At 68.7% G+C, this 57671-nt stretch carries 47 protein-coding genes; 26 read left to right on the top strand and 21 right to left on the bottom strand.

Going from position 1 to position 57671, the window contains the following annotated elements:
- The first annotated feature begins 196 nt into the window (after positions 1-196).
- The gene (locus tag ACFWMR_RS17260) at positions 197-463 is read left to right on the top strand and encodes a hypothetical protein (protein WP_093932838.1); all 267 of its coding nucleotides are present in this window, start codon (positions 197-199) and stop codon (positions 461-463) included.
- On the opposite strand, the gene ACFWMR_RS17255 is transcribed toward ACFWMR_RS17260, so the two are convergent.
- Positions 460-1029 (bottom strand): DUF4291 domain-containing protein, encoded by a 570-nt coding sequence (locus ACFWMR_RS17255; RefSeq protein WP_378379040.1) that lies wholly within the window; start codon positions 1027-1029, stop codon positions 460-462. The genes ACFWMR_RS17260 and ACFWMR_RS17255 overlap by 4 nt on opposite strands.
- Before the next feature lie 74 nt (positions 1030-1103).
- On the opposite strand from ACFWMR_RS17255, the gene ACFWMR_RS17250 reads away from it, so the two are divergent.
- The gene (locus ACFWMR_RS17250) at positions 1104-1421 is read left to right on the top strand and encodes a hypothetical protein (protein ID WP_378278104.1); all 318 of its coding nucleotides are present in this window, start codon (positions 1104-1106) and stop codon (positions 1419-1421) included.
- Positions 1422-1539: 118 nt separating this feature from the next.
- Here ACFWMR_RS17250 and ACFWMR_RS17245 read toward each other — a convergent pair whose 3' ends face one another.
- From ACFWMR_RS17245 to ald, 4 genes are all read right to left on the bottom strand, one after another.
- Entirely contained in the window at positions 1540-5262 is a 3723-nt protein-coding gene (locus tag ACFWMR_RS17245) for an ABC transporter ATP-binding protein (protein ID WP_378379039.1), read from the bottom strand.
- A gap of 381 nt (positions 5263-5643) precedes the next feature.
- Complete coding sequence (locus ACFWMR_RS17240) at positions 5644-6528, bottom strand: ABC transporter permease subunit (RefSeq protein ID WP_093932841.1); 885 nt, start codon at positions 6526-6528, stop codon at positions 5644-5646.
- Entirely contained in the window at positions 6528-7724 is a 1197-nt protein-coding gene (locus tag ACFWMR_RS17235) for an ABC transporter ATP-binding protein (RefSeq protein ID WP_378379038.1), read from the bottom strand. The genes ACFWMR_RS17240 and ACFWMR_RS17235 overlap by 1 nt, the downstream gene beginning before the upstream one ends.
- Positions 7725-8410: 686 nt before the next feature.
- The gene (ald, locus tag ACFWMR_RS17230; RefSeq protein ID WP_093932843.1) at positions 8411-9526 is read right to left on the bottom strand and encodes an alanine dehydrogenase; all 1116 of its coding nucleotides are present in this window, start codon (positions 9524-9526) and stop codon (positions 8411-8413) included.
- 163 nt (positions 9527-9689) lie between these two features.
- Here ald and ACFWMR_RS17225 point away from each other — a divergent pair, with 163 nt between their 5' ends.
- From ACFWMR_RS17225 to ACFWMR_RS17215, 3 genes are all read left to right on the top strand, one after another.
- Positions 9690-10631 carry a zinc-binding dehydrogenase gene (locus ACFWMR_RS17225; protein WP_378379037.1) on the top strand — a complete coding sequence of 314 codons (942 nt, stop codon included), beginning with the start codon at positions 9690-9692 and terminating at the stop codon, positions 10629-10631.
- Positions 10631-11050 carry a pyridoxamine 5'-phosphate oxidase family protein gene (locus tag ACFWMR_RS17220; RefSeq protein ID WP_378379036.1) on the top strand — a complete coding sequence of 140 codons (420 nt, stop codon included), beginning with the start codon at positions 10631-10633 and terminating at the stop codon, positions 11048-11050. The genes ACFWMR_RS17225 and ACFWMR_RS17220 overlap by 1 nt, the downstream gene beginning before the upstream one ends.
- Positions 11051-11167: 117 nt before the next feature.
- Complete coding sequence (locus tag ACFWMR_RS17215) at positions 11168-11395, top strand: hypothetical protein (RefSeq protein WP_005150660.1); 228 nt, start codon at positions 11168-11170, stop codon at positions 11393-11395.
- Positions 11396-11523: 128 nt separating this feature from the next.
- Here ACFWMR_RS17215 and ACFWMR_RS17210 read toward each other — a convergent pair whose 3' ends face one another.
- Complete coding sequence (locus ACFWMR_RS17210) at positions 11524-13077, bottom strand: PucR family transcriptional regulator (protein ID WP_378379035.1); 1554 nt, start codon at positions 13075-13077, stop codon at positions 11524-11526.
- Positions 13078-13225: 148 nt separating this feature from the next.
- Between ACFWMR_RS17210 and ACFWMR_RS17205 the strand changes: the two genes are divergently transcribed.
- From ACFWMR_RS17205 to metX, 3 genes are all read left to right on the top strand, one after another.
- Entirely contained in the window at positions 13226-13624 is a 399-nt protein-coding gene (locus ACFWMR_RS17205) for a VOC family protein (protein WP_378379034.1), read from the top strand.
- A gap of 79 nt (positions 13625-13703) precedes the next feature.
- Positions 13704-15005 (top strand): bifunctional o-acetylhomoserine/o-acetylserine sulfhydrylase, encoded by a 1302-nt coding sequence (locus ACFWMR_RS17200; RefSeq protein ID WP_378379033.1) that lies wholly within the window; start codon positions 13704-13706, stop codon positions 15003-15005.
- A complete protein-coding gene (gene metX, locus ACFWMR_RS17195; RefSeq protein ID WP_378379032.1) occupies positions 15002-16123 on the top strand; it encodes a homoserine O-acetyltransferase MetX in 1122 nt (373 codons plus the stop codon). The genes ACFWMR_RS17200 and metX overlap by 4 nt, the downstream gene beginning before the upstream one ends.
- Before the next feature lie 398 nt (positions 16124-16521).
- Here metX and ACFWMR_RS17190 read toward each other — a convergent pair whose 3' ends face one another.
- Positions 16522-17019, bottom strand: a complete 498-nt coding sequence (locus tag ACFWMR_RS17190; protein ID WP_005150645.1) for a hypothetical protein — start codon at positions 17017-17019, stop codon at positions 16522-16524.
- Positions 17020-17076: 57 nt separating this feature from the next.
- Positions 17077-17667, bottom strand: coding sequence for an SACE_7040 family transcriptional regulator (locus tag ACFWMR_RS17185; protein ID WP_167406015.1), 591 nt, complete (start codon positions 17665-17667; stop codon positions 17077-17079).
- A gap of 151 nt (positions 17668-17818) precedes the next feature.
- Between ACFWMR_RS17185 and ACFWMR_RS17180 the strand changes: the two genes are divergently transcribed.
- The 7 genes from ACFWMR_RS17180 to ACFWMR_RS17150 all read left to right on the top strand — a co-directional run bounded on the left by ACFWMR_RS17180 (position 17819) and on the right by ACFWMR_RS17150 (position 26674).
- A complete protein-coding gene (locus ACFWMR_RS17180; protein ID WP_378379031.1) occupies positions 17819-18628 on the top strand; it encodes an SGNH/GDSL hydrolase family protein in 810 nt (269 codons plus the stop codon).
- Positions 18629-18781: 153 nt separating this feature from the next.
- Complete coding sequence (locus ACFWMR_RS17175) at positions 18782-20395, top strand: carboxyl transferase domain-containing protein (protein ID WP_093932849.1); 1614 nt, start codon at positions 18782-18784, stop codon at positions 20393-20395.
- Positions 20396-20397: 2 nt separating this feature from the next.
- Positions 20398-22383 (top strand): ATP-binding protein, encoded by a 1986-nt coding sequence (locus tag ACFWMR_RS17170; RefSeq protein ID WP_378379030.1) that lies wholly within the window; start codon positions 20398-20400, stop codon positions 22381-22383.
- Positions 22380-23534, top strand: coding sequence for an acyl-CoA dehydrogenase family protein (locus ACFWMR_RS17165; protein ID WP_093932851.1), 1155 nt, complete (start codon positions 22380-22382; stop codon positions 23532-23534). The genes ACFWMR_RS17170 and ACFWMR_RS17165 overlap by 4 nt, the downstream gene beginning before the upstream one ends.
- Positions 23535-23992: 458 nt before the next feature.
- On the top strand, positions 23993-24505 hold the full coding sequence (locus ACFWMR_RS17160) for a GNAT family N-acetyltransferase (protein ID WP_093932745.1): 513 nt from the start codon (positions 23993-23995) through the stop codon (positions 24503-24505).
- Positions 24506-24637: 132 nt separating this feature from the next.
- Entirely contained in the window at positions 24638-25501 is an 864-nt protein-coding gene (locus ACFWMR_RS17155; protein WP_378279942.1) for an SDR family oxidoreductase, read from the top strand.
- 117 nt (positions 25502-25618) lie between these two features.
- Positions 25619-26674, top strand: coding sequence for an alpha/beta fold hydrolase (locus ACFWMR_RS17150; RefSeq protein WP_093932747.1), 1056 nt, complete (start codon positions 25619-25621; stop codon positions 26672-26674).
- A 3-nt stretch (positions 26675-26677) separates the two neighbouring features.
- On the opposite strand, the gene ACFWMR_RS17145 is transcribed toward ACFWMR_RS17150, so the two are convergent.
- The 5 genes from ACFWMR_RS17145 to ACFWMR_RS17125 all read right to left on the bottom strand — a co-directional run bounded on the left by ACFWMR_RS17145 (position 26678) and on the right by ACFWMR_RS17125 (position 33103).
- Positions 26678-27685 (bottom strand): MASE1 domain-containing protein, encoded by a 1008-nt coding sequence (locus ACFWMR_RS17145; protein ID WP_378379029.1) that lies wholly within the window; start codon positions 27683-27685, stop codon positions 26678-26680.
- Between the two features lie 150 nt (positions 27686-27835).
- The gene (locus tag ACFWMR_RS17140; RefSeq protein ID WP_005150627.1) at positions 27836-29044 is read right to left on the bottom strand and encodes an acyl-CoA dehydrogenase family protein; all 1209 of its coding nucleotides are present in this window, start codon (positions 29042-29044) and stop codon (positions 27836-27838) included.
- Positions 29045-29062: 18 nt separating this feature from the next.
- On the bottom strand, positions 29063-30358 hold the full coding sequence (locus tag ACFWMR_RS17135; protein WP_378275510.1) for an acyl-CoA dehydrogenase family protein: 1296 nt from the start codon (positions 30356-30358) through the stop codon (positions 29063-29065).
- A 301-nt stretch (positions 30359-30659) separates the two neighbouring features.
- Positions 30660-31874: a low temperature requirement protein A gene (locus ACFWMR_RS17130; RefSeq protein ID WP_378379028.1), complete on the bottom strand. Its 1215-nt coding sequence runs from the start codon at positions 31872-31874 to the stop codon at positions 30660-30662.
- A gap of 35 nt (positions 31875-31909) precedes the next feature.
- Positions 31910-33103, bottom strand: a complete 1194-nt coding sequence (locus tag ACFWMR_RS17125) for a TetR/AcrR family transcriptional regulator (RefSeq protein ID WP_378379027.1) — start codon at positions 33101-33103, stop codon at positions 31910-31912.
- A gap of 146 nt (positions 33104-33249) precedes the next feature.
- Between ACFWMR_RS17125 and ACFWMR_RS17120 the strand changes: the two genes are divergently transcribed.
- Together ACFWMR_RS17120 and ACFWMR_RS17115 are read left to right on the top strand one after the other, a co-directional pair.
- Entirely contained in the window at positions 33250-34461 is a 1212-nt protein-coding gene (locus ACFWMR_RS17120; protein WP_005150611.1) for an acetyl-CoA C-acetyltransferase, read from the top strand.
- Positions 34462-34471: 10 nt separating this feature from the next.
- Positions 34472-36643, top strand: a complete 2172-nt coding sequence (locus ACFWMR_RS17115; protein ID WP_378379026.1) for a 3-hydroxyacyl-CoA dehydrogenase NAD-binding domain-containing protein — start codon at positions 34472-34474, stop codon at positions 36641-36643.
- Positions 36644-36710: 67 nt separating this feature from the next.
- Here ACFWMR_RS17115 and ACFWMR_RS17110 read toward each other — a convergent pair whose 3' ends face one another.
- From ACFWMR_RS17110 to ACFWMR_RS17100, 3 genes are all read right to left on the bottom strand, one after another.
- Positions 36711-38810, bottom strand: coding sequence for an MMPL family transporter (locus tag ACFWMR_RS17110; RefSeq protein ID WP_378379025.1), 2100 nt, complete (start codon positions 38808-38810; stop codon positions 36711-36713).
- A 109-nt stretch (positions 38811-38919) separates the two neighbouring features.
- Entirely contained in the window at positions 38920-39588 is a 669-nt protein-coding gene (locus tag ACFWMR_RS17105; protein ID WP_378275497.1) for a response regulator, read from the bottom strand.
- Positions 39585-40661, bottom strand: a complete 1077-nt coding sequence (locus ACFWMR_RS17100) for a sensor histidine kinase (protein ID WP_378379024.1) — start codon at positions 40659-40661, stop codon at positions 39585-39587. The genes ACFWMR_RS17105 and ACFWMR_RS17100 overlap by 4 nt, the downstream gene beginning before the upstream one ends.
- Positions 40662-40759: 98 nt before the next feature.
- On the opposite strand from ACFWMR_RS17100, the gene ACFWMR_RS17095 reads away from it, so the two are divergent.
- From ACFWMR_RS17095 to ACFWMR_RS17075, 5 genes are all read left to right on the top strand, one after another.
- A complete protein-coding gene (locus tag ACFWMR_RS17095) occupies positions 40760-41317 on the top strand; it encodes a helix-turn-helix domain-containing protein (RefSeq protein ID WP_093932755.1) in 558 nt (185 codons plus the stop codon).
- On the top strand, positions 41310-42197 hold the full coding sequence (locus ACFWMR_RS17090; RefSeq protein WP_378379023.1) for an SRPBCC domain-containing protein: 888 nt from the start codon (positions 41310-41312) through the stop codon (positions 42195-42197). Before ACFWMR_RS17095 ends, ACFWMR_RS17090 begins: the two co-directional genes overlap by 8 nt.
- A 9-nt stretch (positions 42198-42206) precedes the next feature.
- Positions 42207-42959 carry an SDR family NAD(P)-dependent oxidoreductase gene (locus ACFWMR_RS17085; protein ID WP_378379022.1) on the top strand — a complete coding sequence of 251 codons (753 nt, stop codon included), beginning with the start codon at positions 42207-42209 and terminating at the stop codon, positions 42957-42959.
- Between the two features lie 73 nt (positions 42960-43032).
- The gene (locus ACFWMR_RS17080; protein ID WP_378379021.1) at positions 43033-43527 is read left to right on the top strand and encodes a DUF3761 domain-containing protein; all 495 of its coding nucleotides are present in this window, start codon (positions 43033-43035) and stop codon (positions 43525-43527) included.
- Positions 43528-43584: 57 nt separating this feature from the next.
- Complete coding sequence (locus ACFWMR_RS17075) at positions 43585-45012, top strand: MFS transporter (RefSeq protein ID WP_378379020.1); 1428 nt, start codon at positions 43585-43587, stop codon at positions 45010-45012.
- Between the two features lie 49 nt (positions 45013-45061).
- Here the strand turns inward: ACFWMR_RS17075 and ACFWMR_RS17070 are convergent, their stop codons facing one another.
- Positions 45062-46615 carry an acetolactate synthase large subunit gene (locus ACFWMR_RS17070; RefSeq protein WP_167406013.1) on the bottom strand — a complete coding sequence of 518 codons (1554 nt, stop codon included), beginning with the start codon at positions 46613-46615 and terminating at the stop codon, positions 45062-45064.
- A 12-nt stretch (positions 46616-46627) separates the two neighbouring features.
- Positions 46628-48010, bottom strand: coding sequence for an FAD-binding oxidoreductase (locus ACFWMR_RS17065; RefSeq protein WP_093932761.1), 1383 nt, complete (start codon positions 48008-48010; stop codon positions 46628-46630).
- A 190-nt stretch (positions 48011-48200) separates the two neighbouring features.
- Here ACFWMR_RS17065 and ACFWMR_RS17060 point away from each other — a divergent pair, with 190 nt between their 5' ends.
- Positions 48201-48989: a Calx-beta domain-containing protein gene (locus ACFWMR_RS17060; protein ID WP_378379019.1), complete on the top strand. Its 789-nt coding sequence runs from the start codon at positions 48201-48203 to the stop codon at positions 48987-48989.
- Here the strand turns inward: ACFWMR_RS17060 and ACFWMR_RS17055 are convergent.
- A complete protein-coding gene (locus ACFWMR_RS17055) occupies positions 48973-51960 on the bottom strand; it encodes a BTAD domain-containing putative transcriptional regulator (RefSeq protein WP_449224331.1) in 2988 nt (995 codons plus the stop codon). The two genes, ACFWMR_RS17060 and ACFWMR_RS17055, sit on opposite strands and share 17 nt — an antisense overlap.
- 149 nt (positions 51961-52109) lie before the next feature.
- On the opposite strand from ACFWMR_RS17055, the gene ACFWMR_RS17050 reads away from it, so the two are divergent.
- The gene (locus ACFWMR_RS17050) at positions 52110-53096 is read left to right on the top strand and encodes a hypothetical protein (RefSeq protein ID WP_378275509.1); all 987 of its coding nucleotides are present in this window, start codon (positions 52110-52112) and stop codon (positions 53094-53096) included.
- Positions 53097-53162: 66 nt separating this feature from the next.
- Here the strand turns inward: ACFWMR_RS17050 and ACFWMR_RS17045 are convergent, their stop codons facing one another.
- Together ACFWMR_RS17045 and ACFWMR_RS17040 are read right to left on the bottom strand one after the other, a co-directional pair.
- A complete protein-coding gene (locus ACFWMR_RS17045) occupies positions 53163-53660 on the bottom strand; it encodes a DUF3830 family protein (RefSeq protein WP_378379018.1) in 498 nt (165 codons plus the stop codon).
- A complete protein-coding gene (locus ACFWMR_RS17040) occupies positions 53660-54910 on the bottom strand; it encodes an aspartate aminotransferase family protein (protein ID WP_378379017.1) in 1251 nt (416 codons plus the stop codon). Before ACFWMR_RS17040 ends, ACFWMR_RS17045 begins: the two co-directional genes overlap by 1 nt.
- Positions 54911-54998: 88 nt before the next feature.
- Here ACFWMR_RS17040 and ACFWMR_RS17035 point away from each other — a divergent pair, with 88 nt between their 5' ends.
- Positions 54999-56462 (top strand): NAD-dependent succinate-semialdehyde dehydrogenase, encoded by a 1464-nt coding sequence (locus tag ACFWMR_RS17035; RefSeq protein WP_378379016.1) that lies wholly within the window; start codon positions 54999-55001, stop codon positions 56460-56462.
- A 56-nt stretch (positions 56463-56518) separates the two neighbouring features.
- On the top strand, positions 56519-57610 hold the full coding sequence (locus ACFWMR_RS17030) for a tartrate dehydrogenase (protein WP_378379015.1): 1092 nt from the start codon (positions 56519-56521) through the stop codon (positions 57608-57610).
- The last annotated feature ends 61 nt before the right edge of the window (positions 57611-57671 follow it).

Below are 57671 nucleotides of genomic sequence, written 5' to 3'. Positions count from 1 at the left end.
CGCGACCGTTCGGGGGAGCAGGGGACCTTTGCTGTCGTTTCACCGTCTGCGCAGGTCAGGTCACGGATTGGTCGGTAAAGGTTGGCTGGGTGGTCGTGCCCGGACAGCCTGGAGTTCACGTCGGCGGGTTTTGCTGGGTGGAGGATGCGGCCGGTGTCGTGCCGGCCGCCGATCGCCCGCGAGGTGGTGGCAGCCGATGTGGCTGGACGAGTGCCCGTCGTTCTGGGACGAGGGGCGCGTGCGCCCGCTGGTCACCGAATCCGGCAAGGTCGTCCTGATGTGCGACTCGTGCTCGGCGGTCTGGCCGACGCTCGCCGACTTCAAGGAGATGGAGCACGTCGAGCCCGACGAGCCGGACTGGGCGGTGACGGCCGGGGTGCACGTCCGGCCCGGGACCTTCCGGTGGGCTTCGGAGCGGGATGTCGAGGTCGCCGGGATGAGCGGCCTCAAGTGGCGGCCCTAGGCGCTGTACGGGCGCTCCGCCGGTAGTAGTGCTTCGGCGTCCTCGATGCGGTTCGCCGCGACCAAGGCGCCGATCTCGCGCATGACCGGGGTGACGTCGGTGACCGCGGTGATCCATTTGTCGACATAGCGATCGACGGCCTCGCCGCTCAGTCCCATCTGGAGCGAACGATGTTTCAGGGGGCCGAGCCGGACGCTGCGCTCCGGATCCCACTGGATGCGGACCGGGCTGGTCTTGACCTCGTTCCGCCACGCCTGCTGGTCGGGGTGGACGTCCCGGTCGTAGTGGCTGAGCGCCGCGTGGTCGAGTGCCCAGGCGAAGCCCTCACGAGTGATGTCGAGGGCGAGCACGCGCTCTTGGCCGGGTTTCGCGGCCCAGCCGCAGCGGTACGCCATCCAGAGGAAGGACGGCTTGATCCAGGTCATCCGTTCGCGTTTGAACGGCGGCACGAACGTGCCCGCCTTCAGGGCGGCGTCGGCGATGGCCGGCGAGTACGCCTGATAGACGCGGATCGTGGTTTCGGTGTGGACGGCGCGGATCTGCCGCGCCGGGATCTCTTCTTTCATTTGCCGCTCAGCGTGACAGGCGCGGTGTTCGTACGCGACCGAAATTCCCTTGCCCGCCGGGGCATGCTGACGTCATGGCATTGCTGCGCAAGGGTTCGCGACGGATCGTGGTCGACGACACCGCTTACCGGTGGATCGTCCGGCGTAAGCCGACCTACTCGCAGGAGGACGGATGTCCCCTGTCCTACGCGGTGGAACTAGAGGACGCGCGGGGTGCGGTGCTGGTGGTCCAGACGGACCACGCGCATCCGTTGAACTATCGGGGATTCCCGTCGAAAGCGGTGCTGCCTTCCGATGTGGAGCGGGCGATCCGGCTGGCGCTGGAGCGCGGGTGGGAGCCGACGGCTCCGGGGGCGCAGTTCCCGCTGGATCTCGCGGCCGCGGGCTCGTGAGCGAGACCGAGGCCCCGTCCGCCACGCGGTCCTTGTTCCCAATGTCGCATTCTGGACGCTCAGCGACACAAATGCGGCATTGGGAACCCCGCCGAGACCACGAACTCGCCACCCAACGTCAGCCCAAGGACCACAGGCGCGCGTAGTGGCCCCCGGCGGCCACCAGGTCTTCGTGGGTGCCCTGCTCGATGATCCGGCCGTGGTCCAGCACCACGATCCGGTCCGCCTTGGCGGCGGTGGCGAGCCGGTGCGCGACCACGAAAGTCGTGCGGCGCCGCGCGAGTTGTTCCGTCGCGCGCAGGACGGCGGCTTCGGTGGACGGGTCCAGTGCCGCTGTCGCCTCGTCGAGCAGGAGGACGTCCGGGTCCACGAGTTCGGCGCGGGCGAGGGCGACGAGTTGCCGCTGCCCGGCCGAAAGCGACCGTCCGCGTTCACCGACAGGCTGATGGAAACCGGCGGGGAGCGCGGCGACACCGTCGAGCGCGCCGACGGACCGGACCGCCTCTTCGACTTCCGCGTCCGTCGCGGAAGGCCTGCCATAGCGCACATTGTCCGCGACGGTCCCCGAGAACAGATGCGCTTCCTGTGGTACCACGCCCATCCGTGTGCGCAGGGCGGCCAGGTCGTATTCGCGGATGTCGGTTCCGTCGATCCGGACCACACCGCCCGTCGCGTCGTAGAAACGCGCGACGAGCTTCACCGCCGTCGATTTCCCGGCGCCCGTCGCGCCGACCAGTGCGACGGTCTCCCCGGGCGCGACGTCCAGGGAAAGCTGGGTCAGGGCGGGCTCGTCCGTTGCGGTGTAAGCGAAATCGACGTCCTTGAAGGAGACTTCGCCTCGCAGTCGCTCCGGGACCGCGACCGGTTTCTCCGCCTCCGGAACGGAAGTCGGCGTGCGCAGGAGGTCACCGATCCGCGACAGGCCGACCCGTGCCTGCTGATACCCGTCGAACACCGAGGACAGTTGCTGGATCGGCGAGAAGAACTGACCCAGGTACAACAGGAACGCCACCAGCACACCGGCGGACAGGGTGCCTGCCGCGACGCGGTTCGCGCCGACGATCAGCACGACGACCTCGGCGAGTCCGGAAAGCATCGCGGCGAAAGGGAAGTACGTCGCGACCAGGCGCTGGGCGCGAAGCCGTGAACGCCGGTATTCGTCGCTGCGGGACGCGAACTTCTCCGCCGTGCGCTCTTCGCGCGTATACGCCTGCGCGACCCGCAGTCCGTTCACGTTCTCCTGCATGTCCGCGTTGACGACGCTGACCCGTTCCCGGGCTTCGGTGTACGCCTTGGACGAAGCCCGGCGGAAGATCACCGTCGCCACGACGAGGATCGGCAGCACCGCGAGTGCGTACGCCGCCAGCCCGATATCGGTGATCATCAAGGCCGCCGCGATCCCGACCAGGGTCAGCGCGCTCACCACAGCCTGTGCGACACCGGTTTGCAGGAACGTCGAGAGCGCGTCGACGTCGGTCGTCATCCGGGTCATGATCTTCCCGGACAGTTCGCGTTCGTAGAAGTCGAGCCCGAGCCGTTGCAGATGCGCGTAACTGCGTACGCGCAGCGAATACAGCACCGTCTCGCCGACCCGCGCCGTCATCTTGGTCTGGAGGTACACCACCAGCCAGTCCGCGAGGATCACCAGCGCGCCGATCCCGGCGGCCAGCCAGATGACCGCCTCCGCGCCGGCGCGCACGCCGTTGTCGATGCCGTGCTGATACAGCGCGGGCATCGCGATGGTGGCCAGCGCGTCCGCCGCGACCAGGCCGATCACCACGGCGAGCGGGCCACGCACCGGCTTCAGCAGGCGGCCGAGGCGGAACTTCGGTTCGGGCGCGGTGACGTCGGTGCCCGGCAGGCTCGGGACGTCCGTGGCGGGCGGCAGTTTCCGGACGCCTTCGATGAGTTCCTCGCTCGGCGGCAGGTTGACGTCCCACTCGCCGCCGGTGCCCTTTCGCTCGCCCGCCAGTTCGTCGGCCTTGTCCTGCTCCGGCCACAGGGCGGGCGTGATGCCGGCGGGGCCGCAGTCGAGGCCCTCACAGCGATGCGGTTCCTCGACGTCGTCACCCGGTCCCGCGACGAGCTCGCGGAACAGCGCGCAGCGCGCCAGCAGTTCCTCTTCGGTGCCGACGTCGACGACGCGGCCCTTGTCCAGCACGGCGATCCGGTCGGCCAGGGCGAGGGTGGAGCGGCGGTGCGCGATCAGCAGGGTCGTCCGGCTCGCGGTGACCGAGCGCAGCGTGTCGTGGATCGCGGCCTCGGTGACCGTGTCGATGGCGGACGTCGCGTCGTCCAGGACCAGCACGCGAGGATCGGTCATCAGCGCCCTGGCCAGGCCGAGCCGCTGACGCTGCCCGCCCGACAACGTGAGGCCGCGCTCGCCGACGAGCGTGTCGTAGCCCTCGGGGAGCCGCTGGATGAACTCGTCCGCCTCCGCCGCCCGCGCGGCCGCGCGGATCTCGTCGTCGCTCGCGTCCGGCCTGCCGTAGGCGATGTTGTCGCGCACCGACGAGGAGAAGAGGAACGCCTCCTCGAAGACCACGCCGATCGCGCCGCGCAGGTCGTGCTGCCGGACGTCGCGGACGTCGAGTTCGCCGACCTGGACCGAACCGTCGTGGACGTCGTAGAACCGGGGCAGCAGCAAGGAGATCGTCGACTTGCCCGAACCGGCCGTGCCGACCAGCGCGAGCGTTTCGCCCGGCCTGGCCTCCAGGGTGAGACCGTCGAGCACCGGATCCGACCGCGTGTAGCCGAAGGAGACGTCCTCCAGCCGGACGCCGAGCGGTCCTTCGGGCAGCGACCGCGCGTCCGGGCTGTCGACGACGTCCGGCTGCGCGTCGATCAGCTCGTTGACCCGTTCCGCGCCCGCCCTGGTCAGCTGCGCCTGGACGACGAGGCTGGAGATCATCCTCGCCGGTCCGATCAGGATGGAGAGATAGGTCGCGAAGGCCAGGAAGGTGCCGAGGCTGACTTCCCCCTTCAGCGCCAGGACACCGCCGACCGCCAGCACCGCGACCTGACCGGCCGCGGGCAGCGCCGCCGTCGTGGCGGTGGGCAAAGCGGACAGCCTCGCCGCGCGCATGCGTTCGGCGAAGAGCTTCTTCGCCGTTTTCTCCAGCTTCGCGACTTCGCGCGCCTCCTGGCCGAAGCCCTTCACGACGCGTACGCCGGTGACGGTCTCCTCGACCTGCTGCGCGACGTCGGCCGCGCGCTGCTGCGCGGCCCATGTCGCGGGGAAGAGCCGCTTCCGGCTCACCGCCATGATGATCGCGATCGCCGGGGCGACCACCATCGCGATCAGGGTCAGCGTCGGCGACATCCACAGCATCGCGCCGAGCGACAGCAGCGCGAAGATCACCGAACCGGCCGAGAGCGGCACCTGCATCAGGACCGAGGTGACCAGCTGGAGGTCCGAGATCGCGCGGGAGGCGACCTGCCCGGTGCGCAGTGCGTCCTGCTTTCCGCCGTCGAGCCGGGAGACCGCGTTGAACACCTGGCGGCGCAGATCGTGCTGGACGTCGAGGGCCAGCCGCCCGCCGACGTACCGGCGGGCGAAGGCGTTGCCGAAGGTCAGCACTTGCAGCACCGCCATCACGGCGGCGAGCAGGCCGAGGTTCGAGGTGTCGCCCGCGACCGCGCTGTCGAGCGCTTCCCGGATCAGCAGCGGACCGGCGGCCTGCAACCCGACGCCGATGATCGCCGCGCCCAGCGACAGCACGACCAGCCACGGGTGTTTCCAGCACGAAGCGGCCAGGCGGCGGATCCAGCCTCCGGCGGGTGCGGGGGTGGTCTCACGAGCCGGACTGGCTTGACGCGGACGAGGTGGAGCAGTAGTCACCCCGCCAGCCTAGGCCGCTCCACCGACATGATCGGCCGGTTCGCGCAGGGCCGAACGCCATGAAAGGTCCTTTCCTTGCAAATTTCGCAAGGAAAGGACCTTTCATGGCGTGTGTGAGAGGTGACCCACGTCGGGTGGGAAGGTGACCCACGTCCGGCCAGGGCAAGTGCCACACGTCGACGCCACCGAACGGTCTCCCCAAGGGCGCCCCGTGCCCGACGGAGACTTCACCCGTCGCGCGCCCTCTTTCGGGCCGAAGGCCCACGGAAACGTGATGAAGGGGCGCCTCCACGCCCAACCTGCAGGTTGAAGCGGGTTGACGCCCCTTCGGCACGTTTACGTCAGCGCGCGATCAAACAAACACAGTCAGCGCGCGATCAATTAAGTAATGTCCTTCTTCTGGTTCACGGCCCAGCCGGCGAGGAAGAAGATCATCGTCCAGCCGAAGAAGATGAGCGCCGAGGCCCACCACGAGAACGCGCCGGGCGCACCCGCCGCGTACTGCAGCGCCCACGCCGTCTCGTCCTGGAGAGCGGGCACCTTCACGCCGGCGGCGCCGAACGCCTCCGCGCCGATGGCGCCCACGATGCCGTTGACCGTGCCGTTCGGCAGGACCCCGCCCAGCCACGTGATGTCCGCGGCGCCGAACATGACGAACACCAGGACGTTCTCGACGACGAGCATCCAGATGGTCAGCGTGATGATGCTGCCGACCACGCTGCGCCAGACCGCGCCGACACCGATGCCGAACAGGGTCGCCAGGATCGTCGCGAGAACACCCGCGCCCAGCACGCCCAGCCACTGGCCCGCCGACGGCAGCCGCTGGCTGTCGACCGTGATCACGGTGCCGAGGCTCGCCGCGGCCACGATGATCACACCGTAGATCGCGCCCCACGCGATGTAGGTGATCATCTTCGCGCTCAACGCCGAAACCCGGTTCGGGGCGGTGAGGAACGTCGTGGTGATCGTCTTCTTCGTGTACTCGCCGGCGAGGGCGAAGACGCCGAAGATGATCGGGATCATCGTGCCGATGTTGATGCCGTGCCCCAGCGCGAGCAGGCCGACGGGCAGTTCGCCGGTCGAGATGCCCAGCGCCTCGGTCAGCTCACGCGTGTCCGAGCGGCCGAGGAAGTCACTGAAGTCGTTCGTGACCATGCCCCAGAACAGGGCGAACGCGAACGCGAAGACCACCGCGGGGATCATCAGCGCCCACCATGCTTTGAGGGTGAGCGTCTTGCGGAACTCCGCCTTGATCAGGTTGCCCATCAGCCCTGGCCTCCCCAGCCCTCGTTCTGGCCCTGCTGCGGCGCCTGCTGCTGAGGCGGCGCCTGCTGGTACTGCTGCTGTTGCTGCGGGGGCTGGCCCTGCTGCTGGTACTGCTGCGGCGGCGCGAAACCGGGCGGCGGGGTGTTCGGCGGCGCGAATCCGGGCGGCGGCGTCTGAGGCGCGTAGCCGGGGGGCGGCGCCTGATATCCGGGCGGCGGGCCCTGATGGCCCGGGGGCGGACCCTGGTAGCCCGGCGGCGGGCCCTGCTGCTGGAAACCGGGCTGCGGCGCGGAGTACTGACCCTGCGTCAGCTGGAAGAACATCCGCTCCAGATCCGCGGTCTCCTCCTGCATGCCGTAGACCGCGATGCTCGCCTTCGCCGAGATGTCACCGATCTGCTGCACCGTCGCACCGGCGACCGCGACCCGGCCGTCCGGCATCGGCGAGACCTGCGTGATGCCCGCTTCCTGCAACGCGGAGACGAGACCGTTCGCGTCCGCGGACTGCACCAGCACCCGCGACTGGTTGCTCTTGCGCAACTGATCCAGCGAGCCGTTGTACCGCGTCATGCCCTGGCTGATGATCACGACCTGGTCGATCGTCTGCTCCACCTCGTTCAGAAGGTGGCTCGAGACCAGCACCGTGCGCCCCTCACGCGCGTACGCGCGCAGGAAGTTCCGAAGCCACAGGATGCCTTCGGGGTCGAGCCCGTTCGTCGGCTCGTCCAGCACCAGCACCTGCGGATTCCCCAGCAACGCCGTCGCCAGCGCCAGCCGCTGCCGCATACCGAGCGAGAACCCGCCCGCCTTGCGGTCCGCCGCCGACGAAAGGCCCACCAGGCCCAGCACCTCGTCCACCCGCTGATCCGGCATCCCGATCGCCGCCGAGTACACGCGCAGGTGATTCCGCGCCGTCCGCCCCGGGTGGAAGCCCTCGTTCTCCAGCACCGAACCGACGACCCGGGCCGGATTCCCCAGCTGGTCGTGCGGGCGCCCGTTGATGGTCGCCGTGCCGTTCGTGGGCGTCACCAGCCCGAGCAGCATCCGGAGCGTCGTGGTCTTCCCGGCCCCGTTGGGCCCCAGGAAGCCGGTCACCGAACCAGGCTCCACCGTGAAGCTCAGATTCTGGACCGCGTTGACCGCACCGAACTGCTTGCTCAGATTCTGCACCGCGATGCGGCCACTGCCGTCGTGCATACCGTCCCCTTTTGTTGACGAAGGCCGATCACGCGACATCCTGCCTCACCGGGTGAGTCCGCACCCGCGGAAGGGGTCAATCCGCCGAAAGCGACCTTCGTCACGTTCGATGCTGTGACGATGCCATCCCTCAGCGCACCCGACACTGGACCGAATGGCCTCTGACTACCGGATATGCGTCGTAAAGCGCGGAAAATCACCGACTGTGGAGAGGGTCTGTGAAGAAGTAATTCGGAAGACATGGCAACCCCATGCAGCGCGACGGCGACTTATTACCTACGATGTAGGAGGCGGCCCGCTCCCAATGACCCCCAGGTTGGTTGAGCGGGCCGCCCTCAGCCCCTCGCCCCACCCTGCTCGGTGCTTGCGCACCTTCGCAGTGGTGGGGCTTCGTCGTATCACCCGGGGGGCCGAGCCCCCCGGACCCCCACGGTGCGTGAAGCGGCGGTTGGCGGGTGGGTGGCCTACGGCGCAGAGCGCCGTGGCCTGGTGACCGAGGGCGCGGAGTGCGTGGGGTTTCTGTACATGAAGGCCCCCTTCCCGTGGCTAGGCGCAAGGAAGGGGGCCTTCATGTACTTGGGAGCGAGGGACCTTTGCTCACTGGGGCGGCAAAGGTCCCTCGCGTAGGAAAGTGGCTTGCGGGGTGGAGCGGGCGAAGCGGGTGTGTAAGGAGAGTGGTGTGGGGGTCAGGCGAGGACGGAGGCCAGGTCGGTGGCGGGCAGGCCGTGCGCCGCGGCGACGGGGGCGTTGGTCAGGGCACCCGCGTGGGTGTTGAGGCCCTTCGCCAGCGAAGCGTCCGCCTGCAGCGCCTTCTGCCAGCCGTGGTCCGCCAGCTGGACGGCGTACGGCAGCGTCACGTTGGTCAGCCCGTAGGTCGACGTCCGCGGCACCGCGCCCGGCATGTTCGCGACGCAGTAGAACACCGACTCGTGAACCTGGTAGGTCGGCTCGTCGTGCGTGGTCGGCCGCGAGTCCGCGAAGCAACCGCCCTGGTCGATCGCGATGTCCACCAGCACGCTGCCCGGACGCATCCGCGAGACGAGGTCGTTCGAGACCAGCTTCGGCGCCTTCGCACCGGGCACGAGCACCGCGCCGATGACCATGTCGGCCTCCAGCACGGACTGCTCGACCGACAGCGCGTTCGAGGTCACCGTGCGGATGCGGCCGCCGAAGTCGTTGTCGATCTGACGGAGCCTGTCGACGTTGGTGTCGAGGATCTCGACATCCGAGCCGAGGCCCAGCGCGACCCGCGCCGCGTTGAGGCCGGCCACACCGCCGCCGATCACGACCACGCGCGCCGGGTGGACACCGGGGATGCCGCCGGGCAGCACGCCGCGGCCACCGCTCGGCTTCATCAGGGAGTACGCGCCCACCTGCGGCGCCAGCCGCCCGGCGACCTCGGACATCGGCGCCAGCAGCGGCAGCGCGCGGTTCGGGGTCTGCACCGTCTCGTACGCGATCGCGGTGGTGCCCGCGGCCAGCAGCGCGTCGGTCAGCGGGCGGTCCGCGGCGATGTGCAGGTAGGTGAACAGCACCTGGTCGGCGCGCAGCCGCGGGTACTCCTCGGCGATCGGCTCCTTGACCTTCAGCACGAGCTCGCCCTCGGACCAGGTCTCCTCGGCGGTCGCCAGGATCTTCGCGCCCGCGGCGACGTACTCGTCGTCGGTGATGGACGAGCCGAGGCCGGCGCCGGTCTCGACGAAGACGTCGTGGCCGCGCCCGGTCAGTTCGTGCACGCCCGCCGGGGTGAGCGCCACGCGGTACTCGTGCCTCTTGATTTCACGGGGGACGGCGATACGCACGGAATGCCTCCTGGCGGCGGGTCTACGACAAGTGCTGCCACTCACGGTGATGTACCCGGACGGCGGTGTCATCGTGTGCCGGGGACAAGATTGAGAGCCGATCATGGTTTTCTCGGCACAATCGCTTGACCTCCAGTCGACTGGAGCTTGCACCTTGGGTGACATGAGAGCGGTGTGGTTGAAAGAGTTCGGCGGACCCGAAGTGCTCGTCGCGGGCGAGGCACCCGATCCGGTGCCCGGGCCGGGGCAGGTCCTGGTCGAGGTGGCGTTCGCCAACATCACGTTCGTCGAGACGCAGTTCCGCGCCGGCGGGGGCGGGCCGTTCCGTGCCGAACCGCCGCTGATCCCCGGCAACGGCGTCGGTGGCGTGATCAGCGCGGTCGGCGAGGGGACCGACCTCGGCCTGGTCGGGAAGCGAGTCGTGACCTCGACCGGCGGCTCCGGGGCGTACGCGGAACGGGTCGCTGTCGCCGCGGAGGCCGTCTTCGAGGTGCCGGACGGCTTGGCGCTCGACGCGGCGGTAGCGATCCTCGCCGACGGCCGCACGGCGACGGCCTTGGTGACGGCGGCGGGCATCCGGCCGGGGGAACGCGTGCTGGTCGAGGCCGCGGCCGGCGGGGTCGGCGGGCTGATCGTCCAGCTCGCCAAGGCCGCGGGCGCCGAGGTCGTCGGCGCGGCGGGTGGTCCGGCGAAGGTCGAGCACGTCCGGGAGCGCGGCGCCGATCTGGCGGTCGACTACCGCGAACCGGACTGGGCGGCGAAGGCGGGCGAGGTCGACGTCGTGTTCGACGGGGTCGGCGGCGAAATCGGCACGACGTCCTTCGGGCTGCTCAGGCCCGGCGGCCGGATGCTGATCCACGGGCTGTCCAGTGGTTCGTGGACGGAGGTGTCCGAAGAGGACGCCGCCGCGCGCGGGGTCACGGTGATCCGGGACCTCGGCGGTCCGGCCGAGATGCGCGCGTTCACCGAGTCCGCGCTCGCCGAAGCCGCCGCCGGACGGCTGGAACCCGTGATCGGCCAACGGTTCCCGCTCGCCAGGGCGGCGGACGCGCACGCGGTCATGCAGTCGCGCGGCGCGATCGGCAAGACGGTGCTCGAGATCTGATGTTCGACGTCGACGAGTTCCTCGCCGGTCCGCTCACGGCCAGGGTCGCCACGACCGGGCCGACCGTGCGCCCGACCTGGTACCTCTGGGAGGACCGGGCCTTCTGGATCCTCACCGGACCGTGGGCGAAGCTGGCCGGTCTCGTCCGTGAGTCACCGGCGATCGCGGTGACGGTCGACGTCTGCGACGTCGGCACCGGGACGGTGCGGCAGGTGCTCGCGCGCGGCGAGGCGGAGGTGCTGCCGTTCGACGTCCCACGTGGACGGCGGCTGCTGGGCCGCTATCTCGGGTCCGACGAGGACAAATGGGATGCGCGTTTTCTTTCTTACCTGCACGATGATCCCGAGGTCGCGGGAACGGTCTGGCTCCGGATGGTGCCGAAGCGATTCGTCGCCGAAGACCTCGGTTATCGGGTATGACGCACGGCCGCGTTCGCGGGGGGTGGGCGCGGCCGTGCAACCTGCGGATCGGTAAATGCAGCACGATCGAGTCAAGATGTTGATCTTACTGGCCGGTAAGCTGCCATTCTGTTCCGCATGACAAATCAGGACTGGCGGCGGGAGCGGCGTGTCCGCACCGTCGACACCGAAGGCAATCCGGCCGATGTCGTCGTTGGCCTGGTCGAAACCCCCGGGCACGGCTACGAAGCCGCGTTGCGGGTCGACGGTGGCCCCGGTGTGCTTTTGCCGCTTTACCCCGGTGCCGATCTGCTCGCCGCGGTACGGCAGACCATTGAGGACGGATATCGCGCCAGCGCGCACTAATCTGTCGGATGTCAGGAAAGGGTCTTTCAAGACGTTTTTCGTCCTGAAAGACCCTTTCCTGACGTCTGCGCGCAGTTTCATCGCACTACAAAGTGTTCGTCTTTGAACAGTTTCTCGTGGAATGCCGGTCAGCTCCAGCGCAGGGAAACGAGTTGCGTGATCAATGCCAGCCGGACGTCGGGATCGTCGAGATCGAGCGGGACGAGGTCGAGCAGCCGCCGCATGCGATATCTCAAGGTGTTGGGATGGATGCGAAGTTCTTTCGCGGCCGCGCGCGGGTCGCCGGGATGCCTCAGCCATTGGTAGAGCGTGTCGACGTAGCCGCTCTCGTGGGCTTCGTCGTGCGCGCGCAGCAAGCCGAGCGGACCCAGCTCGGCCACCTTCGCCGTGCTGGCCGCCGTCGCTCCGCGGTGCAGCGAAAGTGCCGTCCACGCCTCGTCGAAGACCACGACGCGGCCCGGCACGAGCTTCGCGCGTAGCAGGCTCAGTGCCTCGTCGGCTTGGGCGCGCGACGTCGCGAGCTCGCCGATCTCGCAGGCGGAACCCGCGGCCGCCCGCGGTGTCCCGCCCTTCCTCGACGACGGCAGGGCTTCGAGCGCGGCGCGGAGTTCGCCCCAGCCGTCGCCGTCCGGGACGACGGCGTAGAGCACGCCGCCGAGTTCGGTGGCCACCGGCCGCCTGCCGACGCCCTGCGAGATCCTTTCGAGGAGAGCGAGCCGCAGCCCCTCGTCGTCGCGGCCGTCACCGCCGGAGACCTCGATGACGACGACGCGGTGCGGCTCCTCGGACAGGTCCAGTTCCGCGATCGCCTTGCGCGGGCTGGCTTTCCCTTCGAGCACGGCGCGCAGGAGCTCGGCCGAGACCCGGCGCTGGGAATCGGTGTGCGCGCGGCGGCGCAGCAGATGCAGCGCGACGACGGGCGCCGCGTCGGCGAACGCGGCCGCGCGTTCGTCGGAGACCGGGCCCGCGACGACCGCCCACATCGACCCCAGCAGCTCACCGCCCATCCGGATCGGCACGATGAGCCGGGGCAGCGTGCCGTCGCGTTGCGCGGGCACGAAGATCGTTTGCCGCCCACGGGAAAGCTCGCGGAACACCCCTCGCGACCGGAACCGCGCGAGGACGTCGTCGGGAATCCGGCGGCCCATGATCGTGGACACGCGGGCCGAGTCGGTCAGGTCCTGCCGGGCCGAGTAGGCGAGCACCCGCGAGTTGGTGTCCTCGATGGTCACCGGCGCGTCGACCACCGAAGCGACCGCGTCCGCGAGCCGGAACAGGTCGCCGGAACCGGGGCCGCCGCCGTCCTCCAGCGCGTCCGACTCGTCGGCCAGCGCGTCGAGGACCGTCCTGAGCAGCCAGACCAGCTGGGCCCACGACGTCGCCGAGCGCACCTCGATCAACGCGATGTCCGCCGATTTCGCCGCCCGTTTCACCGACGGTTTCGCCGCGAGCGGCGGCTTCAGCAGGACGGCGGCGGCGCCTTTGGCCGCACTGTGCTTCACGAGCTCCGCGGCTTCGGGCGTTTCGGTGATCGCGACGCCGAGGACGAGGTCACCCGCGGCGAGCGTGTTGCCGGGTTCGGCGATGACGACGTCACCGACGGCGGGGGACTCCTCGGGGACCTGGAGGGCGTGCAGCAGCGTCGGGCCGACCCTGTCGACGACACTGCGCACGGAGACCATGGTGCGATTGTCCAGCAGGTGGGACCGTCGCACACGTCAGACCTGGTTCACGCCGACCCTGCCCGTGAGCCGCGGGTTGCCGTCGGCCATCCGGGGAGCGGACACTCCGATCCCATCCTGTCCATGACAGATACAAAGGGAGCCGGAGATGGCGATACGAGGTGTGCACAAGATCGTCGTCGGGGTGCGGGACCAGGAACGGGCGAAGAAGTTCTGGTCAGAGGTCGTCGGGTTCGAGATCACCACCGACGTGCCCTACGACGACAAAGGGAACCGATGGGTCGAGGTCGCTTCCCCCGATCGTGTGACGGCAATCGTCTTGAGTACCGCACCCGAGGACCTCAAACGCTTCGAAGTACGTGATGAACTCCCGACGGCCAACTTCTTCTTCTACGCCGACGACATCGAAAAGACGTACGAGGAGCTTTCGTCGAAGGGCGTCGAGTTCCCGGCGCGGCCGGAGAAGCAGCCATGGGGCTGGTGGGCGATGTTCACCGATTCGGAGGGCAACAGGTTCGCCCTTTCGGAACGGAATCCCACGTCCTGAGAGCGGTTGGGTGCTCCGTTCGGCGGAGCTAGCTTCGGTGACAACAGCCGAAACCCCTTGAACCGCTAGGAGAATCGCGATGAGCGCGGACGGATGGTCGTTCGAGACCAAGCAGATCCACGCGGGTGCGGCGCCCGACACCGCCACCGGCGCGCGGGCGACCCCGATCTACCAGACCACCTCGTACGTGTTCCGCGACAGCCAGCACGGCGCCGACCTCTTCAGCCTCGCCGAGCCGGGCAACATCTACACGCGGATCAACAACCCCACGCAGGACGTGCTGGAGCAGCGGCTCGCCGCGCTCGAAGGCGGGGTCGCGGCGCTGGCGTTCGCCTCCGGGTCCGCGGCGACGACGGCGGCCATCCTCAACATCGCGAACGCGGGTGACCACTTCGTCTCCAGCCCGTCGCTCTACGGCGGCACCTACAACCTTTTCCACTACACGCTGCCGAAACTCGGCATCGAGGTCTCGTTCGTCGACGACCAGGACGACATCGAGCAGTGGAAGGCCGCGGTCCGGCCCAACACCAAGCTGTTCTTCGCCGAGACGCTGGCCAACCCGGGCAGCAACGTCCTCGACATCCGCAAGGTCGCCGACGCCGCGCACGAGGCCGGTGTCCCGCTGATCGTGGACAACACCGTGCCGACCCCGTACCTCGTCCGCCCGATCGAGCACGGCGCCGACGTCGTGGTCCATTCGGCGACCAAGTACCTCGGCGGGCACGGCACCACGGTCGCCGGGGTGCTGGTCGACGGCGGCACGTTCGACTTCGGCAAGGACCCCGCGCGGTTCCCGGGCTTCAACGAGGCCGACCCGAGCTATCACGGTCTCAAGTACTGGGAGGCCCTCGGGCCGGGCGCGTACGCGGCCAAGGCCCGCGTCCAGATCCTGCGCGACACCGGCGCCGCGATCGCGCCACTGAACAGTTTCCTGATCCTGCAAGGGATCGAGACGCTGTCGCTGCGCCTGGAGCGGCACGTGTCCAACGCGCAGGCACTGGCCGAATGGCTGGAGCAGCGTGACGAGGTCGAGAAGGTGTACTACGCCGGGCTGCCGTCGAGCCCGTACCACGAGGCCGCGAAGAAGTACCTGCCGAAGGGCGCCGGCGCGGTGCTGTCGTTCGACCTGCGGGGCGGTGTCGAAGCCGGACGGGCCTTTGTGGACGGTACGGAACTGCACAGCCAGCTGGTCAACATCGGCGACGTGCGCAGCCTGATCGTGCACCCCGCCTCCACGACGCACAGCCAGCTGACCCCGGAGGAGCAGGCCTCCAGCGGCGTCACGCCGGGTCTCGTGCGGCTCGCCGTCGGGCTGGAAGGGATCGAGGACCTCAAGGCCGACCTCGAGGCCGGATTCCGGGCGGCCAAGGCGGCTTTGTGACCCAGGCTCCCGATCTCCCTCCCGCCACCGGTGCGTGGCGGGAGGGAGATCCGCCCGGCAGGCGCCGGTTCGTCACCGGCGTCCAGCCGCTCGAAACCGGGCGCGAGATCCCGTTCACGCTCGCCTACGAGACCTGGGGGACGCTGAATCCCGGCGCCTCCAACGCGATTCTGGTCGAGCACGCCCTCACCGGGGACAGCCATGCCGTCGGGCAGGCGGAGGAGGGACACGTCAGCCCCGGCTGGTGGGACGGTCTGATCGGGCCGGGCAAGGCGATCGACACGGACGCCTTCTTCGTCGTGGTCCCGAATGTGCTCGGTGGCTGCCAGGGTTCGACCGGGCCGTCTTCTCCGCATCCGGACGGAAGTCCTTGGGGCAGCAGGTTTCCCGCCGTGACCGTGCGGGACCAGGTGGCCACCGAGGCCGTCCTCGCGGACGCGCTGGGCATCGGCCGGTGGGCCGCGGTGCTCGGCGGTTCCATGGGCGGGATGCGCGCGCTGGAATGGGCGGTGAGCGAGCCCGACCGGGTCGGCGCACTGCTCGTGCTGGCGTCGACGGCGCAGGCGTCGGCCGACCAGATCGCCTGGGCCGCGCCGCAACTGCACGCCATCCGCTCCGATCCCGGCTGGCACGGCGGCGACTACCACGACGTCCCCGGCGGTGGTCCGCACGCCGGTCTCGGCGTCGCCCGCCGGATCGCGCACGCGACCTATCGCAGCGAAGCCGAGCTGGCACAACGCTTCGGCCGCCGCTACCAGGACGGCGAAGACCCGTTGCACGGTGGCCGGTTCGCCGTCGAGTCCTATTTGGACCATCACGCCGGGAAGCTGTCCCGCCGATTCGACGCCGGCAGCTACGTGGTGCTCACCGAATCGATGAACACCCACGATGTCGGCCGCGGCCGGGGCGGCGTCGCGAACGCGCTCGGCCGGATCACCGCGCGCACGGTCGCCGCCGGGGTGGACAGTGACCGGCTTTACCCGCTGTACCAGTCGCAGGCGATCGCGGACGGGGTCGCGGGGGCCGAGTTCGCCGTCATCGGCTCGCCGTACGGGCACGACTCGTTCCTGATCGAGACCGAGCAGATCGGGCGGCTGGTGAAGCTCCTGCTGGGTTAGCCCGGTCAGCCGCACGGTGCGACATGCCGTTGTGAAAGCCACTTTCGCAACCTTCAACGTTGCGAAAGTGGCTTTCACAACGCGTTCTCGCCGGATCGCCTGCCCAGTCGCCGCCGCTCAGCGTTCCCAATGTGGCATCAGGGACATTGGGCGTCCCTGATGCCACATTGGGAACCCGACCGGCTCCCGATTCGCTGACCTGGCATGTCGCGGCGGCCGCAGAGTGAGAGTGGCTAGGTGCTGTCTTGTAAGTCCCGTTCGATGGGCTTCGTGATCCAGGTGGTCTCTGGCGGTGCGGGCCGATTCGGTCTCGTACCGGGTTGTACTCGGCTGGATCGCCCCGTGCCGTCAGAGGCCGCCTGGGCGCGAAGACCGCGGACGGACTTACAGAACAGCGCCTAATCCGCCACGGCGTCCGAGATCCAGGGCGCCACGGGCAGGTCCCGGTCCAGGCATTCCGCCGACAGCCGGATCGTCCAGCGCAGCGCCTGCAGCACCAGGCTGTCGACCTCGTCCGGCGCGGCGTTGGCGAGCGCGATCTCGACCTGTTCCTGCGCGGCCTCGCTGTTGCCGTGCACCTCGGCCAGCAGCGTGCGCACGGCCGTCCGCACCGGCGGATCCGCCTGGTCGATCGAGACCTCTTCACCGTCCTCGTCGAACACCTGCACCTTGACCGGCGCACTGCCGCCGTCGCCGAGGGTCGACACCATGGCGCTGCATTCGCCGAAGAGCATCATCACGAGCTCTTTGGTCTCTTCGGAGCGGGCCCGGGGCTCGACAGCGGTCGGCGTGAGCTCGTCGAGCGCCTCGGCGTCCTCCCCGAGGCTGATCGCCACGAGCGCACGCTGCGCCTTTTCGACGAGCCTCCGCTCGTACTCGCTCCTGTCCGGCTCCACGTGCCTATCAAACACCAGAGGACCGAAAAGTGGGGATAGGCCGAAACCCGGACGTGGTCACTTCGCGGCGTGCAGTGCACCCAGCGCGAGGCGACAGAGCATTTCGGCCAGTTCGCTGTCACCGAGATGGCGGTTGTACGGAGTCGAGTTGATCAACCCGAAGACCGCGTGCGCCGCCGAGCGCGCCTGCCGCTCGCCGATCCCGGGGACGGCGTCGCTGATCGCGCGCACCCAGACCTCGACGTACTGACGCTGCATGGCGCGGACCTGTTTGCGGTCACTGTCGGTGAGGTTGGCGAGGTTGCGCTCTTGGACGGTGATCAACGCGGGATGCGCGAGCGCGAAGTCCACGTGAAAATTCACCAGTGCTTCGAGAACCTCGCCCGGCTCGTCCCGCTGACTCGCCCTGGCCGTCCCGCCGTCGAGGAGGTAGCGGCTGATCGAGTTCAGCATCTCGCCGAGAATGGCGTCCTTACTGCGGAAATGCCGGTACAGCGCCGGGCCGGAGATGCCGACGGCCGCGCCGATGTCGTCGATGCCGACGCCGTGGAAACCGTGGTGGGCGAAGAGCTCCGCGGCGGCGGCCATGATCTGTTCGCGCCTGTTCGCCTTCTCGCCGTTCACGAGTGGGGTGGGGTTCGCCGGCATCTGGCCATATTAAGGCCGCGTGTTAGCGAGCGCTAACACGTGGCCGTACTTCCAGCCTGAGCCAAGCGGGTTACCTGGGAAAATGACCCTTTTGCGTTGGGCTACCACCTGGTAATGCTGTGACTCGTTAACTTGTCACAAAGGAGTGACCATGTCCGTCCCTGCTCGGATCAAAGCACTTTCCTTCACTCGTTTAGGTGCGGCGCTGGGGGTCGCCGTCCTCGCCACCCTCGGTCTCGCGGGCACCGCCCAGGCGGCGACCAACTACGTGGCGCTCGGTGACTCGTACTCGTCCGGCGTCGGTGCCGGCAGCTACGGGAACTCGGGCGACTGCATGCGCAGTGCCAACTCCTATCCCCAGCTGTGGGCCAACGCCCATTCCGGGACCACCTTCAAGTTCGTCGCGTGCTCGGGGGCGCGCACCGGCGACGTCCTCAACCAGATCGCGAACGTCACCTCCAGCGCCACGCTGGTGACGGTCTCGGTCGGCGGCAACGACGCCGGGTTCGCCGACGTCATGACCACCTGCACCACCGGCAGCGACCAGACCTGCGTCAACCGGGTCAACACCGCGAAGACCTACGTGAACAACACGCTTCCCGGGCTGCTGAACAACGTCTACGCCAAGATCAAGGCGAAGGCGCCCGGCGCGAAGCTGGTCGTCCTCGGGTACCCGCGCTTCTACACGGTGCCGGGTTCGTGCTCGGTCGGGCTGAGCGACACCAAGCGCTCGGCGATCAACTCGGGTTCCGACGCGCTGGCGTCGGTGCTCTCGGCCCGCGCGTCCGCGAACGGCGCGAAGTTCGTCGACGTGCGGAGTGCCTTCACCGGGCACAACATCTGCTCGTCGGCCGACGACTACCTGCACAGTCTCACCTGGCCGATCGTGAACTCGTACCACCCGACGGCCGCCGGCCAGCGCGGTGGCTACTACAACCCGCTGGTCTCCGCGATCGGCTGAGTCCCGCTCCCAAGTACATGAAGGCCCCCTTCCTTGCGCCTAGGTGCAGGAAGGGGGCCTTCATGTACTTCCGGGGCGCGGTGGACAAGCGAGGTTAGTGGGCGTTAACCTGACGGCACGAGTTAACGACGGCTAACTTGGCGACGAGGAGCCATGGACACACCCGTACTGAGTACTTCCGCCGACCCCGGCAGCGACGAGTACACCCGCAGCGTCACCTCCCACGCGGAGTTGGTCGAGGACCTGCGCAAGCGCCTCGCCGCCGCCCGGCTCGGGGGCCCGGAGAAGTCCCGGACCCGGCACGTCGAGCGGGGAAAGCTCCTGCCGCGCGACCGGGTCGACACCCTCCTCGACCCGGGTTCGCCCTTTTTGGAGCTGTCCCCGCTGGCCGCCACCGGACTGTACGACGACGAAGCGCCGTCGGCCGGGATCATCACCGGAATCGGGCGGGTCTCGGGCCGCGAATGCGTGATCGTCGCCAACGACGCGACGGTCAAGGGCGGCACGTACTACCCGATGACGGTCAAGAAGCACCTGCGCGCGCAAGAGGTCGCGCTGCACAACAACCTGCCGTGCGTCTACCTGGTGGACTCCGGCGGCGCGTTCCTGCCGAGGCAGGACGAGGTCTTCCCGGATCGTGAACACTTCGGCCGGATCTTCTACAACCAGGCCACGATGTCCGCGCGCGGCATCCCGCAGATCGCCGCGGTGCTCGGCTCCTGCACGGCGGGCGGCGCGTACGTCCCCGCGATGAGCGACGAAGCGGTCATCGTGCGCAATCAGGGCACGATCTTCCTCGGCGGCCCACCGCTGGTGAAGGCCGCGACGGGCGAGGTCGTCACGGCCGAGGAGCTGGGCGGCGGCGACGTCCACTCGCGCCAGTCCGGCGTCACCGACCATCTGGCCGAAGACGACGCGGACGCGCTGCGCATCGTTCGCTCGATCGTGTCTACTTTGGGTCCGCGCACGCCGCGCCCGTGGGACGTCCTCCCGACGGAAGCACCCGTCGCCGATCCGAACGAGCTGTACGGCGTCGTCCCGACCGATCCGCGCGTGCCCTACGACGTCCGCGAGGTCATCGCGCGGATCGTCGACGGCAGCCGGTTCGGCGAGTTCAAAAAGGAGTACGGCTCGACGCTGGTCACCGGGTTCGCCCGGATCCACGGCCACCCCGTCGGCATCGTCGCGAACAACGGCGTCCTCTTCGCCGAGTCCGCGATGAAGGGCGCGCACTTCATCGAGCTGTGCGACAAACGCTCGATCCCGCTGCTGTTCCTGCAGAACATCACCGGATTCATGGTCGGCCGCGCCTATGAGGCGGGCGGTATCGCCAAGCACGGCGCGAAGATGGTCACCGCGGTGGCCTGCGCCCGCGTGCCGAAGCTGACCGTCGTCATCGGCGGCTCGTTCGGCGCGGGCAACTATTCGATGTGCGGCCGCGCGTACTCGCCGCGCTTCCTGTGGATGTGGCCGAACGCGCGGATTTCGGTGATGGGCGGCGAGCAGGCGGCTTCGGTGCTCTCCACCGTCCGGCGCGACGCCATCGAGGCTCGCGGCGGCGAATGGTCCGCGGAGGACGAAGAGGCCTTCAAGGACCCGATCCGCGATCAGTACGAGGCGCAGGGCAGTCCGTACTACTCGACGGCGCGGCTCTGGGACGACGGCGTGATCGACCCGGCGGACACCCGCACGGTGCTCGGCCTCGCGCTGTCCGCGGCGGCCAACGCGCCACTTTCCGATGTCAACTACGGCGTTTTCCGGATGTGAGCATGTTCGACACGGTTCTGGTCGCCAACCGCGGTGAGATCGCCGTCCGCGTGATCCGTTCGCTGCGAGGGCTCGGCATCCGCTCGGTCGCGGTGTACAGCGACGCGGACGCCGACGCGCGGCACGTCCGCGAGGCGCATACGGCTGTCCGCATCGGCCCCGCCGAGGCGGCGAAAAGCTATCTGTCCATCCCGGCGATCGTCCAGGCGGCGCTCGACACGGGCGCGCAAGCGGTCCACCCCGGCTACGGCTTCCTCGCGGAGAACGCGGAATTCGCCCGAGCCTGCGCCGAGGCCGGACTGGTCTTCATCGGCCCGCCGGTCGAGGCGATCGACGCCATGGGCGACAAGATCCGCGCCAAGGCGACGGTGTCCGAGGCGGGCGTCCCGGTGGTGCCCGGTGCGTCCGATGTGGACATTCCCGAAGGCGGGTTCGCCGACGCGGCGGAGAAGGTCGGGTTCCCGCTGCTGCTCAAGCCGTCCGCCGGCGGTGGAGGCAAGGGCATGCGGCTGGTCACCGAAGTGTCCGAATTGGACGCCGCCGTCGAGTCCGCCCGGCGTGAGGCCAAGGGTTCCTTCGGTGACGACACGCTGCTCATGGAGCGCTTCGTCACGACGCCGCGCCACGTCGAGATCCAGGTGCTCGCCGACACCCACGGCAACGTGATCCACCTGGGTGAACGCGAATGCAGCCTGCAACGCCGCCACCAGAAGATCATCGAAGAGGCGCCTTCGGTTCTGCTGGACGAGGTCACGCGCGCCAGGATGGGCGCGTCCGCCGTCGAGGCCGCGCGCTCGGTGGGCTATGTCGGCGCGGGAACGGTCGAGTTCATCGTGTCGGCCAAGGCGCCGGACGAGTTCTTCTTCATGGAGATGAACACCCGCTTGCAGGTCGAGCATCCGGTGACCGAACTGGTGACCGGTCTCGACCTCGTCGAGTGGCAGGTCAAGATCGCCGCGGGCGACGTGCTCACCGTGTCCCAGGACGACGTCCGGCTGGACGGCCACGCCGTCGAGGCCCGCGTCTACGCCGAGGATCCCGCTCGCGGGTTCATTCCGACGGGCGGGACCGTGCTCGCGGTCCACGAGCCGTCCGGTGAGGGCGTGCGCGTCGACTCGTGGATGAGCGAGGGCGCGGTCGTCGGCTCGAACTACGACCCGATGCTGGCCAAGGTCATCGCCTGGGGGCCGGATCGCGCGGCCGCGCTGCACCGGCTGGATCTGGCCCTCGCCGACACCGCGTTGCTCGGTCTGGGCACGAATGTCGCCTTCCTGCGCGGGCTTCTCGCCGACGACGACGTCCGCGAAGGCAAACTCGACACCGAACTCGTCGACCGCCGACTGTCCACTTTGGTCTCCGAAGAGGTGCCGCCGGAGTTCTTCGTGGCGGCCGCGCTCGACAGGCTGCTTTCCCTGCAGCCGCAGGGGTCCGTCATCGATCCGTGGGACGTTCCCGACGGCTGGCGGCTCGGCGCGTCCGGCGGCATCGACTTCGCTTTGAAGTCCGGGGGTTCCGAAGCCGTGGTGCGAGTGCAGGGCACCCCGGCGAACGCTCTCGTCAGTGTCGACGGTGCCGAAGCGGTGCGGGTTTCCGCGCGGCGCGAGGGCGATCTGCTGGAAGTCCGGCATCCCACCGGGTTCCACCGCTACCGGCACGCGGCCGGGAGCGGGAAGACCGTGTGGCTCGCGCGTGACGGTCACAGCTTCGCGATCGGCGAGCGCGAAAGGCTGCGTTCGGCCGCCGGTGCCGCGGGCGGTGCCGGACCGGTGAGCAGTCCGATGCCCGGGACCGTGCTCGTGGTCAAGGTCGCGGCCGGCGACGTCGTGACCGCCGGGACGCCGCTCGTGGTCGTCGAGGCGATGAAGATGGAGCACACGATCACCGCGCCGATCGACGGCGTGGTCAGTGAACTCCCCGTCCGGGCGGGCCAACAGGTCGCGCTGGACGAAACGGTAGCCGTGGTGACACCCCAAAAGGATGGCCAATGATCGACTTCAGGCTGGATGACGAGTACGACGCGCTGCGCAAGACGGTCGAGGAATTCGCGCGCTCCGAAGTCGCCCCGGTCATCGGCGACCTGTACGAACGGGAGGAGTTCCCGTACGAGATCGTCGCGAAGATGGCCGACATGGGCCTGTTCGGCCTGCCGTTCCCCGAGGAGTACGGCGGCATGGGCGGCGACTACTTCGCGCTGTGCCTGACGCTGGAGGAACTCGCGCGCGTCGACTCCTCGGTCGCGATCACCGTCGAGGCCGGGGTTTCCCTGGGCGCCATGCCGATCTACCGGTTCGGCACCGAGGAACAGAAGGAGAAGTGGCTTCCCGAGTTGTGCGCCGGCACCGCGCTCGGCGCCTTCGGCCTCACCGAACCCGGCGGCGGCTCGGACGCCGGCGCCACCCGCACGCGCGCGAAACTGGACGGCGACACCTGGGTGATCAACGGCAGCAAGTCGTTCATCACCAACTCCGGCACCGATATCACGAAACTGGTCACGGTCACCGCCGTCACCGACGTGAAGGAGAACGGGCGCAAGGAGATCTCGGCGATCATCGTCCCGTCCGGCACCCCGGGCTTCGCCGTCGCGCCGAAGTACTCCAAGGTCGGCTGGAACTGCTCGGACACGCACGAACTCTCGTTCGACGACGTCCGCGTCCCGGCCGAGAACCTGGTCGGCGAACGCGGCCGCGGCTACGCCCAGTTCCTGTCCATTTTGGACGAGGGCCGCGTCGCGATCGCAGCGCTGAGTGTCGGGCTCGCGCAGGGCTGTGTCGACGAATGCCTGAAGTACGTCAAGGAACGCGAGGCTTTCGGGCACAAGATCGGTGAGTACCAGGCGATCCAGTTCAAGATCGCCGACATGGAGGTGCGCACGCACACCGCGCGGCTGGCGTACTACGCGGCGGCGTCGAAGATGCTGCGCGGCGAGCCGTTCAAGAAGGAGGCGTCGATCGCGAAGCTCGTCGCGTCGAACGCCGCCATGGACAACTCGCGCGACGCGACGCAGATCTTCGGCGGGTACGGCTTCATGAACGAGTTCCCGGTGAGCCGTTTCTACCGGGACGCGAAGATCCTGGAGATCGGCGAAGGGACTTCGGAGGTGCAGCGGATGCTGATCTCGCGGCACCTCGGCGTCGCCTGACACCCGCGGACGTGACAAGGGCGCCGGTGCCGCGTCGATCCAGGTGGTCGTGAGTGGTAAGTGTCGTTAGAACGTCACTTACCACTCACGACCACCTCAGCCGAACAGTTAGGCGAGGTCGGCCGGGGCGCGTCCGCCCTCCCTCGTCTGCCTGAAGTCCGTGAAGGGCTCCTTGCCTACCCTCAAGGTAGGCAAGGAGGCCTTCACGGACTCGGCGATCGCCACCTCCTCCCCAGAAGCACCTGCAGTCACAGCGGGCGCGCGTAAAGGACTCCTTCACGCGGCTCAGCCGAGGAGACTCGACCTTCACAGCACCCCTTTACATGAAGGCCCCCTTCCTTGCGCCTAGGTACAGGAAGGGGGCCTTCATGTACCGGAGCCGTGCGGTCCTCGTGGGCGTGGGCCGAGGGGTCGCGACAGAAGGCCCGCGCATCCTCGCGATGTTGTAGAACGGAAGCATGAGCGATTTCATCATCCGCAAGGGTGGTTCTGGGGACTTCCAAACGCTGCTGGACATGTTCGACGAGGTCGTCGCGTGGCTGGCCGGGCGGGGGAGCGCGGGTCAGTGGGGCACCGAGCCGTGGTCCACGATCCCGAAGCGGGTCGAGCGGGTCCGCGGGATGGTCGACGGGCCGGGGCTGTACATCGCCGAGATCGGCGGCGAGGCGGCCGGGGCGATCATCCTCGGTGACCGGTTTCCGCACGTCTCGCCGGTCGACGAGCCCGAGATCTACCTCGGTCTGCTGCTGACCTCGCGCCGGTTCACCGGGCACCGGGTCGGCTCGCGGCTCATCGAGTTCGCGCTGGCCGAGGCGCGGGAACGCGGTATCGGGCTGGTGCGGGTCGACTGCTGGGCAGGCGGCGACGGCGACCTGCAGCGTTACTACGAAAGCCAGGGCTTCAAGCCGACGGAGCGCTTCGACGTCAAGGGCTGGATCGGGCAGGTGTTCGAGCAGCGGCCGCTGATTTAGGCTCGGGAGCGCGGCTCCTCCGTTGAGGGTGGTGGCGGGGCATGGATGGGTGGCGTCCGGGCGGCTTCGGGTGCACCATAGTTGACACATCGCCAACAGTGCCCCGGACAGCGAACCCGCAGAGGAGCCCCCATGGCCAAGCGTGAACGTTCCCTGGCAGGCAAGGTCGTCGTGATCACCGGGGCGGCGCAGGGCATCGGCGCCAGTACCGCGACGGCGCTGTCCCGGCTCGGCGCGAAGGTGGTCATCGGCGATCTCGACCAGGTGCTCGCGGAGAAGACCGCGGCCGGACTGGGCGCGGAGGCGCTGCCGCTCGACGTCACCGACACGAAGGGGTTCACCGAGTTCCTCGACGAGGTCGAGCGGCGCGTCGGCCCGATCGACGTGCTGATCAACAACGCGGGCATCATGCCGCTCGCGCCGCTCGACGAAGAGGAGGACGCGGCGACCCGCAGGCTCCTCGAGATCAACCTGCACGCGGTCATCCACGGCACCAGGGAAGCCGTGAAGCGGATGCGCCCGCGTGGCACCGGCCACATCGTCAACATCGCCTCGATGGCGGGAAAGGCCGGATTCCCCGGCGCCGCCACCTACTGCGCCACGAAACACGCCGTCGTCGGTTTGTCGGAATCGGTGCATCTGGAATTGCACGGAACCGGCGTGCTGGTGTCCTGCGTGATGCCCGCGGTGGTGCGCACGGAACTGGCCAGCGGGCTCGGCGAGGCGAAATTCTTCAAGTCGGTGCAGCCCGAAGATGTGGCGCAGGCCATCGTCGATGCGTTACGCCGTCCCAAGTTCGACGTCTTCGTTCCCGCGTCGCTGGACGCCATGGGCAGGATCACACGGCTGCTTCCGCGCCGCCTCGGCGAAGGGCTGCTCCGTGCCCTCGGCGGCGACAAGATTCTGTCCTCCGCAACGCATTCCAGTGCTCGCGCGGAGTACGAATCGCGGGCCGCGCGCAGTGCCCCGGCCGCGGAAAAGGACGCCGGTTCTTAACTCGTACGGCCTAGCCACTGTCCGAAATGGACGGCCTGTGACGGTGGCGGTGTTGAGTCGTGCGCCCCCAACCGGCAAGATTACGTCTTACCGCGTTGAATCCCCAGGAGGCACACCATGGCCACACCCCCGGCACGGCTCGCCGCCGCCGCGTCGAACGTCGTCGGGAAGGTGCTGCACGGTGGTGTCGCCGACCTCCGCCCGGTTCCGCGCGTCCTGATCGACCAGGGTCCCAACCGGTCGGTCTACCGGCTCCGCACCAACGGGAAACCGGTGGACGGGCCGCCGGTGCTGCTGGTGCCGCCGCTGGCCGCGCCCGCGCTGTGCTTCGACCTGCGCCGCGGGTGCAGCCTCGCCGAGCACCTGGTCGACGGCGGCCGCAACACCTACCTGGTCGACTACGGGAACGTCGCCTTCTCCGACCGGCGCCTCGGCATCGAGCACTGGATCGAAGAGGTCCTCCCGCGCGCGATCCGCAAGGTCAGCGAGGACTCCGGCGGCCAGGGCGTGCACGTCGTCGCCTGGTGCCTCGGCGGGATCTTCTCCCTGCTGACCACCGCCGACCAGCCCGATCTGCCGATCGAGTCGATCGCGACCATCGCGTCGCCCTTCGACTTCACCGCGATCCCGCTGATCGCCCCGTTCCGTCCGCTGGTGGACCTCACCGGCGGCCACCTGCTGACCCCGATCTACCGCGTGCTCGGCGGCGCACCGTCCTATTTGGTCAGCCGTGTCTTCCGCGCGACCGGGATCAGCAAGGAGATCACCAAACCGCTGGCGATCCTGAAGAACCTCGACGACCGGGACTACCTGGCGCAGATCGAGGCCGTCGACCACTTCATGGACAACATGATCGCCTACCCCGGCCGGACGTTCGGCCAGATCTACCACCGGTTCTTCCGCGCCAACGACCTCGCCGAGGGCACGGTCGACCTCAACGGCCGCATCATCGCGCTGTCCGGCGTCAAGGTGCCCACCCTGGTCATCGCCGGGCAGAACGACACGATCGCCCCGCGCGCGGCCGTCGAACGGCTCACCGAACTGCTGGACAACTCGCCGTCGGTGACCTTCGAGACCGCGCCCGGCGGGCACCTCGGCGTCCTCACCGGCCGGAAGGCGCGCGACACCACGTGGCGCTACCTCGACCGGTTCCTCGACGAGCAGGCCGCCTGAGCCTCAACCGGCGAGTTCGTCGCCCGTGTCCGGTTCGCGCTGAGGCGGCGTCATCGCGCTGCGCAAGGACTGGCGTGGCGCGATGAGGTCGACCATTTCGGTGATCTGACGCCAGGCGTCGGTGATCTCGGCGGTCGCGCGGTCGCGTTGCAGGACGATCGTCGACAACGCCAGCGCCGTCATCCCCACGGTGGCGTCGAAGGCCTGCACGTGCAGCATCCGGGTGGCCAGCTCGTAGGAACCGTAGGGGCCGACCCCGTGCACGGCGGCGAAGACCGCGGAGGCGCAGGCGCACAGGGAATACAGCAGGGCGCCGGCCTGGCGGAAGCGCAAAGCCGCCCAGACGAGCACCGGGAAGACCAGGAACAGCTTGGACGCGGTGGCGAACGCGAGGACCGCCGTGCCGAGGCTGCAAAACGTGAGCGCCACCGCCTCGGCCCAGCGGGCGAGCGGAACGCGGGTCGGCAGGCGGAACCTCGGCGCCAGGAGCAGCAGGGGCGTGACCGTCAGGACGCCCATCGCGTCACCGGTCCACCACACGAGTGTCGTGGCCCAGAAGTCCCCCGGGCCCAACGCGCCGTCGAGGACCAGCACTCCCGTGCCCAGCACGGCGCTGACGGCCGTACCCCCGGCCGCCCCGACCGCCACCAGGAGGACGGCGTCGGGAAGCCGGTCGAGCTGGTTGCGGAAACCCGCCCGCCGCATCATCGCGTAGGCCAGCATCGGGCCGATCGTGTTCCCCGCGGAGATCACCAGGACCGTGACCAGGGAAGGCCCGAGGGCGATGTTCGTCAGAAGGGCGCCGAGGAAGATCCCCGGCCAGTACCTGGGCCCCAGCAGCATCGGCACCGCCAGCGCGACTCCCGCCGCCGGCCACAGCGGTGAGATCTGGTCCCGCACGATCGCCCATTGGATGCCGATCTGGCCAGCCGCGAAGTAGCAGAGCGTGACGCCGAGGACGATGAGGCACCAGCGTGCGGCAGGGGAGAGCTGTCGAGCGGCGAGTCTCATCGCGACTCCGGCCTTCGCGGTCTGGGAAGGCTAAGAGAGTACCTCTGTTCGGCCGCCTCGGCGGTTCACTTGATGGTGTTGTCATTCTGTTGGGAATAAACAAAAAAGGGGCCCGTGCAGCTGCACGGGCCCCTTCACGGCACTTCGGCGCTACTTGAGCTCGGCAGAAGTCTTGCCCAGGATCCGGCGCGCAACGATCAGCTGCTGGATCTGTTGCGTGCCTTCGAAGATGTCGAGAATCTTCGCGTCCCGGCTCCACTTCTCCAGCAGCGATTCCTCGGTGTAGCCCAGGGTCCCGGCCAGCTCGACGCATTTCAGCGTGATCTCGACGACCGACCGGCCGGCCTTCGCCTTGGCCATCGAGGCCTGGAGTGAGTTCGGCTTGCGGTTGTCGGCCATCCACGCCGACTCCATGGTCAGCAGGTACGCCGATTCGTAGTCGGCCTCCAGTTGCAAGAACGTGGCGGCCGCCGCGTGCTGGCTGTGCACGGGCTTGTCGTAGTCGATGGTCACCCCGGCGCCGGTGAGGATCTTCCGGGTCTCCTCCAGCGCCGCGCGGGCGACGCCGATGGCCATCGCGGCGACCAGCGGACGGGTGTTGTCGAAGGTCTGCATGACCCCGGCGAAACCCTTGGCGGTGTCGATCTCCGGCGTGCCGAGGAGGTTCTCCTTGGGCACGCGGACGTTCTCGAAGCGCAGCACGGCGGTGTCGGAGGCGCGGATGCCGAGCTTGTGCTCGACGCGCACCACCTCGAAGCCGGGCGTGCCCTTCTCGACGACGAACGACTTGATCGCCGCGCGGCCCTTCGTCTTGTCCAGGGTGGCCCAGACGACGACGGCGTCGGCACGTTCGCCCGCGGTCACGAAGATCTTCTCGCCGTTGATCACGTACTCGTCGCCGTCCAGGCGCGCGGTGGCGGTGATCGCGGCCGAGTCCGAGCCGCAGTCCGGTTCGGTGATCGCCATCGCGGCCCACAGTCCGGAGAACTTCTTGAGCTGTTCGTCCGTGGCGACCGAGCCGATCGCGGCGTTGCCGAGCCCCTGTCGCGGCATGGACAGCAGCAGGCCGACGTCGCCCCAGCACATCTCGATCGTGCCGAGCACGATGTTGAGGTTGGAACCGTTGCGGTTGCCCGGTTTCTCGTTCTTCTCGGAGCGGCGGACGCCCGCCGCGCCCGCGCCGCCCTCGCCGGAGGAGTTCAACCCGTCCAGCAGCGCGGCGAACATGTCGAGTTCGGCCGGATAGGTGTGCTCGGCGCGGTCGTACTTGCGCGAGATCGGCCGGAACACCTCGGCCGCTGCCTGGTACGCCTGGTTGATCAGCGTGCCGGCCTTCTTCGGAACCTCAAGGTTGATCATGATTGCCTTTCGAAAGTCCTAGAGAAGGACGGCGCCTTCCATCACGCCGATGGCACGGAGGTCGCGGTACCAGCGCTCGACCGGGTGTTCCTTCACGAACCCGTGTCCGCCGAGCAACTGCACCCCGGCGCTGCCGATCTGCATCCCCTTGTCGGTGGCCAGTTTCCGGGCCAGCGCGACCTCGCGGGCGTACGGCTTTCCCTGTTCGGCGCGGGCGGCGGCGCGGAGCGCGACCAGCCGGAGTCCCTCCAGTTCGATGGCGATGTCGGCCACCGAGAACGCGACGGCTTGGCGGTGGCTCACCGGTTCACCGAACGCCTTGCGCTCGTTGACGTAAGGCACCACGTAGTCGAGGACAGCCTTCGCGGTACCGGCGGCCAGCGCGGCCCAGCCGAGCCGCGAGAGCCGGACGACCTCGGTGAAGACCTCGGCCTTCCCGCCGCCGAGCAGCGCTCCGGCGGGCAGCGCGACCTTCTCCAGGTGCAGCTTGCCGGTCGCCGCGCCGCGCAGGCCCATCGCCGGTTCGGTCTCGATGGTGACGCCGGAGTTCGACGACTCCACGAGGAACAGCGCCGGACCGCGCCCTTCGAGATCGGCCGACACGATGAACAGTTCGGCGTCCGCGGCCCTCGGGACCAGCGACTTCACGCCGTCGAGCTGGTAGCCCTTCGGCGTGCGGCGGGCCTTGGTGGCGGGCTTGAACGGGTCGAACAACGCCGTGCGCTCCTGGAGCGCGAGCGCCGCGGCCGGGACGTTCTCGCCGACGAACGCGGGCAGGTAGTCCGCCTGCTGCTGCTCGTCGCCGTAGGCCACCAGCGCGGTGCTGACCGCGGACGGCGCGAGCACCGCGACAGCCAGCCCGAGGTCGCCGTGCGCGAGGGCTTCGGCGACCAGCGCGTTCGTGACGACCGACCGCTCGGTGCCGACACCGCCCAGCTCCTCGGGGATGCCGACGAGCGTGATGCCGAGTTCGGCGGCGCGGCTCAACAGGCCTTCGGGGGCCTGGAGCTTGGCGTCGGCGTCGGCCGCGGCGGGCCGCAGCTGTTCGGCCGCGAACTCCGTCACGGTCTCGACGATGAGCTGCTGGTCCTCACTCGGGGTGAGATCGAACAGCCCCGTGTCCTCGGCCGGCGCGAGCCGCGCGGGCTTGCCGAGCTTCTGGGCGGATTTGAACGTCCGTCCCGCCGCGCCCGCGACCCGGAAGCCGTTGCGCGTCCCGGCACTGACCAGGTTCTGCACGGGCTTCCGAAGTCCGGCCCGTTCAATGACCTTGCTCCCGGCCAGCCGGGTGAGCGCGGACAGGCCAAGGCCCATCGCGTCTCGTTTCCTAGGCGCACCCACGGTGAGTCTCCCTGCCTCGCTTACCTACTCGTGAGTAGGTTAACTCCCTTGGGGCCGATGCGCCACCAGGGGGGAGGCGAACGTCACGCCGGTGAGTGATTCGGGTGGCCGGGCAGGACCGGATTACTCACGATCTTGCGCCTCATCGCCGAGGCAAGGGCTCTCGCCGAGAGTCGTCCGTCTGGACACGCGTGTCGTCCATCGGATCACGCGTGTCGTCCCTCCGGTCACGCGAAGCCGCCCGACGGTCACGTATCCAAGTCGCCTCTGGGGCCTAACCGTCCTCGCCACTCACGAGACCCACGACTTCCGCTGCCGGCCTCACGATCTTGCGCCTCTCGAACAGCACCAGTCCCACCGCCGCCGTCGCCACCACGCCGACCAGCACGATCGCCGGCACCAGCTCCAGCAGCGGAGTCGCGGCGAGCAGGACCACCGCGAGCACCAGCCGCTGGACGTTCCACGAGCCCAGGTTCCTCCGCCGCAACCCGCTCAATGCGACCAAGTAGAGCGCGAAGCCGCCGGTCAGCGCCCAAATCGGCGTCCCGTGCAGGCCGTCGGCGAGGCTGTGGTGTTCGGTGTCGGACACGTACAGCAGCGACTTCTTCAAGCCCAGCGCCACGAGCACGATCCCGGCGATGAGCGGGAGGTGCAGGAACGTGTAGGTGTCCGTGCCGATCTGCACCCGCTCCACGCCCTCCGCGCGCTTCAGGTTGTGTTCGGAGACGTGCGCGACGACGGCGAAGTACATCCACCACATCGCCGAAGCCAGCGTGAGCCCGAAGACGGCGGCCAGCGTGATCGGCCACGACATCGGGTACGAGCTGATCCCGATGCCGATCGCCACGATCGACTCGCCGAGCGCGATGATCACGATCAACCCGAACCGCTCGGCGAAATGGCCGGGCTGGTGCAGCCGCCAGTCCGAAGACCGGGTCCGGAAGACGTTGACGTAGTCGGCCAGCATCGCGACCGCCCAGATGCCGAGCTGGACCCAGCCGGAGAAGAAGGCCGCGACGGTCAGCAGCGCGACGCTCGGCAGCAGCCCGACGAACATCCTCATGATCACCTTGCGCAGTCCCGGATCGGTCCGGGCGGCGCCGAAGTAGGCGGTCAGGTGCAGCAGCCGCACGACGAAGTAGCAGCCGACGAACATCAGCGGCGCGTACAGGCCGCCGGGCAGATCGGTGAACGCCTCCGGGATCGTCAGCGAGACCAGGAACATCGTCCCCATCGCGGCGAACATCGCCAGCTGGGCGATGCCCCGGTCGACGTGCAGGGTGTTGGCCAGCCACGCGTAGGCGCACCAGCACCACCACAGCACGGCGATCGTGGCCACGCCCTGCCCGATGCCGAGCGGGGAGAGGTGGTCGGCCATCAGCTGGGTGGTCTGGGTGATGGCATAGACGAAGACGAGGTCGAAGAAGAGCTCGAGCGGGGAGACCTTGTGGTCTTCGTCCCGGGTCACCAGATGCAGGGGCACGCGCACATCGTGCCCGTCACTCCTTTGCGGGACACGCGAGTTTACTGAGAGCTGACTTTCAGCACCGCGTGCATCAACGCCGTCAGTTCGGCTTCGATGTCCGGGCGTCCGTTGACCCGCCGGGTGCGCGCGAGGTCGTTCGCGATGGTCAGCGCCGCGTGCACGGTGATCTTCACTTCGCGCAGGCTCAGCTCCGGACGGACTTCGGAAGCGAGCGCGATCCAGCGCGCGACGTAGTCCCGCTGGACCCGGATCAGGTCCGCCTTGTCACGCTCCGGCAATTCCATGGGGCTGCCGGAAAAGGACACCAGCAGCTCGGGAGTGTGGAGCAGCGTGTGCACATAGGACGCCGCCAGCCTGCGCAGCGCGTCGCGTTCGTCGTCGGTCCGCAGCGCGCGTTCCGCCGCGAGCGCCAGCCTGTCGGCCGCGCGGTGCCCGATCGCCACCATCAGCGCGGCCTTGCTGGGGAAATGCCGGTACACGCTGGGCCCGGCGATCCCGGCCGCCGCGCCGATCTCCTCCATGCTCACCGCGCGGAAGCCGCGCTGCCCGAAAAGCTCTGTCGCGGCGGCGAGGATCTGCTCGCGGCGGGACGGTTCGCCGAGCGCGATCGGCGGCGTCTCGTCCGCGGGCTCCAGGGGCTCGGGCAGTGTGACATGCAGCACCGACTCGGCCAGCTGCACGAGGATCTGCGCGAAGCGTTTCTTCGCCACGGACGTGTGATGGACGGACACGCTGCCGAAGACGCTCAGTCCCGCCCAGCACAGCAGTTCGGCGTCGTCGGGGGTCAGTTCGGGACGCAGCGCGAGCAGTGCCTTGGACCACGCTTCGAGGACCGCGCCCGACCGGCGGCGGATCTCCCGGCGGCCCTCCCGGGGCAGGTGCCTGCCCTCCCAGCGCCACAGCGCGGCGACCTCGCGCCGCTCCACGGCCTGTGCGGCGAGGGTGCCCAACAGGGCGTTGACCTGGGCGGAAGCCGGAAGGTCGACGTCGGAGAGGGTCTCGGTGGTGGCCTTCTCCATGTCGTCGATCCCGGAGAGCACGACGTAGGACAGCACCGCCTGCTTGTCCGCGAAATGCCGGTACAGCGCGGGGCCGGTGATCCCGGCCGCGGCGGCGATGTCGTTGATGCCGACGCCGTGGAACCCGCGGGCGCGAAAGAGCTCCGCGGCGAGGCCGGCCAGCTGGGCCTTGCGGTCGCGCGGTCGCGGGGAACGCTCGGTCGGGTGATCCATAGGTGAACACACGATAGCGCCGGTTGCGTGCATCGCAACCCATTGACACCATGGGGTTATCGCGGTTTATGTTAATGGCCATTAGCATGGCTACTGGTCGGTACGATCCGTCCTGTTACAGCGCCGTACTGCGGAGGAGTTTTTCTGTGAGTAGCGAGGCCTACATCTACGAGGCGATCCGTACGCCTCGCGGCAAGAACAAGGGCGGTGCCCTCCACGGCACCAAGCCGGTCGATCTCGTGGTCGGCCTCATCGAGGAACTGAAGGTCCGGCACCCGAACCTCGACCCCGCCGTGATCGACGACATCGTCCTCGGCGTCGTGTCCCCGGTCGGCGAGCAGGGCGCCGTGATCGCGCGCACCGCGGCCTTGAACGCGGGTCTTCCCGAATCCGTCGCGGGCGTACAGCTGAACCGCTTCTGCGCCTCCGGCCTCGAAGCCACCAACACCGCCGCGCAGAAGGTGCGCTCCGGCTGGGACCAGCTGATCATCGCCGGCGGTGTCGAGTCGATGTCGCGCGTGCCGATGGGCTCCGACGGCGGCGCGCTGTTCATGGACCCCGCCACCGCGTACGACAACTACATCGTCCCGCAGGGCACCGGCGCCGACCTGATCGCGACCATCGAGGGCTTCTCCCGCGAGGACGTCGACGCGTGGGCCGTGCGCTCGCAGGAGAAGGCCGAAGCGGCCTGGTCCGGCGGCTACTTCGCGAAGTCCGTCGTCCCGGTGAAGGACATCAACGGCGTCACGATCCTCGACCACGACGAGCACCGTCGTCCGGGTAGCACCGTCGAGGGCCTCGGCAAGCTCAAGCCCGCCTTCGCCGGCATCGGCGAGCTGGGCGGCTTCGACGCCGTCGCGCTCCAGAAGTACCACTCGGTCGAGAAGATCAACCACGTCCACACCGGCGGCAACTCGTCCGGCATCGTCGACGGCGCCGCCGTCGTCCTGGTCGGCAACGAGCAGATCGGCAAGGACTTCGGCCTGACCCCGCGCGCCCGCATCGTGGCGACCGCGACCGTCGGCTCCGAGCCCACGATCATGCTCACCGGCCCGACCCCGGCCACCGAGAAGGTCCTCAAGATCGCCGGCCTCACCCCGGACGACATCGACCTGTGGGAGCTGAACGAGGCCTTCGCCTCGGTCGTCCTCAAGTGGATCAAGGACCTGCGCCTCGACGAGGAGAAGGTCAACGTCAACGGCGGCGCCATCGCGATGGGTCACCCGCTGGGCGCCACCGGCGCGATGCTGGTCGGCACCGTCGTCGACGAGCTGGAGCGTCGTCAGGCGCGCCGCGCCCTGGTCACCCTGTGCATCGGCGGCGGCATGGGCGTCGCGACCATCATCGAGCGGGTCTGAGGAAGAGACAATGACTGAAGCGAAGACCATCCGCTGGGAGCAGGACGCCGACGGCATCGTCGTGCTCACCCTGGACGACCCGAAGCAGTCCGCCAACACGATGAACGCCGACTTCCGCGAGTCGCTCGGCGTGGTCGTCGACCGGCTGGAGGCGGAGAAGGACAGCATCACCGGTGTCGTCCTCACCTCGGCCAAGAAGACCTTCTTCGCCGGTGGCGACCTCAACGACCTGATCCAGGCCAAGCCGGAGAACGCGGCCGAGATCACCGAGAGCAGCGGCCTGATGAAGGGCCAGATGCGCCGGCTCGAGCAGCTGGGCAAGCCGGTCGTGGCCGCCATCAACGGCGCCGCGCTCGGCGGCGGCCTCGAAATCGCGCTCGCGACGCACTACCGCATCGTGGCCGACGTCAAGGGCAGCCAGATCGGTCTGCCCGAGGTCACCCTCGGCCTGCTCCCCGGCGGCGGTGGCGTGGTCCGCACCGTACGCCTGCTGGGCATCCAGAGCGCGCTGCTGAACGTGCTTCTCCAGGGCCAGCGGCACCGCCCGGCCAAGGCCAAGGAACTCGGCCTCGTGCACGAGCTCGTCGCCACCGTCGAGGAACTGGTCCCGGCCGCGAAGGCGTGGATCAAGGCCAACCCCGAGGGCGGCGTGCAGCCGTGGGACGTCAAGGGCTTCAAGATCCCGGGCGGCACCCCGTCGAACCCGAGCTTCGCGGCGAACCTGCCCGCGTTCCCGGCGAACCTGCGCAAGCAGATCAAGGGCGCCAACATGCCCGCCCCGCGGGCGATCCTGGCCGCGGCCATCGAGGGTTCGACCGTCGACTTCGACACCGCGATCACCGTCGAGACCCGCTACTTCATCAGCCTCGCCACCGGCCAGGTCTCGAAGAACATGACGAAGGCGTTCTTCTTCGACCTGCAGAGCATCAACTCCGGCGGTTCGCGGCCGGACGGCTTCGAGAAGTACACCGCCAAGAAGGTCGGCGTCGTCGGCGCGGGCATGATGGGCGCCGCGATCGCGTACGTCTCGGCGAAGGCCGGCATCGACGTCGTGCTCAAGGACGTCACCCTCGAAGGCGCCGAAAAGGGCAAGGGCTACGCGGTCAAGCTGGAGGAGAAGGCACTCTCCCGCGGCAAGACCACGCAGGAGAAGTCCGACGCGCTGCTCGCCAAGATCAAGCCGACCGACAAGGCGGAGGACTTCGCCGGCGTCGACTTCGTGATCGAGGCCGTCTTCGAGAGCGTCGAGCTGAAGCACAAGGTGTTCCAGGAGATCGAGGGCTTCGTCAACCCCGACGCGGTGCTCGGTTCCAACACCTCCACGCTGCCGATCACCTCGCTGGCCGAGGGCGTGCAGCGGACCGAGGACTTCATCGGGATCCACTTCTTCTCGCCGGTGGACAAGATGCCGCTGGTCGAGATCATCTGTGGTGAGAAGACCTCGCCCGCCACGCTGGCGAAGGTCTTCGACTACACGCTCCAGATCAAGAAGACCCCGATCGTCGTCAACGACAGCCGCGGCTTCTTCACCTCGCGCGTCATCGGCACGTTCATCAACGAGGCCGTCGCCGCGCTGGGCGAGGGTGTCGAGCCCGCGTCGATCGAGCAGGCCGGTTCGCAGGCCGGGTACCCGGCGCCGCCGCTGCAGCTGATGGACGAGCTGACCCTGACGCTGCCGCGCAAGATCCGCAAGGAGACCCGCGAGGCGATCGAGGCCGCCGGTGGCACCTGGAACGCGCACGCGTCCGAGGGTGTCATCGATCGCATGGTGGAGGAGTTCGACCGCAAGGGCCGCTCCACCGGCTCGGGCTTCTACGACTACGACGAGGCGGGCAAGCGGACCGGTCTGTGGCCGGGCCTGCGCGACGCGTTCAAGTCGGGCAGCGCCGAGGTCCCGTTCGAGGACCTCAAGGAGCGCATGCTGTTCGCCGAGGCGCTCGAAACCGTGAAGTGTTTCGACGAGGGTGTGCTCACCACCGTCGCGGACGCCAACATCGGCTCGATCTTCGGTATCGGTTTCCCGGCGTGGACCGGTGGTGTCATCCAGTACATCAACCAGTACGAGGGTGGCCTGCAGGGCTTCGTCGACCGCTCGCGTCAGCTGGCCGAGCGCTACGGCGACCACTTCAACCCGCCCGCTTCGCTGGTCGAGAAGGCCGCGAAGGGCGAGATCTACGAGTAACCCGTGCAATGAAAGGCCCCTTCATCGCAAATTTTGCGATGAAGGGGCCTTTCATGTCGTTCGGGGGCTAATGGGAAGACGGTTCCAGCGCCACGTGCGGCAACCGCCGGTCCAGCCAGCGGGGCAGCCACCAGGCGCGTTCCCCGAGCAGCCGCATCACCGCGGGCACCACGAGACAGCGGATCACGAACGCGTCCACCAGCACCGCGACCGCCAGCCCCAGGCCGAACTGCGCCAGCATCCGATCGGGATTGAGCAGGAACGCCCCGAACACCAGGATCATGATCACCGCCGCGGCCGTGATCACCCCGCCGGTGGAGGCGAGCCCTTCGCGGACGGCGTGGCGCGCGTCGCCGGTGCGCCGCCATTCCTCGTGCATCCGGGACACCAGGAACACCTCGTAGTCCATGGAAAGCCCGAAAACGATCGCGAAGATCAGCACCGGCACGAACGCCTCGATCGGTCCCGGTTGTGCCCCGAACAGGCCGTCGCCGAACACCGCGGTCATCACGCCGAGCGCGGCGCCGATGCTCAGCAGGTTCAGCACGGCCGCCTTGAGCGGGATCAGGATCGAGCGGAACACGACCATCAGCAGCAACGCCGACAATCCGACGACCACCAGGACGAACAGCGGCAGCCGGTCGCCGACTGCGTCCGCGAAGTCCACCGCGGCCGCGACGCTCCCACCGACCAGATACTCGCCGGGCAGCGTCGGCAGCACGTCGGTCCGCAGCCGTTCCACCAGATCGGCGGTCGCTTCGTCCTGCGGTGAAGACGTGGGGAAGGCGAGGACCGTCGTGACGCCTTGCCCCATCGGCGGCGTCACCTCGGCGATTCCCGGTGTGGCTTCGAGTTCCCTTCGCAGCGCGGCGCCATCGCCGTTCTCGGTGACCACGATCAGCGGCTCGCTGAACCCGGGGCCGAAGCCTTCGGACATCAGGTCGTACGCCTGTCGCGTGGTCGACGCTTCCGGATCCGTGCCCGCGTCGGCGAACCCGAGACGCATGCCGAGCGCGGGCAAGGAGAGTCCGACGAGGACGAGCAATCCGAGCGCGAGCGGCACCATCGGCCGCCGCTGGACCGCGTCCCCGAGCTTGCCCCAGGCCTTGCCGTGTTCCCGCTTGGCGGCGTGCTTACGAATGCCCTTTTCCAGACGGCGGCCGAAAAGGGAGAGCAACGCGGGCAGCAGGGTGACCGACGCGAGCATCGTCACGAGCACGGTCAGCGCCACCGCGAGAGCGACCCCGCGCAGCGAACCGAGGCCCAGCGCGAGCAGGCCGAGCAGCGCGATGATCACCGTGCCACCCGCGAACAGCACCGACCGGCCCGCGGTGTCGAGCGCCCGCCGTGCCGCCTGTTCACGGTCGAGACCACCCAGGATTTCGCTGCGATACCGCGAAAAGATGAGCAGCGCGTAGTCCACGCCGACACCGAACCCGACCAGCATCATCAGCGGCGACGTGTAACTCGCGATGTCGACGAACCTGCTGACCAGCACGATCACGCCGAGTGTGCTGCCGACGGCGAAGATCGCCGTGATCACCGGGAGCCCGGCGGCGAGGATCGAGCGGAACAGGAAGACGAGGATCACCAGCGCGGCCAGCAACCCGACACCTTCCGACGGGCCGCCGCTCTCGGTCGTCCGCTGGATCGGCTCGCCGCCGAGCTCGACCTGGAGCCCTGCCGACTCGGCCTTCTTCGCGGTGTCGACGACGCGCACGATGTCGTCGTACGGAAGATCTTTCGACTCGAGGTCGAAAGCGATGGCGGCGTAACCGATCGTGCCCTCGCGGGAGATCGCGGACGGGTTGTCGTACGGGCTCGTCACCGCCTTCACATGGGGCTGGGTACGAACTTCGGCGAGCATCGAGTCGATCGGCCCGCGTGCGGTCGCGAGCCCGCTTTCGGTCTTGAAGACGATCTCGGCGGTCGCGCCGGTCCGTGCGGGCGCCTGGGCCTTGAACAGGTCCATGATCTGCTGGGATTCGGTGCCCGGCAAGGAATGGTCGTCGTGGTAGGCGCTGCCCGCCAGCTGTGAACCCAGCGTGACACCGATGAGGGTGAGCAGCCAGAGCGAAACGGCGAGCCAGCGGTGGCGCTGCGACCAGCCCGCCAGCTTCGACAGGCCGCCCCCAGGCAGCCTGTCGGAGAGAGTTGTGGTGTCCATGGCGGAAAGCATCGGCTTTTCCCCGCCACGAATCGTCGGGCTCCGGCGGACACTCGGGCCACAACTTCCGGGTACCCCTAAGGAGCTTCCCGTACTACCGGGGTTGTGGTCACGGGGTCAACCAGCGAGGGGTGATCATGCCCGATTCGTAGGCCAGGACGACGAGTTGCGCGCGGTCGCGGACGTCCACTTTGGTCATGATGCGGCTGACGTGCGTCTTCGCCGTCGCCGGGCTGAGCACGAGCTCCTTCGCGATTTCGTCGTTGGACAGACCGGCCGCGACGAGGCTCATCACCTCCCGTTCCCGTTCGGTCAGCCGGTTCAGCACCGGTGAAGGCGCCGGGCGGGCCACCCGGCCGGCGAACTCCGAGATCAGACGGCGGGTGATCGACGGCGCGAGCAGTGCGTCGCCCCGGGCGACCACCCGGACACCATGGATCAGTTCCTCCGGCTCGGTGTCCTTGACCAGGAACCCGCTGGCGCCCGCGCGCAACGCGCCGTAGACGTCCTCGTCGAGGTCGAAGGTGGTGAGGATGACGACCTTGAGCCCGGTCAGCGCCGGGTCTCCGAGCAGATGGCGGGTCGCGGTGAGCCCGTCCATCTCGGGCATCCGGATATCCATCAGGACCACGTCGGGTTCGTGCTCGCGCGCGGCTTCGAGCGATTCACGCCCGTTCGCCGCTTCGGCGACCACGGTGATGTCGTCCTCGCCGTCCAAAATGGACTTGAACCCGGCGCGGACCAGCCGCTGGTCGTCGACGAGCAGGACCCGGATCATTTCTTCACCTGTAACGGAAGCCGTGCGCGGACGCGGAAGCCGCCGTCCTCGCGGGCGGTCGCGGTCAGCTCGCCACCGAGTGCCTCGGCCCGTTCGGTCATCCCGCGGATCCCGTTGCCGGGTTTCGCCGTGCCTCCCCGGCCGTCGTCGTCGATCTGCACGGACACATCATGCTGTGTGTAGCCGATCCGCACCACGACGGTGTCCGCGGCGGCGTGGCGCGCGACGTTGGTCAGCGCCTCCTGGACGACGCGGAAGGCGGCGTGTTCGACGTCGGGCGGCAGGTCCCGCGCCGTGCCGTCGATCTCGGTCCGGACGGTCAGGCCGTGCGCGCCCGCCGATTCGGCCAGTTCGGCGACCCTGGCCAGGCTCGGTGTATCGACCTGTCGCAGCATTCCCAGTGTGGCGCGGAGTTCACGCAACGCGTCCTTGCTGGTCTGTTTGATCGTGGCCAGGGCCTCCTCGGATTTCGCCGGATCCTTGCCGTGCAGCGCCGCGCCCGCCTGGACGTTGATGAGCGCCAGGTTGTGGCCGAGGGCGTCGTGCAGCTCACGCGCGATCCGGAGCCGTTCGTCCACGGCCCTGCGCTGTGCTTCGGATTCCTTGGTGCGCTCGGCCTCACGGCGGTAGAAGGTCACGGCTCCGACCGCGATCAGCGCGATGAACCAGCCCGCCATGAGCAGGAACGCGAAGTTGTCGACCTGCCGTGCGGCACCGGTCTGCGCCTCGCCGATCGCGACTCCGCCCATCGAGGCCGCCGCGACGACCGCCGCGCTGCGGATCCGCCCGGTGGAGGCGTTGTTGTACAGCGCGAAGGCGAACGCGAGCAGGACGAACCCGTCCGGATCGGTTCGCGGGTAGTAGATCGCGCAGCAGACCGCGGTGAAGATCGCGACCGGGAGCGGGTACCGGCGGCGCAGGAACAACGCGGCGCACGCGAGCACCACGCAGATCCAGCCGAGGACCGCGTTCCGCGGCGGTTCCGCGCTCGCGCCGAGCGAGACCGCGACGGAACTCGCGAGCACCGCCACGGTGACCGCGATTTCCGCCGAGTACCGCCGCAGGATCGCCACACGACGAGAGTAGCGCGATCTGCCTCGATTGACAAAATACTTTTTTACGTTCAAACTGGTTTTTGTGATCGAGGACATGGCGCCGTGAAGGACGTGCAGTGAAAGACGTGGAGTACCTGGAGCGGCTGGAGCAGGCCGAGGCCTTGCTGAAGCCGCAGCGAGTGGACGTCCTGCGGCAGTTGGCGGAGCCGCGGTCCTGCACCGAAGTGGCGGCGGTGCTGGACCAGACGCCGCAGCGGGTCTATTACCACGTGAAACGCCTGGTGGAAGCCGGGCTCGTGAAGCAGGTGTCGGAGCGGAAGGTGCGCGCCGTCAGTGAGGGCGTGTACCAAGCGACAGCGCGTTCGTACTGGCTGTCGCCCGGGCTGGTCGGCCGGATCGGCCCGCGGGCGGCACGGGACGAACTGAGTCTCGGCTACCTGGTGGACCTCATGGAGGAGGTCCAGTCGGACGTCGCCGCGCTCGACAGGACCGCGCCGGAGTTGCCGTCGATCGGGGTCTCGGGCGAGATCCGGGTGGAGCCCGAGCGGCGCCAGGAGTTCCTCGACGAGCTGAAGACGACTTTGCAGGATCTGTTCACCCGCTACGGCGGAGCGGAAGGCGACGCCTTCAAGCTCGCCGTGGCCTGTTACCCGAAGGGAGATACCCGTGACTGAACCGACGAGATTCCAGGTGCGCGTGCGCGCGCCGATCGACGAGGTCTGGCACGCGCTGCTCGACCCCGGGACGCTGCGCACGTGGCTTTCCGAGTACGCGGAAGTCGAACTGCCGTCCCGGTACGAGTTCTGGGGCCGCTACACGCCGGACGGGGACGTTCCCCGTCAGCGTCTGCTGGTGGCCGAGGACCACGTCCTGCGGTTCGCGTGGACCGTCGCCGGGACGGAGACCGTCGTCGAGTTCAAACTGACGGAGGACGGGGACTCGACGTCCTTGTCCTTCAGTCAGAGCGGTCTGCCGGACTACGGCGCGATGCTCGCCGACCCGGATTCGTCACTCGGCATGATGTACACGTTCTGGGCGCTGTCCGTGGCGAACCTCGTCGATCACGTCGAGGGGCGCCCGATCACCGCCCGCTGCGACCTCACTTCCCCGTTGATGAGCGAAGAACTGCGGATCGGCGCGCCGCGTGGCGAGGTCTACGCCTCGATCGCCGACCCCGCCGTGTTCACCCGCTGGTTCGGCGCCCGGATCGAGGCGGAGCCGCGTGTCGGCGGCCGGTGGGCGATGGGCTCGCTGGAGAAGGACCCGGATCCGGCGAAGATCGTCGACCTGGCACCCGACTCCAGGATGTCGCTCGCGTACCAGGACGGCGTCGTCGCCACATGGGAACTCGAGGACTCCGGCGGCGGTACCAGGCTGACGTTCGTCCAAAGTGGATTTTCGGAGGAGAACCCGCCCTACGGGTCGTGGATGGGCTGGCTCAGCGGCCTGGCCGAACTGCGGCGGTTCCACGAGATCGACAGCTGGCTCCCGCTGTGGGCCGACGTCCACTTGGAAGGAATGCCCGAGGGACTCATCACACTGGACGGGAAATAGGGGGATCCGATGTTGCTCGAAGGCAGGAACGCGATCATCTACGGGGCGGCGGGCGGGATCGGGAGCGCGGTGGCTCGCGGATTCGCCAGGGAGGGCGCGACGGTCCACCTCACCGGCCGCACGCTGAAAAAACTCGACGCGCTGGCCGACGAAATCCGGGCAGCGGGCGGGAAAGCCGAAACGACGGAGTTCGACGCGCTCGACGAAGCGGCCATCGACGAGCACGCCGCTTCGGTGGCGTCCTCGGCGGGAAGCGTCGACATCTCGATGAACGTCGTCACGCACAACGACGTCCAGGGCACCCCGCTGGTCGAGATGTCGTTGGCGGACTTCGAAAGCCCGGTACACACAGCGGTTCGGACCAACTTCCTGACGGCGCGGGCGGCCGCCCGGCACATGATCGGACAGGGCTCCGGGGTGATCCTGATGTTCGGTGGCGACGGCGATCCGCTGCCGGGATACCACCTCGGTGGTTTGCAGGTCGCGTTCAGTGCGATGGAGGCGCTGCGACGAGGGCTGGCGTGCGAGCTCGGACCGAACGGCATCCGCGTCGTGACCCTGCGTACCGGCGGCGTCCCGGAGACGATCCCGGCGGACGCCGGACTGGAAGACGCGATCCGTGACATGAACGAGGCGACGATGCTCAAGCGGACGGCTTCACTCGAAGACGTCGCCCGGGTGGCCGCCTTCGCCGCTTCGGACCATGCGCGCAGCATGACGGCGACGGCGCTGAATATCAGTTGCGGCACGATGGTCGACTGACCTTCCCGCCGGAAGTAACACCGGCGAACGATCTCCCGACTACGCGGCACTACCACGTGCTGGGGAGGTCGTTATGCCGAGGAGAACGACGAAACTGGGCATCGCGCTGGCGATCGGGCTGCTGGTCGCCGGAGGCTGCGGTGTGGAGACCGTGCCCACCGGGCGGGTCACGACGCAGAGTTCGACGTCGACGACAACGACGGTGCCGACAGTGTCGACGCCGCCGCCGACAAGTAGCTGGGCAGCGCCGACGACCACGGACACACCCACGCCGGAACCTCAGCAGTTCGTGCCGCCGACCACGACCGCGGTCGCGGTGCCGAAGCAGGTCGATCCGACACCGTCGAAGACCCGCCCGAAGGCGACGCCCACGGCGAAGGCGCCGAATCTGGCGGAGTGCGGGAGCGACTACTACCGCAACACCGACGGTGTCTGCGTCCACCGGCCGGCGACCGGACCCGGCGCGGCCAACGGCGCGACGGCCCTCTGCAAGGACGGTTCCTATAGCTACAGCCAGAATCGCCGCGGTACGTGTTCCGGGCACGGTGGGGTCCGCACCTGGTTGTGATCCCGTCGGTCAATCGTTCACTCGGAAGGGTGGTGCTGTGTAAGGTCGGATCATGGGATGCGCATGGTGAAACCGGTCGGACGGGCACCTTCGCCCCGGATCTTCGTCGTCGTGCTCGCCACCTGCGGTTTGGTGGCCTCGTTCATGCAGACGCTCGTCGTCCCGCTCATTCCGGCGTTTCCCCGGCTGCTCAACGCGACCCCGTCGGACGCGTCGTGGGTGGTGACGGTGACCCTGGTCGCCGGAGCCGTGGTGATGCCGGTGAGCGGCAGGCTCGGCGACCTCTACGGCAAACGCCGGTTGCTGCTGATCAGCCTGGGCTTCCTGGTTGCCGGCTCGGTGGTGTCCGCGTTGACCAGTTCGCTCGCGCTGATGGTCGTCGGCCGGGGTCTGCAGGGCTGTGCGATGGGCGCGATCCCGCTGGGGATCAGCATCATGCGCGACGAACTGGCGCCGGAACGGGTCGGTGCCGCGATCTCGGTGATGAGTTCGACGCTCGGCGTCGGCGGCGCCATCGGGCTCCCGGTCTCGGCGCTGGTCGCGCAGAACGCCGACTGGCACGTCCTCTTCTGGGCGTCGGCGGGGCTCGGGCTCGTCTGTGGCCTGCTGATCCTGTTCGTGGTGCCGGAGTCGCCGGTGAAGACACCAGCGCCGTTCGACTACCTCGGCGCGCTGGGGCTGACGGCCGGGCTCGTCTGCCTACTCCTGCCGATCGTCAAGGGCAGCGGATGGGGCTGGGGTAGCGGCCGCACCCTCGGCTTCGCCGGGGCCGCGGCGCTGATCCTGCTGGTGTGGGGCGCCTATCAGCTGCGGCGCCGCGATCCACTCGTGGACCTGCGGGTGTCCGCCCGGCGTCCGGTGCTGTTCACCAACCTCGCGTCGATCATGATCGGGTTCGCGCTGTACTCGATGGCGTTGTCGTTCCCGCAGTTGCTGCAAGCGCCCGGTTCGACCGGTTACGGCCTCGGCCTGACGATGGTTCAGGCCGGGCTCTGCCTGGCGCCCAACGGGGTGGTCATGTTCCTGCTGTCGCCGGTTTCGGCCCGGCTCATCGAGCGCTACGGCCCGCGCACGACACTGATGGTCGGTGCTGCCACCATCGCGGCGGGGTATGTCTTCGCGACCGTGTTGATGGACAACGCATTCGAGCTGATCACGGCGTCGATCATCATCGGTGGCGGCGTCGGCATCGCTTACGCGGCCATGCCCGCGCTCATCATGGGTTCGGTCCCGGTCACCGAAACCGCTTCCGCGAACGGGCTGAACTCGCTGATGCGCTCCGTCGGCACGTCGACGTCCAGCGCGGTGATGGCGACCATGCTGGCGTCGCTGGCGATCACCGTCGGCGGGGTTTCCGTCCCCTCCGCGACAGGGTTCCGGCTGAGCTTCGTGGTCGCCGCCGGCGCGGCGCTCCTGGGGCTCGTGCTGACCGTTTTCGTTCCGAAGCAACGTCAGCCCGAACCGCTGGTCGCGTCGGTCCACTAGCGCCCCTACGTGCGACGAAAGCTACTTCGTCGCACGTAGGGTGCTTCGCTCAGAACAGCGTCGGAACGATCGCGTCGATCAGGTGCGGTCCCGGCTCGGCGAGGGCGCGCTGGAACTGCTCGGCCAGCTCCTCCGCGGTCGTCGCCCGGGTCGCCGGGACACCCATGCCTTCGGCGATCTTGACGAAGTCCATGTCGGGCCGGGAGAGGTCGAGCAGCTCGTTCGCCTTGGGCCCGCTGGCGTCCGCGCCGACACGCTGCAATTCCAGTCGCAGGATGGCGTACGCGCGGTTGTTCAGCAGGACCGTGGTGACGTCGAGGTTCTCCCGCGCCTGCGTCCACAGCGCCGAAATCGTGTACAGCGCGCTGCCGTCGGACTGCAGGTTGATCACCGGCCGGTCCGGCGCGGCGACGGCCGCCCCGGTCGCGACGGGCATGCCGTACCCGATCGCGCCGCCGGTCAGGGTCAGCACGTCGTGCCGCGGCGCGCCCGCGGTCGCGGCGGGCAGCAGCAGACCGGAGGTGTTCGCCTCGTCGGCGATGATCGCGCGCTCCGGCAGGAGCGCGCCGATCACCTCGACCCAGTTCTGCGGCGTCAGCGGTCCGGACGGCAGCGCGGGCCGCGAGGCCTCTTGCAGCACGGGTTCCGTCTCGGCGGCGACCAGGTCGGCGACGTCGTTCAGGGCACGCGTGACGTCCTGCCCGACTTCGGCCAGCACGTGGACCTGCGCGCCTTCGGGCACCAGGTCACTCGCCTTGCCGGGGTAGGCGAAGAACGAAACGGGCGCCTTCGTCCCGGCGACGATCACGTGCTTGATCCCGTCGAGCTGGTACGCGACCTGCTCGGCGAGGTAGCCGAGCCGCTCGATCGTCGGCAGGCCTTCGCCGCGCTCGATGCGAGCGGGGAACGTCTCGACGAACGCCTTCACCCCGGTCGCGGCGGCGATCCGGCTGGTCGCGCGCAGACCGGCCTCGCGGCAGCCACCGCCGCCGACGAGCAGGGCGACCGGTTCACCACCGGCCAGCACCTCGGCGATGTTCTTCACCTTCGTCGCGTCGACGACCTGCGGGATCCGCGGCGGGATGGGCGCACAGGTCTCGCCGCCCTCACCCCAGGACGCGTCGGCGGGAAGGATCAGCGTCGCCACCTGGCCGGGGGCGTCCTGAGAGGCCGCGACCGCCGCGGCGGCGTCGGCACCGACGTCCTTCGTGTGCTCGGAGCGGCGGACCCAGCCCTGAAGCGAGCCTGCGACGGCTTCGATGTCCGATTCGAGCGGGGCGTCGTACTGCTTGTGGTAGGTCGCGTGATCGCCGATCACGTTGACGATCGGGGTGTGCGCGCGGCGCGCGTTGTGCAGGTTCGCCAGCCCGTTCCCGAGACCCGGGCCGAGGTGCAGCAGCGTGGCCGCCGGTTTGTCGGCGATCCGCGCGTAACCGTCCGCCGCGCCGGTGACGACGCCTTCGAACAGGCCGAGCACGCCGCGCATCTCGGGCACGGTGTCGAGCGCGGCCACGAAGTGCATCTCCGAGGTGCCCGGATTCGAGAAGCACACGTCGACACCACTGTCGACGAGCGTGCGGATCAGGGACTGGGCGCCGTTCATCTCACTCACTTTTCAAGCCCTCTCAGCGAAAAGAACGCCGGGGTTGAGGATCCCGGCCGGGTCGAAGGTCTCCTTGATCCGGCGCATCAGCGCGATCTTCGCCGGGTCCTCCAGATCGAGGAAGTAGCCGGACTTGGCCTTCCCGAGGCCGTGCTCGCCGGAGATCGCGCCGCCGAGTTCCATGCCGAGCGCGAAGACGTCGGTCAGCAGTTGCTTCCGTTTCTCCGGGTCCTTGCAGAAGATGGCGAGGTGCACGTTGCCGTCGCCGGCGTGCCCGCAGCCGAGCGCGCCTGCCTCGCGCGAGAGCGCCATTTCCCTGCTCCGGCGCAGGAACTCCGGCATGGCGGACCTCGGGACCACCACGTCGATGACGTCGTCGGCTCCGGCGGCCTTGGCCGTCCAGAACGCCTTCTCGCGGGCCTCGATGAGCTTGCGTGCCGAACCGCCTTCGAGCACGTAGACGTCCATCGCGCCGAGGTCGCCCAGCATGCCGCCGAGTTCCTCGATGTCGGCGTGCAGCCGGTCGTTGTCCCGGTTTTCCAGCGCCACCACCAGATACGCCTGCGCGGTGTCGCGGATGGCGTCCGGTACGCCGAGGCTGAGCTTCTCGTTGTAGCTGATCGCGGCGAGCGTCAGGTTGTCGATGTATTCGAGGATGTGCGGCGAGAGCCCGCTGGAGATGATCTTCGGAACGACGGTCATCACTTCGTCGAAGGTCTCGAACGGGGCGAACACCGTGGCACCGTGGGGCAGGCGCGGGTACAGCTTCACGATGACCTCGGTCGCGATCGCGAGGGTGCCCTCGGAACCGATGATCAGCTGCGTCAGGTCGTACCCGGTCGACACCTTCGAGGTCTTTCCGCCGGTCCGGATGATCTCGCCGGTCGGCAGCACCGCCTGCAAGCCCACGACGTTGTGCCGCGTGACGCCGTACTTGACCGCGCGCATCCCGCCCGCGTTCGTTCCGACGTTGCCGCCGACGCTCGCGCTCAATTCGCCCGGGTGGACGGTGTAGCCGAGGCCCGCCGCCGTGGTCTTTTCGTCCAATTCGGACAGCGTGACGCCCGGCTGGACGACGGCGACGTGGTTTTCCGTGTCGACCTCCAGCACCGCGTTCATGCGCTCGAAAGAGATCACCAAGCCGTCTTCGCGAGGCTGCGCACCACCCGAAAGCCCGGTTCCCGACCCTCTGGCGGTCACCGGCACGCCGTGTTCGCTCGCGGCCTTGAGCAGCTCCGCGACCTCCTCCGCGCTTCCCGGTTTCGCCAGGTAGGCGGGTTGCTGTGGGCCGACGGTCAAAGCCTCGTCGTGTGCGTAGTCCTCGGGGATCGCTTCGCCTGAAAGCAGATTCGTGTCCCCGACGATCTCGGCGAACCGTGCCGCAACATCGCCCATCGACTGCCCTTTCCTCACGCGTCTTTGCCTGGTTACCGAAGCGTAGTACGTCGCGGGCGACGATGGCCATGAATCATTTTCATGTTTGCTTCGGGCGGCCACAACCTCACGACAACCTCACTCGGTTACCCATGTCGCAGCGGGCCGCGGCGGCCCGCCGGAAGGGGTGGGACGCTCGATGGGATCAAGGATGAGACGGGCCGCGACGCTGGGGGCGGCGCTCGCGGTCACGTTCGGACTCGCGGTACCGGTGGCCGAAGGCGGGGAAGAGGGCTGCACGGCGCCCGTGGTGAACGTCAGCGGCGTCAGCCAGGCCGAGGGGACGAGCGCCGGGTACACCACTCTCCTCTTCACCGTTTCCCTCGACGACGGCGGCTGCGCGCCGCAGGGTTCGGTCGAGTACCGGACGATCGAAGGCAACGGGTCGCCGGTCGATCCGGCGTTCATCGCGAAGGAAGGGGCCGACTACCTGCCGAGCGCGGGCACGCTGACCTGGTCGGGCGGGGCGGCCCCGCAGACCGTCGCGGTCAGGGTCCGCGCCGACTCCCTCGTGGAGAACGACGAGATGTTCTCCTTGCGTCTGTACGGCGAGAAGGGGCTGCGGATCGGGCACAGTATCGGCGTCGCGTGGGTGGCCGACGACGACGCGACGAAAACCTCCCCGATCGCCACCACCCAGGACGGTGAGATCTGCTGGTCGATCCCGCCCAACTTCGCCCAGGGCGCGAGCTGCAAGGTGCCCGTCGTGCTCTCCCGGCCGTGGCCGGGGCCGCTCACGATCCGCTACCGCACCGAAGGATCCGCTCACGTGCCGGTGAAGGACGGTGTCGTCACCTTCCAGCGCGGTGAGACCAGGGCTTACGCCGAAATCACGCCCTCGCCGGGGCAAACGGGGAAGGCGCGAGTCGAGTTCTTCGAGCCGTCGCAGGGCAAGCTCGTGTACGCGACCTCGACCGTGGTGATCAGCCCCGCCCGGTGACGAGATCGGCGTCGGCCGTCGCGTTCGCCCGCCGGTACAGCTCGATCGCTCGAGCCCAGTGGGCGGCCGCGGCGGCCGTGACGCCACAGCGCGCCTCGAGGTCGCCCAGGTCGCGGTGCAGGTGAGCCTCCTCGTACGGGTCCGGGACGCCTTCGCGGACCGCGAGGCCGCGCTCGAGGTTCTCCCGCGCCGCGGCCAGGTCGCCGAGTCCGAGGTGGGCACGGCCGAGCCGGTCGAGCGCGGCCGCCTCGCTGTGCCGGTTCCCGACGTCGCGGCTGATCAGCAGCGCCTGGTCGAAGTCGTCCCGCGCGGCCCGGAAGTCGCGGCGGGCGAGGTGGACCTGGCCGGCGTGCAGCAGCGATTCCCACTCCTGCCACCGGTCGCCGATCGCCCGTGACGCGGCCAGCGCCTTGCCGAGATGGTCCAGCGCGACGTCGTGATCGCCGAGTTCCTCGTATGCCTCGCCGAGAGTGTCCAGAGTGGCGGCTTCCAGCCGGGCGTTGCCGAGTTCACGGAACGTCTCCAGCGCGGCCGTCAGCGGACTGAGACCGTCCATCGGCTGTCCGCGGCGGATGTAGGCGTGACCGAGGTTGCGCTGGGACAGCGCGCGCCCGAGCCGGTTGCCCGCCGAGGTGCACCGCTCCACCGCGAGCCGGTACGCGGTGATCGCCTCGTCGAACCGGCGCAGCGCGGCGTAGGCGTTCGCGGTGTTGTTGTAGATGTGCCCTTCGCCTTCGAGATCACCCGCGGCGCGGGCGGCCCTCAGCGCGCGGGCGTTCGTGTCGAGCGCGTCCGTCAGCCGGCGGGTCATGAAGTAGGCCGCGCCCAGCGCACGCAGCATTTCCGCCTCGGCCAAGGGATCGTCGAGTTCGGCCGCCGCCGCAGCCCCTTCGCGGCAGAGCCCGATCCGCTCGTTCCAGCCGCCCGTGGTGTCGTAGAAGCTGGTCAGCAGGTAGGTGAGCTGCCAGGCGGCGGTGTTGCGGCCGTGTTCGCGCGCGAACCGCACCACCGGCAGCAGGTTCGCGCGCTCGGCGCCCAGGAACGCCAGCGCGGCTCGCCGGTCCACCGGGAACGGACGTTCGGGCGGCGGGTGCCGCAGCGCCGGGGTGACCAGATCGCGGTTCGGGTCGATGATCCGGTTCGCCTCGGCGGCGACGTGCAGATACCAGTCGATCAGCCGGTCCGCCGCCTCGGCGCGGCTCGCCGCCGTTTCGTCGGCGCGGGCGCACGCGACGGCGAACTCCCGGATCAGGTCGTGGAGACGATGGCGGTCCGGTCCCGCCGGGGTGATCAGGTGCGCCGCGGACAACGCGGCGACCGCGGTCCGGCCCGCCTCGGCGGGCACCCCGCACAACGCGCTGCCCAGCGCCGAACTGAACGACGTCCCCGGGATCAGCCCGGCCAGCCGGAACAGCTGCGCCGGGGCGTGGTCCAGCGGGAGGTAGGCGCTCGCGAGGACAGTCTTGACCGTCCGGGAATCTCCCTGCACCGCAAGGGTTTCGAGCCGGCCGACGCCGGTCAGCTCGCGGGTGAGTTCCGCGATCGGACGGCCCGGCTCGCCGCTGAGGCGCGCGGCGGCGATCCGCAGTGCCAGCGGCATCCCGTCGCAAAGCCTGGCCAGCCGCGCGGCCTGCGCGGGTTCGCGGGCGACCCGGTCGGCGCCCAGTACCCGGGTGAGCAGGGTCATCGATTCCGTGTCGGCCAGCGCGTCGAGGGCGAACACGCGGACGGCGTGCCTGCTGCCGAGCGCGGCAAGGGTCTGCCTGCTGGTCACGATCAGCAGCGCCTTCGCCGTCCCGGGGACCAGAGGAAGGATCTGGTCCACACTGCCCGCGTTGTCGGCGACGATCACGCACCGCCTCCCGTGCAGCAGCGAGCGGTAGAGCGCCGCGCGTTCGGCCGTCGCGTCGGGCAGCCGATCGTCGGGCAGGCCGAGTCCGCGTGACAGATGCGCGAGCGCGTCGCCCTGCGAGATCGCTTCGTGCGGGTCGTGCCCGGCGAGGTCGAGGAAGAGTTGGCCGTCGGGAAAGCGGTCCGCGATGAGATGCGCCCACTGCACGGCGAGCGCGGATTTGCCCATCCCCGCCGCGCCGGAGATGACCACGACCGGCGGCTCGGGTGCGTCGAGAAGCCTGTCGAGCGAAGCGAGTTCCTGCTGCCGTCCGGTGAAGTACCCGACCCGGGCGGGGAGTTGCGCGGGCGCGGTGCCCCGCACCGGCGCGTCGAGTTCGGGTGCGCGGCGCAGGATCGCCGTATGCAGTTCGACCAGGTCCGGGCCGGGATCGACGCCGAACTCGTCGGCGAGTCCCCGGCGCACCGCCTGGAACGTCTCCAGCGCCTCGGCGTGTCTGCCGCAGCGATGCAGGGCGAGCATGTGCAGCGCGGCGAGCCGCTCTCGATACGGCTCCTCGGCACGGAGTCGCGGAAGCTCCCGGAGGACCTCCTCGTGATCGCCGAGCCTGAGTTCGGCGTCCCAGAGTTCTTCCCAGGCGGACAGCCGCAGTTCCTGAAGTCGTTCGACTTCGCGTAGCCCCCAGCCGTCGAGTTCGGCGTCCGCGAAGGCTTGGCCGCGCCAGAGCCGTAGAGCCTCGCGCAACGCCGTCACCGCTTGGCCGGGATTGCTCCGCTTGGCGGCACGAAGGTCTTCCTCGAAGCGGAGAGCGTCGACTGAGGACGGTGCGACGGTCAGGACGTACCCGGGTTTGCGGGTCAGCAGGACCGGCGGGAATCCGCAATCCTCCAGCGCCTGCCGGATCCTGGCGACGTGACTGTGCAGGGTCTTCACGGCGGTACGGGGCGGATCCTCACCCCACAGCACGTCGACCAGCCGGGGGATCGGGACGACAGAACCCGCGTGCAGGGCGAGAACGCCGAGCACGGCTCGCTGGCGGGCGCCGTGCAGCTCCGCCCGCCCGGTGGGGCCGATCGCTTCGACCGGGCCCAGCACCCGTAATTCCCCTGGCCCGGGCACTCTGCTCCCTCCGGCATGTGACCTCGGTGAGCGTATCCGGGCGAAGACTCACCGAAATCGGCCAATTAGGGCACACGATCTCCACAACCCCGCCACAACCGGCCTGACTGATCGTCAACGGGTCGAATGTTTCGCCCAAGGAGGGGAACATGATCAGCAGTCATCCGCGGCGCCGTCGAACGCTGCTCGCCTCGGCCGTCTTGGCCGTCGCGACACTGTTCGCGGGTGTCGCACCGGCGGTGCAGGCCGCACCGGAGGCTCGTAGCGACGTCTTCATCCGAGACAACGGATCCGACTACGGGTACGAGGCGTCGTCCGGTTCGCTCTACTCCAGCCCCGACATCCGGGTGTGTTTCTCGGCGACGGTGCTCTGCGCCACCGACGACCCGATCGTCCAGGGGAGCACCGCCTACATCCATGTCACGCTGAATCGTCCCGGCCCGTACGGGGATGGGTACGAGAAGGGGAACCTCCAGGTCTGGTACACCAAACAGGGCACCGTGGCCCAGTGGCCGAACCAGTGGAACTACATCGGCTCGAAGCTCGACGTGGACGTGCCTTACGGCACCAAGACGGTCGTGATCCCGTGGAAGGTCCCGATCGGCTCGCACTTCTGCCTGCTGGCCCGGTGGCTGTCGCCGACCGACCTGCCGACGGAAGGCGTCAGCACGTCCCTCAACACGCGGAACAACAACAACATCGCCTGGCACAACGTGAACGCGGTCCCGTTCAAGATCAAGGTCCCGGTGATCCGGCCCATCGTGTTCGGCTGGCACGGTCCTGACCCGGCGACGGTCGGCGACATCGTCTTCACCCAGCCGGGCAAGCCGTTCACCGGCCCGGGACGGATCACCATCGACCTCGGTCCTGATCTCGCCGCGCGCTGGCGGGCAGGCGGAGCGAAGGGTGAAGGCATCGAACGGGTCGGCGAGACCGAGTTGGCCATCGTGAACCCGCAGCGGGCCCGGATCAGCGGGCTGGCGTTCAAGGCGGGCGAACAGATCGACGCCAAGCTGAGCTTCACCGCCGGTGCCGAGGCGGCCGGTGGGCAGTACACCGTCCACGTGACCCAGGTCGACCAGCGCGGCGAAGAGGTCGGTGGCGTCGAATACCGGCTCGCGGCCGAACGGCAGTAAGAAGCCAGGGAGGGGTGCCGGCCCGTGGGCGGCGAGGGTGGGGAACCCTCGCCGCCCACGGGTTTTTCACGCGCGTGCGAACGAAAGCGTCTCGCCCTCGACACCTCGCAGCCAGAGATCCTGCGCGGCTTCCGCCATATCGGCCAGTCCTTCTTCGATCGTCGCGAACACGTTGCCGGGCACCCAGCCCGCGTCGCCGTTGATCAGCAGGTTGTTGCGGCCGTAGAAGATCGCGAGATCCGTCGCGCCCTGGTCGCTGTGCGCCTCACTGTCCTCGTCGTAGCCGTACGCCGGATTGCCGATCTCCCACGCCTCGAACCCGAAGTACACGACATCGCCCGGAATCGGTGTCACCGTGGGGTTTTCGCGGCCCGGTTTCGGTTCGGCGAAGGGCGGCACGAGGGTGTAGACCTCGTTCCGCGCGTACTTCGCGTGATAGGCCGAACCGCTTTGCGGCAACGCGTCCCAGACGGCGCGGCAGGTTCGCGGGGCTTCGGCGTCGAGCAGCCGGGCCCGGCAGGAGACCCCGCGCTTGTCGAGCGTGATCGTGATGTAGCGGGCCATCACTCGACCCCCGCCACGACGTCACCCCAGATCCGCAGCGCTTCGTCGACCTGCTCGGTGTCGACGATCAACGGCGGCACCATCCGGACGACGTTCATGTACGCCCCGCACGTCAGCAGCAGCAACCCGTTGGCGGACGCGGCTTTCTGCGCCGCCTGGGCCTTCGCGGTGTCCGGCTCGCCGTCCGGAGTGGTGAACTCGGAACCGACCAGCAGCCCCAAGCCGCGGACGTCGCCGATCGATGGCGATTTGTCCGCGATCACCCGGACGCCTTCGAGTAACTGGCGTCCGCGTTCGGCGGCGTTCTCGACGAGGCCCTCCTGTTGGATCACTTCGAGCGTGGCTATCGCCGCCGCACAGGCCACCGCGTTCCCACCATAAGTCCCGCCCTGGGAGCCGGGGAGCGCCTTCGCCATCAGCTCCTCCGACGCGGCGATACCCGAGATCGGGAACCCGCTCGCGAGTCCCTTCGCGATGAGCACTATGTCCGGGCGCACCCCGAAGTGCTCGTGCCCCCAGAACCTGCCTGTCCGGCCGAAGCCGGTCTGGATCTCGTCCATCACCAGCAGGATCCCGTGCTTGTCGGCGCGCTCCCGCAGGCCGGCCAGAAACGCCGGGTTCGCCGGGACGTACCCGCCCTCGCCGAGCACCGGCTCGATGAAGAACGCGGCCGTCTCGTTCGGCGCGCAGACCGTCGCGAACAGGTAGTCGAGCTCGCGCAGGGCGAACTTCGTCGCGGTCTCTTCGTCCCAGCCGTAGTGGAAGGCGTAGGGGAAGGGCGCGACGTGCACACCGGACATGAGCGGCGAGATCCCGGCGCTGAACCGGGTGCCCGACGTCGTCATCGTCGCCGCCGCGACGGTCCGGCCGTGGAATCCGCCCTGGAAGACGATGACGTTGGGCCGCTTGGTCGCCTGCCGCGACAGCCGGAGCGCCGCCTCGACCGCTTCGCTGCCCGAGTTCGAGTAGAAGAGGGAGTTCAGGCCTTCCGGCAGGACGCCGCCCAGCTTCTCGGTCAGTTCCAGCATCGGCTTGTGCATGACCGTCGTGTACTGCCCGTGGATGAGCTTGCCGACCTGTTCCCGCGCGGCGCTCACCACGTGCGGGTGACAGTGGCCGGTGCTGGTCACGCCGATACCGGCGGTGAAATCCAGGTGACGTTTGCCATCGGTGTCGTAGAGGTACACCCCTTCACCGTGGTCGACCACGACCGGCGTTGCCTGCTTGAGCAGCGGTGATAGCTGGGCCATGGGCTGCGCTCCTAGGTCGGCTGAGCTGTTGTCGATTGTTGACAATATCCATAGCATGGCGTTCGGGACAACATGGAGGAGCGTTGGGATGAGCTCGATCAGTGAGGCCGGCGTAGTCGCGGCGGTCGACAAGGAACTGTTCATCGGCGGCAAGTGGGTGCCCGCCGCGGGTGGGAAGACCTTCCCCGTTCTCGACCCCTCGACGGGTGAAGCCCTGTGCGAGGTGGCCGACGCGTCACCGGCGGACGGTGTCGGAGCACTCGACGCCGCCGTCGCCGCGCAGGCCGACTGGGCGAACGTCGCCCCGCGTGAACGCGGCGAGATCCTGCGCCGCGCCTACGAACTGCTCATCAAACGCGCCGACGAACTCGCGCTGTTGATGACCCTCGAGATGGGCAAGCCGCTCGCGGAATCGAAGGGTGAGATCACCTACGCGGCCGAGTTCTTCCGCTGGTTCGCGGAGGAGGCCGTCCGGATCGACGGTGGCTACGCCGTCGCGCCCAACGGGACGGGCCGGTTCCTGGTGACGAAGCAGCCCGTCGGACCGTGCCTGCTGATCACGCCGTGGAACTTCCCCATGGCGATGGGCACCCGCAAGATCGGGCCCGCGGTCGCGGCCGGTTGCACGATGATCATCAAGCCCGCCGCCCAGACCCCCCTTTCGATGCTGGCCCTCGCGGCGATCCTCGCCGAGGCGGGTTTGCCGGAAGGCGTGCTGAACGTCCTCACGACGTCGGACTCCGGCGGTGTGATGGAGCCGCTGATCCGTGACGGCCGTGCCCGGAAGCTGTCCTTCACCGGTTCGACCGGCGTCGGGCGGAAGCTGCTGGAACAGTGCGCGGACAAGGTGCTCCGCACCTCGATGGAACTCGGTGGCAACGCTCCTTTCCTTGTCTTCGAGGACGCCGACATCGACGCGGCTGTCGAAGGCGCGATGACGGCGAAGATGCGCAACATCGGTGAAGCCTGCACGGCCGCGAACCGCTTCTATGTCCAGCGGGGCATCGTCGACGAGTTCTCCCGGCGTCTCACCGAGCGCATGGAGGCCCTGCCGATGGGGCGCGGCACCGAGGAAGGTGTCGTCGTCGGCCCCCTCATCGACGAAGCCGCCGTCGAGAAGGTCAGTAGCCTGGTCTCGGACGCCACCGGGCGAGGAGCGCGCGTCCTCACCGGCGGGTCCACAGTGGACGGACCGGGCAACTTCTATCAGGCGACAGTGCTCACCGACGTACCCAAGGACGCCAGGCTCGCTTCGGAGGAGATCTTCGGGCCGGTCGCCCCGATCACTCCGTTCGACAGCGAGGACGAGGCCATCGCGGCGGCGAACGACACCGAATTCGGTCTCGTGTCCTATGTGTACACCTCCGATCTCAAGCGGGCGCTGCGGGTTTCGGAGCGGCTGGAAGCCGGCATGATCGGCCTCAACCAAGGACTGGTTTCGAACCCGGCGGCGCCGTTCGGCGGGATCAAGCAGTCCGGGCTCGGCCGTGAAGGCGGCACCGTCGGCATCGACGAGTTCCTCGAGACCAAGTACATCGCGGTGGCTCTGTGAGTTCTCAAGCAGCGAATTCTCAAACAGCGAATTCTCAAGCCGTGAATCCTCAAGCGGTGAATCCTGAAGCAGGGGCCTCTCGAACAGGGAAGTCTTCTTATCGGATCGCCAGCATTCCCGGCGACGGGATCGGTGTCGACGTGACGGTCGAGGCCCGCAAGGTCCTCGACCGCGCGGCGGCGTCGCATGGCTTCTCCTTGTCCTGGCAGGAGTTCGACTGGAGCTGTGAGCGGTACACCAAGACCGGTTCGATGATGCCGGACGACGGTATCGAGCAGCTTTCCCGGTTCGACGGGATCTTCCTCGGTGCCGTCGGATTTCCCGGTGTCCCGGACCATGTTTCGTTGTGGGGTCTCCTCATTCCGGTGCGGCGCGCGTTCACGCAATACGTCAACCTCCGGCCGGTCCGGCTGCTTCCGGGCACGACATCGGCACTGGCCGGCCGTAGCGCCGACGAGCTGGAGATGGTGATCGTCCGGGAGAACTCCGAGGGCGAGTACTCGGAGATCGGCGGCAGGCACAATCGGGGTCAGGCGAACGAGGTCGTCTTACAGGAATCCGTTTTCACGCGGGTCGGGGTGGAGCGGATCATCCGCTACGCCTTCGAACTGGCGAAAACGCGGACGGGGCGGGTCTGCTCGGCGACCAAGTCCAACGGGCTCATTCACTCGATGCCGTTCTGGGACGAGATCTTCGCGGAAATCTCGTCGGAATATCCGGACGTGCACGCCGAACAGTGCCATGTCGACGCGCTCGCCGCGCGAATGGTCCAGGCGCCGGACCGGCTCGACGTCGTGGTCGCTTCCAATCTTTTCGGCGACATCCTGAGCGACCTGGCGGCGGCCGTGACGGGCGGGCTTGGGATGGCGCCTTCGGGCAACATCAATCCGACCGGCGAGTTCCCTTCCATGTTCGAGGCAGTGCACGGCAGCGCTCCCGATATCGCCGGACAGGGCATCGCGAATCCGGTGGCGCAGATCCTGGCGGGTGCGATGATGCTCGACCATCTCGGTGAAACGGTTGCGGCACAAGATGTTCACGCTGCGGTGGAGAAGGTTCTCGAGGAGGGTGCCGTGCAGACCCCTGACCTCGGCGGGAAGTCCACCACCGCCGAACTCGGGTCCGCGGTGGTCGCCGCTCTATCTTGAACCATCCGCCCAGTGGCTTGTCAAGTCCGGGAAGTCATGAACGGTCCATTCATGATTTCGG

Origin of the sequence: Amycolatopsis thailandensis (genome assembly GCF_042723255.1) — a bacterium.
GTDB classification, from domain to species: Bacteria; Actinomycetota; Actinomycetes; order Mycobacteriales; family Pseudonocardiaceae; genus Amycolatopsis; species Amycolatopsis thailandensis.
Note: the sequence above shows the minus strand (reverse complement) of the source record. Positions and strands in the feature narration are given on the sequence as shown.

Excerpts from the sequence above, each read along its gene's own strand:
- ACFWMR_RS17260 (WP_093932838.1), top strand. The coding sequence starts at position 197 with ATGTGGCTGGACGAGTGCCCGTCGTTCTGGGACGAGGGGCGCGTGCGC.
- ACFWMR_RS17255 (WP_378379040.1), bottom strand. The coding sequence starts at position 1,029 with ATGAAAGAAGAGATCCCGGCGCGGCAGATCCGCGCCGTCCACACCGAA.
- ACFWMR_RS17250 (WP_378278104.1), top strand. The coding sequence starts at position 1,104 with ATGGCATTGCTGCGCAAGGGTTCGCGACGGATCGTGGTCGACGACACC.
- ACFWMR_RS17240 (WP_093932841.1), bottom strand. The coding sequence starts at position 6,528 with ATGGGCAACCTGATCAAGGCGGAGTTCCGCAAGACGCTCACCCTCAAA.
- ACFWMR_RS17235 (WP_378379038.1), bottom strand. The coding sequence starts at position 7,724 with ATGCACGACGGCAGTGGCCGCATCGCGGTGCAGAATCTGAGCAAGCAG.
- ACFWMR_RS17225 (WP_378379037.1), top strand. The coding sequence starts at position 9,690 with ATGAGAGCGGTGTGGTTGAAAGAGTTCGGCGGACCCGAAGTGCTCGTC.
- ACFWMR_RS17220 (WP_378379036.1), top strand. The coding sequence starts at position 10,631 with ATGTTCGACGTCGACGAGTTCCTCGCCGGTCCGCTCACGGCCAGGGTC.
- ACFWMR_RS17215 (WP_005150660.1), top strand. The coding sequence starts at position 11,168 with ATGACAAATCAGGACTGGCGGCGGGAGCGGCGTGTCCGCACCGTCGAC.
- ACFWMR_RS17210 (WP_378379035.1), bottom strand. The coding sequence starts at position 13,077 with ATGGTCTCCGTGCGCAGTGTCGTCGACAGGGTCGGCCCGACGCTGCTG.
- ACFWMR_RS17205 (WP_378379034.1), top strand. The coding sequence starts at position 13,226 with ATGGCGATACGAGGTGTGCACAAGATCGTCGTCGGGGTGCGGGACCAG.
- ACFWMR_RS17200 (WP_378379033.1), top strand. The coding sequence starts at position 13,704 with ATGAGCGCGGACGGATGGTCGTTCGAGACCAAGCAGATCCACGCGGGT.
- ACFWMR_RS17185 (WP_167406015.1), bottom strand. The coding sequence starts at position 17,667 with ATGCCGGCGAACCCCACCCCACTCGTGAACGGCGAGAAGGCGAACAGG.
- ACFWMR_RS17180 (WP_378379031.1), top strand. The coding sequence starts at position 17,819 with ATGTCCGTCCCTGCTCGGATCAAAGCACTTTCCTTCACTCGTTTAGGT.
- ACFWMR_RS17175 (WP_093932849.1), top strand. The coding sequence starts at position 18,782 with ATGGACACACCCGTACTGAGTACTTCCGCCGACCCCGGCAGCGACGAG.
- ACFWMR_RS17170 (WP_378379030.1), top strand. The coding sequence starts at position 20,398 with ATGTTCGACACGGTTCTGGTCGCCAACCGCGGTGAGATCGCCGTCCGC.
- ACFWMR_RS17165 (WP_093932851.1), top strand. The coding sequence starts at position 22,380 with ATGATCGACTTCAGGCTGGATGACGAGTACGACGCGCTGCGCAAGACG.
- ACFWMR_RS17160 (WP_093932745.1), top strand. The coding sequence starts at position 23,993 with ATGAGCGATTTCATCATCCGCAAGGGTGGTTCTGGGGACTTCCAAACG.
- ACFWMR_RS17155 (WP_378279942.1), top strand. The coding sequence starts at position 24,638 with ATGGCCAAGCGTGAACGTTCCCTGGCAGGCAAGGTCGTCGTGATCACC.
- ACFWMR_RS17150 (WP_093932747.1), top strand. The coding sequence starts at position 25,619 with ATGGCCACACCCCCGGCACGGCTCGCCGCCGCCGCGTCGAACGTCGTC.
- ACFWMR_RS17145 (WP_378379029.1), bottom strand. The coding sequence starts at position 27,685 with ATGAGACTCGCCGCTCGACAGCTCTCCCCTGCCGCACGCTGGTGCCTC.
- ACFWMR_RS17140 (WP_005150627.1), bottom strand. The coding sequence starts at position 29,044 with ATGATCAACCTTGAGGTTCCGAAGAAGGCCGGCACGCTGATCAACCAG.
- ACFWMR_RS17135 (WP_378275510.1), bottom strand. The coding sequence starts at position 30,358 with ATGGGCCTTGGCCTGTCCGCGCTCACCCGGCTGGCCGGGAGCAAGGTC.
- ACFWMR_RS17125 (WP_378379027.1), bottom strand. The coding sequence starts at position 33,103 with ATGGATCACCCGACCGAGCGTTCCCCGCGACCGCGCGACCGCAAGGCC.
- ACFWMR_RS17115 (WP_378379026.1), top strand. The coding sequence starts at position 34,472 with ATGACTGAAGCGAAGACCATCCGCTGGGAGCAGGACGCCGACGGCATC.
- ACFWMR_RS17110 (WP_378379025.1), bottom strand. The coding sequence starts at position 38,810 with ATGGACACCACAACTCTCTCCGACAGGCTGCCTGGGGGCGGCCTGTCG.
- ACFWMR_RS17105 (WP_378275497.1), bottom strand. The coding sequence starts at position 39,588 with ATGATCCGGGTCCTGCTCGTCGACGACCAGCGGCTGGTCCGCGCCGGG.
- ACFWMR_RS17085 (WP_378379022.1), top strand. The coding sequence starts at position 42,207 with ATGTTGCTCGAAGGCAGGAACGCGATCATCTACGGGGCGGCGGGCGGG.
- ACFWMR_RS17080 (WP_378379021.1), top strand. The coding sequence starts at position 43,033 with ATGCCGAGGAGAACGACGAAACTGGGCATCGCGCTGGCGATCGGGCTG.
- ACFWMR_RS17075 (WP_378379020.1), top strand. The coding sequence starts at position 43,585 with ATGCGCATGGTGAAACCGGTCGGACGGGCACCTTCGCCCCGGATCTTC.
- ACFWMR_RS17070 (WP_167406013.1), bottom strand. The coding sequence starts at position 46,615 with ATGAACGGCGCCCAGTCCCTGATCCGCACGCTCGTCGACAGTGGTGTC.
- ACFWMR_RS17065 (WP_093932761.1), bottom strand. The coding sequence starts at position 48,010 with ATGGGCGATGTTGCGGCACGGTTCGCCGAGATCGTCGGGGACACGAAT.
- ACFWMR_RS17060 (WP_378379019.1), top strand. The coding sequence starts at position 48,201 with ATGAGACGGGCCGCGACGCTGGGGGCGGCGCTCGCGGTCACGTTCGGA.
- ACFWMR_RS17050 (WP_378275509.1), top strand. The coding sequence starts at position 52,110 with ATGATCAGCAGTCATCCGCGGCGCCGTCGAACGCTGCTCGCCTCGGCC.
- ACFWMR_RS17045 (WP_378379018.1), bottom strand. The coding sequence starts at position 53,660 with ATGGCCCGCTACATCACGATCACGCTCGACAAGCGCGGGGTCTCCTGC.
- ACFWMR_RS17040 (WP_378379017.1), bottom strand. The coding sequence starts at position 54,910 with ATGGCCCAGCTATCACCGCTGCTCAAGCAGGCAACGCCGGTCGTGGTC.
- ACFWMR_RS17035 (WP_378379016.1), top strand. The coding sequence starts at position 54,999 with ATGAGCTCGATCAGTGAGGCCGGCGTAGTCGCGGCGGTCGACAAGGAA.